The organism is Microbacterium sp. H83, from assembly GCF_001650405.1.
GTDB lineage: Bacteria > Actinomycetota > Actinomycetes > Actinomycetales > Microbacteriaceae > Microbacterium.
The window spans coordinates 1-55,753 of sequence record NZ_LWCU01000018.1 but is presented as its reverse complement, the minus strand read 5'-3'; the positions used below and the strand labels follow the sequence as shown (position 1 = coordinate 55,753).

Genomic DNA, 55,753 nt, shown 5'->3' with positions numbered 1-55,753 from the left:
GACGAGGGGGTCGGGCTGCGGCGGGAGTCAGCCGGGCGCGACCGAGGTCGGATGCCGACGGATCGTCGCGCTGACCAGGGCGGCGACCACGCACAGGCCGGCGGCGGCGAACCACGCGATCGTGTACTGACCGGTGTGGTCGCGCACGAGGCCCGCGAGCACGGATGCGATGCCCGCGCCGATCTGGTGCGACGCGAACACCCAGCCGAAGACGAGCGGACCGCGCGGGCCGAACAGCTCGCGGCACAGCGCGATCGTCGGCGGCACGGTGGCGACCCAGTCGAGCCCGTAGATGACGATGAACACGACGATGCTCGGCCGAACCTCGGCCGACAGCAGGCTGGGGAGGAACAGCAGGCTGACGCCGCGGAGCGCGTAGTACGCGGCGAGCAGGATGCGGGGATTCACACGGTCGGTGAGCCACCCCGAGAAGACCGTGCCGACGATGTCGAAGACGCCGACGACGGCGAGCAGACCGGCCGCGGTGGTCGTCGGCATCCCGTGGTCGTGGGCGCTGGGGATGAAATGCGTGCCGATCAGGCCGTTGGTCGTCGCGCCGCAGATCGCGAATCCGATCGCGAGCGCCCAGAACGTGCGGGTGCGCGCGGCATCGCGCAGGGTCGAGAGCGCGAGGGCCGCCGCTCCCCAGGCGCTGCCGCGCGGTGCGACGGGCTCGGGCCGGCCGGTGACGGGCTGGGCCGGCGCGACGGATGCCGGTGCGCCGGGTGCCTCGGCGCTCGGCGCGGTCTCGGCGCTCGCTGCGGTCTCGGCGCTCGGCGCGGTCTCGCCGTAGCGGCGCATGCCGAGGTCGCTCGGGCGGTTGCGCAGGAAGATCCAGACGAGCGGCACCACGGCGAGCGCCCCGCCCGCGATGACGAGCGATGCGCCGCGCCAGCCGACGTCCTCGGCCGCCGCCGCGATGATCGGCAGGAAGATCAGCTGTCCGGTCGCACTGCCGGCCGTGAGCACGCCCGAGACGAGGCCGCGTCTGGTCGCGAACCAGGTGTCGGTGATGGTGGCCGCGAAGACGAGCGCCATCGATCCCGTGCCGAGTCCGATCAGCACGCCCCACGTGAGGATGAGCTGTGCGGGCGTCGCGACGAAGACGCTCAGCGCGGCGCCGGCGCCGATCACGAACAGCGCCGTCACCGTGACGGCGCGGATGCCGAACCGCTGCATGAGGGCCGCCGCGAACGGAGCCGTCAGACCGAAGAGCAGCAGGTTGACGGTGACCGCCAGCGAGAGCTCGGCGGTCGTCCAGCCGAACTCGTCCTGCAGGGGGAGCATCAGCACGCCGGGCGCCGCGCGGAACCCGGCGGCGCCGATCAGGGCGATGAGCGCCACGAGGGCGACGATCCAGGCGGGGTGGATGCGGCGGCGACGCGGCCTCGGTGCGGCCGACTCCCGTGCCGGGGCGCCCGTCGGCTCCTCGACCGATTCGGCGGTCACGCCGCGCCACCGGCGACGAGGGCGAACGGCTCGCCGCCCATGCTGCGACGCGACCACCGAGTGGTGTCGGCGTCGAGCCGGGCCGCGCAACGGGCGCACCAGTCGACGGATACCGCCGCCTCGCCGCACCGTCCGCACGTGACGGTCAGGCCCCACGGGCCGTCGGGGTCGGTCGTGCGGGAGAACTGCGCGTAGGCGTGGAGGATCGGAAGGGTCTGCCGCCCGGCATCCGTCAGCCGGTAGTCCCGGTCTTCTCGCGCCACGAGTCCGGCATCCGTCATCGAGGCGAGGCGGCGGGCGAGCACGGAGTCGGCTGCTCCGGTCGCGTCGCGGAGCTCGTCGAAGCGCGTGCGACCCGAGAACAGCTCGCGAAGGATCAGGAGCACCCAGGGGTCGGCGAGCACGTCGGCGGAGCGGGCGATCGGGCAGGTCGCCGAGGACCAGTCGGAGCGGAGCGGCATCCGTCAACTTTCTTGAAGAAAGTATCCGATGTCAATGCTCGGTGAGGACGTTGCCGTTTTCGGACGTCGATCGTCGGTGATGCGTGCTTCGCGTCGGCCCTCCCGGCACGATCTCGATCTCGCGGCCGACCCGCCGGGCTCGGTCTCGGATCTCGCGGCCGACCCGCCGGGCTCGGTCTCGGATCTCGCGGCCGACGCGCAGGGCACGGCTTCGGATCTCGCGGCCGACGCGCCGGGCACGGCTTCGGATCTCACGAGCGACGCGGCCGGGCACAGTTTCGGATCTCGCGGCCGACTCGGCCGGGCACGGCTTCGGATCTCGCCGGCGACGCGCCGGGGCAGGGTGCGGATGCGCGGCGAGTCGCGCCCCGCATCCGAAGCTGTGCCCGCGGAAGGGAGGAGGCGGGGAGGAGACGGGCAGGAGGCGAGGGAGGGGGAGGTGGACTACTCAGCCACGCGGGCGGCGATGTCGGTGCGATGGTGCGAGCCCTCGAGCGTGATGCGTCCGATCGCCTCGTAGGCGCGGTCGCGAGCGGTGCGGAAGTCGGATGCCACGGCGACGACGTTGAGCACGCGTCCGCCCGTCGCGATGAGGGAGCCACCCGGGGCGTCGGGGCTCGCGGTCGCGGCGTGCACGAGGCGCACTCCCTCGACCGCGGCCGCGTCGGCCAGTCCCTCGATCGGACGTCCGGTCTGCGGTGCCTCGGGGTAGCCCTCGCTGGCGAGCACCACGGTGATGGCCACGTCGTCGCTGAAGACCGGCTCGGGCTGGTCCTCGAGGGTGCCGGATGCCGCGGCGAAGAGCAGCTCCGAGAGGGGCGTGACGAGTCGCGGCAGCACGATCTGGGTCTCGGGGTCGCCGAAGCGGGCGTTGAACTCGATCACGCGCACACCGGCGGGGGTGAGGATGAGTCCGGCGTAGAGCAGACCGATGAACGGCGTGCCCTCGCTGTCGAGCTGACGGATCACGGGCATCGCGACGTCTCGGGTGACCTCCTCGACGAAGGCTCTCTCGCTTCCGAACTGCTCGTCGAGCCACGGCAGCGGCGAGTACGCGCCCATGCCGCCGGTGTTGGGCCCCTCATCGCCGTCGAAGGCGCGCTTGAAGTCCTGCGCGGGGCTGAGCGCGCGCACGGTGTCGCCGTCGCTGAGGAAGAACAGCGAGACCTCGGGTCCCGACAGGAACTCCTCGATCAGCACCGGTCCGGACGGGAGGTAGTTCTCGGCATGCGCCAGGGCCTCGGCGCGGTCGGACGTGACGATGACGCCCTTGCCCGCCGCGAGGCCGTCGGCCTTCACCACGTGAGGTGCGCCGAGATCGTCGAACGCGGCCTCGACCTCGGCCGTCGTGGTGGCGCGCACGGCGCGACCGGTGGGCACGCCCGCAGCATCCATGATGCGCTTGGCGAACGACTTCGATCCCTCGAGCTGCGCCGCAGCCTTCCCGGGGCCGAACACGGGGATGCCGCGCTCGCGCAGCACGTCGGCGACGCCTGCGACGAGCGGTGCCTCGGGACCGACGACGACGAGGTCGATCGCGTTCTCGTTCGCGAACGACGTCACCGCGGCGCCGTCGAGCATGTCGAGCGAGACGGGCGTGGCATCCTGCGCGATCCCGGCGTTGCCCGGCGCGACGAAGACCTCGTGCTCCGCCTGCTCGGCCCGGAGGGCGAGGATGATCGCGTGCTCACGGGCACCGGAACCGAGGACGAGGATCTTCACCCGTCCAGCCTATCGAGGCGGGTGACTGTGTTCCGCGTCCACAACTCCGGAGATCCGGCCCGATCCGCGAGACAGACGGCGGCGGACAGGCGGCGGACGGCGTCAGGTCTGTGCCGATCTCCGGAGTTGTGAACCGCGGGATGTGCGCAATTCAGCACAGATCGGTGCGGGGACCGCTCTCACGCCGGATCCGGGTCGGATTTTCACCGGATCTGCTGAGTTGCGAACGGGGTCAGAGCTCGATCGGCCGCTCGACCGACGGATCCCAGTCCCGCGTCCACCCCGTGGCGTCGAAGAGCGCGTCGAGCACCATCGCGGTGAAGCCCCACACGATCGTGCCGTCGACGTCGAAGGCCGGTCCGCGCCAGGTGCGGCCGAAACGGTGGATCGTCGACGTGAAGCGGATGCTCGGATCCAGCAGCTGTGCGACCGGCACGCGGAACACGTCGACCGTCTCGGCGTGGTCGACCGCCGCGACGCGCGACGGCGAGCGCCACCAGGCGAGCACCGGGGTGACGAGGTGATTGCTCGCCGCGAGCGGCAGCTCGGCGAGGGTCGCGAGCACCTCGACGCCGGCGGGATCGAGCCCGGTCTCCTCGTGCGCCTCCCTGAGGGCGGTCGCGACGGCGTCGGCATCCTGTTCCTCGCGGCGCCCGCCGGGGAACGACACCTGCCCGGGGTGCGAGGACAGCGTCGCGGCACGCCGCTGCAGCAGGACGTCGAGGTCGGCGGCGACCGTGGCGTCGTCGTTCTCGGCGGGGGTGCTGTCGAGACGGCCGAAGAGCACGAGGACGGATGCCGGATGCGCGAGACCGTCGTTCGGCGGGAGCGCCGGCGCCCAGGCATCCGTACGCCGCGCAGCTGCGAGGAGTTCGGCTCGTGCGCCGTGCAGAGTCTCGGGATCCTGGCTCATCAGGTCGAGCCTATGCCCGCGCCGGGCGGGCGGGACGGGCTGTCGCGAATCTCGGAGGACCGCATCGTCCTCGGACGGTCGCGCGCCGAACGTCCGCGGGAAGCTCGAACGTCCGAGCCTCGGAGCGTGTGCGAGCGCGCGAGAGGGCGGATGCCGTGCCGCGGCGTACCCTGGATCGCATGCCCTCCCGCAGGATCGACATCATCGACGGACGCGCCGCGCTCGACGCCGTGCGAGCGGCCGAGGCTGCAGGGGAGAAGCCGATCCGCACGGATCTCGCGACGGCCGTCCGCTACCTGCTGCAGCTGCTCGACGAGAAGGCGCCGGGCAACAGCGTCGAGGTGCGCGTGCCGCCGTTCGGCGCGGTGCAGGTGATCCAGGGTCCGCGGCACACGCGCGGCACCCCGCCCAACGTCGTCGAGATGGATGCCGCCACCTGGATCGCGGTCGCGACGGGCGAGCAGCACTGGACGGATGCCGCCTCGGCCGGCCGCATCCAGGCATCCGGCACCCGCGCCGATCTCGTCGACGTCCTGCCGCTGCGTCCCTGACCGCCGCTGACCGGTCACTGACCCGACAGGTTCCGGGGGCCGACTGCCAGGAGGGCCTCAGAGACCTCGCCGCGCGACGACGAGCGGCACGCCCGTGACGGGATGCGGGAACACGTCGACGGCCTGCCCGTACACGGCCTCGATCCGCTCGGCCGTCAGCACGTCGGCAGCGGTGCCCGTGGCCGCGACCCGGCCGCCGGCGAGGAGTGTCACGCGGTCGGCGTGAGCGAGAGCGGCGTTGAGGTCGTGCAGCACGATCGCCACGGCGACTCCGGCATCCGCCTGGGCGCGGATGAGCCGCATGACGTCCTCGTGATGTTTGAGATCGAGGGCCGCGGTCGGCTCGTCGAGCAGCAGGATGCCGGTGCGCTGGGCGAGCACCCGCGCCAGTGCCACCCGTGCGCGCTCGCCGCCCGACAGCGACGTGACCGCGCGACCGGCCATGGCCGTCACCTCGGTCGCCGCCATCGCCTCGGCCACGACCTCGTCATCCTCGTCGGCGGCGCCGGTGCGCGCCCATGGGGCGCGTCCCATGCGCACGACCTGCTCGACGGTGAACGGGAAGGTCACCGCGTTCTCCTGCAGCAGTACGGCTCGGGCGCGGGCCATGTCCGGCGCGCGGATGCCGCCGATCGCGGCGCCGTCCAGCAGGACCTCGCCGGACGCCGGAGCCACGTCGCCCGCGAGCACACCGAAGAGCGTCGACTTGCCCGCGCCGTTCGGCCCGACCAGTGCGTGGATCTCGCCGGCGCGCACCGAGATCGCCGCGTCGTCGAGGATCGCTCGACCAGCGGCGACGCGCACCGTGATGCCGGCGCCCTGCAGTCGGATCCTCATGCCCACCCTCCCGACCGGCGCCGGGTGCGCACCAGCAGCCAGAGGAAGAACGGCCCGCCGACCAGCGAGGTGATCATGCCGATGGGGAGGTCGGCGAGGGGCACGGCGGTGCGCGCGACGAGGTCGGCGATCGCGATGAGCAGCGCCCCGCCGAGCGCGGACGCGATCACGAGCGGAAGATGCGCGGGCCCGATGATCATGCGCATGAGGTGCGGGACCACGAGCCCCGCGAACCCGATGATGCCGGCGAAGGCGACCGCGGCGCACACGAGGATCGCGACGGTGACGATCACCACCATGCGCAGCAGCTCGACGTTCACGCCCAGGTGCCGGGCGGTGCGCTCGCCGAGGGCGAAGAGGTCGAGCTGCGGCGAGACGATCAGCGCCACGACGATCCCGATCGCGACGAGAGGCGCGACGAGAGCGGCGTTCGACCACAGTGCGCCGTTGAGCGATCCGAGCTGCCAGAACACGATCTGCTCGCGAGTCGACGTGGTGCCGAGGAAGGTGAGGAAGGCCATGCCTGCTCCGGCGATCGCGTTGATCGCTATCCCGGTGAGCAGCAGGGTCACGACCTCGGTGCGGCCGCCCGAGCGACTGATGAAGTACACGGCGAGCACCGCCGCGAGTCCGCCGAGGAACGCGAACACCGGGGTCGTCCACATCCCGAAGGACGCCAGCCCGAGCGTGATGCTCGCCGCGGCGCCGAGAGCGGCCCCGGACGAGACGCCGACGACGCCGGCATCCGCCAGCGGGTTGCCGAAGATCGCCTGCATGAGCACGCCCGAGACGGCGAGCGCCGCGCCGACGAGCAGCCCGAGCACGAGGCGGGGGAGTCGCAGGTTGTAGATCACGCCGTAGTCGGTGGTGCCGGTCGGCGCCCACGCGGTGTCGATGCCGACCCCGCGCAGCAGCACGCCGATGAGATCCGTCGGCGAGAGCGAGTACTGCCCGCTGGTGATCGAGACGATGCAGGTCGCGATCAGAGCGACCGCGAGGCCGATCGTGACGAGCGCGAAGCGGAGTCCCCGGTGCGACGACGGAGTGCGGGTGACGACCTCGCCGCTCACGCGGAGGGCTCGGACGAATCGGCTCCCGAGGGAGATCCCGAGGAGGCGGACGGCGCGTAGAGGGCGCGGGCGATCGCCCCGATGACGTCGGCGGATCGCGGGCCGAAGCTCAGGATCTCGCTGTCGGCCATGTCGATGACCCGGCGGTGGGCGCCGGCGGGCGTCTCGGCGAGCGCGGGGATGCGCTCGAGCAGGCCGTCGATGCCGTCGACCGACTCGAGGCCGTCGGTCATCATCACGAGCACATCGGGCTGCGCGGCGACGAGCGCCTCGGCGGTCATCGGCTTCATGCCCTCCCATCCGATCTCGGCGGCCACATCCACGCCGCCGACGGCGTCGATCAGGGAGTCCGCTCCGGAGTCCTCGCCGAAGATGTAGTAGATGTTCGCGTTGCCGCGGACGTAGAGGAACAGCATCCGCGCCCTGTCGTCGACGCGGGCGGGCACGACCTCGGCGATCTCCGCGAGCGATGCCTGGAGTTCGGCGTCGAGGCGCTCGATCAGGGCCTGTCCGCGGCTCGGCACCCCGAGCGCGGCGGCGATCTCCGTCACCAGGTCGTCGGTGGTGTCGAGACGCCGGTCGCTCGACACGACGACGATCGCGATGCCCGCGTCGCGCAGCTGCTGACGGATCTCCTTCGGGCCGATCGAGGTGTCGGTGAGGACGATCGTGGGCGCGAGCTCGAGGATCGCCTCGGCGTTCAGCGTGTGCCCGGTCTTGGTCACGACCGGGAGGTCCTCCGTGCCGGCGAACATCGTGGACGAGTCGCGTCCGACCACCTGATCGCCGAGTCCGAGCGCGAAGACCGTCGACGCGATGGTGCCCGAGATGTCGATCGGGAGGATGCGGTCGACGTCCGTGACCTCGACCTCGCGTCCCTCGCTGTCGGTGACCGTGACCGGCAGATCGGGCGCCGTGTCGTCGCTCACCGGCTCGATGGCCGCGCTCGAGAGGCACGCGGTCGAGCCTCCGGTGGTCGCGCGGACGTCGTCGACGAGGTCGAGCGACGCGAGGGGAGCGGATGCCTGCGGGCACGCGTCGATCACGTCGGTCGAGTGCGGTGCGGCGGCGGCTCCGGGGTCGGCGCATCCCGCCAGGCCCAGGACGAGAGCGGCAGCGAGGAGGACGGCAGGTACGCGGCGCATTAGGCAAGGCTAGCCTAAAACTTGACGCTGCCTCGCGGCCCCCTCTATTCTTCGGAACGGAGCTTACTTAGCTAAGCCTAACCAACAAACATCTTCCTGCCCGACTGCATTGCGGCACCGGCGGCACGCGTCCGCTGCGCGCCCCGGGGCCTGGAGAAACGTGAACGCCACAGCCACAGCATCCCCGGGGAGCAGCCGCATACGCGCCCTGCTCGCCGCCCTCATCTCCGTCCTCCTGATAGCGGCCGGGGCGGTGATCGCACCCCCGGCGCACGCCACGAGCGGCTCGGTCACGGCATCTGTGACCTCCGCCGGCACGTCGGGCATCACCGTGCAGGTCGACGCGTCCGGCCTCCCCGAGGTGGCGAGCGTCTACGCGGCCCTCATCGTGAAGGGCACGGAGAGCGGACTCTCCGGCCCGGGCGGCGGGTACGCGGCCTTCGCCATCCCCTTCCCAGCCGTGACGGCGGGCGCCAGCTCGTTCACTCTCACCGCTCCCGCCGCCTCGCTCGACCGCTCCGAGGTCTACGAGGTGCTCGTCTGGCAGCAGCACTCGGTGCCGAACGCCGAGACGATCTACGCGCGCGGCGACGTCGCCGTCTCCGACGCGCAGTGGGACGCGGTCTTCGGACCGGTGACCCCCGAGCCGGGAACTGACCCGGGTACCGATCCGGGTACGGATCCCGGCACCGACCCGGGCACCGACCCGGGCACGCACCCCGGCACCGACCCGGGCACGGACCCGGGCACCGACCCGGGCACGGATCCCGGCACCGACCCCGGCACGACGCCCGAGCCCGTCGAGCCGACCATCGAGGTCTTCCTCTCCGACGGCACGACCCCCGTCGGGGACACGCCGCTGACGACCGGCGACACGATCGTCGTCGCGGGTTCGGGCTACGACCCGACGGCGAACGTCGGCGGTCGCGGAGTCCCGATCCCCGCCGACCTCCCCCAGGGCACCTACGTCGTGTTCGGCAACTTCGCCGCGGACTGGAAGCCGTCCGCGGGCGCAGCCGGCTCCGCGCGCTCCGTGGGCTCGCAGGCCTGGGCGCTGTCCGAGGCGGTTCTCGAGAAGGTCCCGACGCAGTACCAGGGTGCGATCCGCGCACAGTGGGTGGACATCGCGGCCGACGGCACGTTCCGGGCGACCCTCACGCTCAAGGACGCCAAGGCCACGCCCGGGGCGTACGGCGTCTTCACCTACGGCGCCGGCGGAGTGACGAATGCCGCGCAGGAGCGCAGCGTCGCGGTGAACTACACGGTCGCCCCGAAGATCTCCGCGACGGCGGCGCTCGCCGCGGGAGAGCCGGGCGTGACGACCACCGTCACCGGCACCGATTTCGGCTCGACTACGGGCGTGTACGCAGCCGTCATCGAGGCCGGGACCGAAGCGGACGTCACGGCCGGCGGCGGCTTCGCCGCCATGCAGTACGTGCGCGGCATCACGGGCGGCGCCTTCAGCGTCGACCTCACGGCGAAGGCCGCTGCGCTCGACCGCGGCACGGACTACGAGGTCATCGTCTGGACGCAGCACACGCTTCCGAACGCCCAGACCATCCTCGCGCGCACCCCTGTCGTCATCGGCGACGCCGTCTGGGATGCCCTGCAGCCCGCCGACCCCGCCATCGAGGTGTTCCTGGCGGACGGCGTGACGCCGGCCGGATCGACCGCGGTCAAAGCGGGCGACACGATCGTCGTGAAGGGCTCCGGATACGACCCGACGGCCAATGTCGGCGGTCGCGGAGTCCCGATCCCCGCGGACCTGCCGCAGGGCACCTATGTCGTGTTCGGCAACTTCGCGGCGGCGTGGCAGCCGTCCGCCGGCGCCGCCTCGTCGACGCGCTCCGTCGGCGCGCAGGCGTGGGCGCTCGCCGAGTCCGTGCTCGAGAAGGTCCCGGCGCAGTACCAGGGTGCGATCCGCTCGCAGTGGGTCGACATCGCCGCGGACGGCACGTTCGAGGCCACGCTCACTCTCGCGGATGCGAAGGCGACTCCCGGCTCCTACGGCGTCTACACCTACGGCGCGGGCGGCGTGGTGAACGCCGCCCAGGAGCGCAGCGTGCCGCTGAACTACGGCACGGCGCCTGCGGTCACGACGACCGTCGCGTCGGCCACCGCAGAGGACGGCCTCACGGTCACGGCATCCGGATCGAAGCTCGGCGACATCACGGGCGCGTACGTCGCCCTGATCGAGGCGGGCACCGAGGCCGATGTCACGGCCGGCGGCGGATTCCTCGCGATGCAGTACGTCCGCGGCATCGCGGGCGGCGCGTTCACCGTCGACCTGACGGCTGCCGCCGACGCGCTCGACCGCACGAAGACCTACGAGGTCATCGCGTGGCAGCAGCACACGATGCCGACCGCGAGCACGATCTACGCGCGGGCCGGGGTCTCGATCACCGACGAGCAGTGGGATGCGCTGACGGGCGAGAAGCCCGAGGTGCCCACCACTCCGCCGACGACGCCCCCGACCACGACCCCGACGCCGCCCGCGGTGTCGGTGCCGGGAGGATCGCTGCGCTGGGCCATCTCCACGTCGTTCACGAGCTACGTCACCGGCGGCATCGCGAAGGGGGCGATCGACGTCTCGAACGGCGCGACCCGCGCCGACGGCCTGTTCCAGTTCGGGCAGACGGTGGGCGGCGACTACGACGCGGCATCGGGCCTGGGCAGCGTCGTCTACCGCGGATCGGTGCGCTTCACCGGTCACAACGGCGTGCTCGACGTCACGGTCTCGAACCCGCAGATCCGCGTCACCTCCGCCGGTGCGGCGACGCTGTCGGTCACGAGCGGCGGCGCGCAGGTGCCGTTCGCCACTCTCGACCTCTCTCGCGCCGTGGTCACGCGGGCGAACGGAGCGGTCACCTACTCCTCGGCACCCGCGTCGCTCACGGCCGACGGTCGTGACCGGGTGCTCGCGGGCAACACCACGACCCTCGACCCGGTGACGTTCACGATCGGCTCCGCTGCCGCGGCGCCGTCCGGGACGACGGGCACCGTGGCGGCGGCGGTGGTGAAGGCCAAGGCCTCCCTCCCGTCCACGCCTCCCGCGACGTCCGGCATCCAGATCGACGAGGCGAACCTCGCGGCTCTGCAGTCCGGCCGGTCCGCCTCGTTCTCAGCATCCGGCTTCCAGCCGAACGAGGAGGACATCCAGGTGGTGGTGTACTCCACGCCGGTGCTGCTCGACACGGTGACGGCGGATGCGTCGGGCGTCGCCACCTGGACGGGCTCGCTCCCGGCAGGCCTGGAGGACGGCGCGCACACGCTGACGCTGCAGGGCTCGGTCGATCGGGGTCTGGCCTTCACCCTGACGCGTGAGACCGCCGCGATCGGCGCGTGCACCGTCTCCGGCGCGACGCTGCAGTGGGGCTACAAGGAGTCGTTCCGCACCTACATCGAGGGCATCGCGAAGGGCGGCTGGACGCTGACGGACGTGGAGTACCGCTACCCGGACTACGTCTGGGAGAACGGCTCCGGCTCGTTCGACGACGAGACGCTCACGGGTCTCATCACCTTCGGCGGCAGCATCGCGTTCACCGGACACGACGGCGCGCTGAACACCACGCTGTCGAACGCCCGACTCGAGCTCGCCGGCGACACCGGCTACCTCGTGTTCGACGTGCTCGGCACCACGCAGGACGGGCAGAGCGTCGATCAGCAGGGCGTGCGTCTCGCGGAGTTCGCCGTCGGCGACGCGGCCGTGGTCGACGGCGTCCTGTCGCTCGACGCCGTGCCCACCACCCTCACGGAGGCCGGTTCCGCGGCGTTCGGCACCTACGCCGCCGGCGAGGAGCTGGATCCGGTGACGGCGACGATCCCGGTGGCGGCCGACTGCGGCGTCGTGGCGGACGACGAACAGGAGCCGGCCGAGGCGGAGACGACGGATGCCGCGGCATCCCTCACCGCCGTCGCGGACACGGGCGACGCACCGGTCTGGCCGTGGATCGTCGGCGGCCTCGTGGTCGTCGCGCTCGCGGCGGGAGGCGGCGTGCTCGTCGCGCGCCGGAACCGCGCGAAGGCCGAGGGCGCCGAGGTCACGACCGAGGTCTGATCCGACAGTCGCCCCCCGGACGGCGATGCCCTCCCCGCAGCGGACGCGGGGAGGGCATCGCTCCGTCTCAGGACAGAACCCGGGACGGCTCGGACGGTGGGACAATGGAGTCATGTCCTTCCACGAGACCCACCAGACGGTCGAGGCGACCGTGCGCCGCGTGCCGCGCATCGGCGTGTTCATGGGCATCGGCGTCGTGCTCGGCGTCATCGCCGCCGGCATCCTCACGATGGTGGGCAGCTTCGAGCCGTCCGAGGCCGCCGACGTCGTCTACCCTCCGGGCCAGGTCTTCGGATTCCTGCTGCTGTGGACCGCACCCATCGGCCTCGCGCTGGGCGCCGTGGTGTCGCTGATCCTCGAGCGCGTCGCCCGCCGCCACGACCGGGTCGTGCGCGTCGAGCACGAGACGATCATCGAGGCGGACTGACCTCGATCACGCCAGCTCGGCGATGATCGGCCGGATGGCCGAGTCGAACGACACCACGTCGCGCCGCAGACCGTCGGTCACCGCGACGGTCAGCGCTCCGATCCACCAGATGCCCCGCTGCGAGAACGGCAGCACCTGCACGTTCAGCTCGAACGAGTGCGCCCGCCGGCCGATGTCCCGCTCGAACTCCGCGATCGCGCTGGCGTACGCGCGGTAGGCGTCGCCGCCGGTGGACGCGGCGTGCGAGCGCGAGCCCATCGACGCCCGGATCGACGACACGTATCGATCGTGCGCGACGCGCGCGAAGCGCAGCGCCGACGCGGCGTGCGGCATGATCGCCTCGGCGAGCTGCTCCGACCCGGATGCCGGCAGCGCGACGAGCGTGTCGAAGCCCTCGACGAGCTCCAGCGGGACGCCCGACGGGTGGGCGCGCGGCTCGACCGTCATGTCCCAGTAATCCCGCCACTGCTTCTCGAGCTCGGGCGTGACGTCGACGGCATCCGGGGCCCTGACCGGCAGGTCGCGCAGGCTCGGCAGGTCTGCGGGGGCGCGGATGCCGAGGGCCTGCCGCAGCGCGAGGGCCACGAGGACGGGAACGCTCGCGTCCTCGCGGATCAGCCACTGCGGCTTGTCGGCCATGGCCCCATCGTAGGAGACGCTCCGGGCATCAGGGCAGTGCGGATCGACGACACGAGCGGCATCCTCGATCGGGCGGGCGCGTCAGCGGTGGATGAGCTGCTGCCAGTCGTCCGGCACGCGGCCCGCCGGTCCCGGAACCGGCTGATCGGCAGGATGGCTGTCGGGCGCGGCCAGCTCGGGACCGTCGACGACGGCCTCGTCGACGTAGTCCCAGAACCAGTCCTCTCCGGGCTCGAAGCTCTGGATGAGACGGTGCCCCGTCGCGCGGAAATGCGCCGTGGCATGCTGCCCCGGCGAGGTGTCGCAGCAGCCCACGTGGCCGCACGCGCCGCAGCGCCGCAGATGCACCCAGAACCCGCCGTCCTCGTCGCACTCGACGCATCCGGTCCCGGACGGAACGGCACTCGTATCGATGTCGGTCACCCTGTCTCCTCTCAGAACGCCAGTGCGCGGTGGACGGACGCCACCGCGCTGGACCCTTCGCCGACGGCGGCGGCGACCCGCTTCATCGACCCGCGCCGGACATCTCCGGCCGCGAACACGCGCGGAGCCGACGTCTCGAACGGCAGCGGCTCGCGGCCCAGACCCTGCCACTGGTCGAGGGTCTGGACTCCCACATCCGTGCCGGTGCGGATGAAGCCCTCGGCATCGCGGTCGAGGGTCGGCAGCCACGAGGTCGCCGGCGTCGCCCCGATGAAGCAGAACAGCCCGCGGGCGTCGACCTCACCGACGGTGTCGATGCGGACCGACCGCAGGGAGTCGTCGCCGTCAAGACCCGTGACGTTCGACGCGGTGTGCACGCGCACGCGGGCGTCGTCGGCGAGACGATCCGCGAGATAGCTCGACATCCGGGAGCCGAGATCAGGGCCGCGCACCACGAGATGCACGGGGGAGCCGTGGGAGGCGAGGTAGAGCGCGGCCTGTCCGGCCGAGTTCGCGCCGCCGACCACCACCACGGGCTTGCCCTGCACCTGACGGAGCTCGAGGGGTGTCGCCGCGTAGTACACGCCGGAGCGCTCGAAGTCCTGCCACCGGTCGAGGTCGAGCCTGCGGTACGCAGCGCCGGAGGTCACGATCACGCTGCGGGCGCGGATCAGCCGCCCGTCCGAGAGGGCGACGTCGAGGAGCTCGGGAGACAGGCGCGTGAGGCCCACCGCCTCGCACGGCGCATACACACGGACTCCGAACTTGAGCGCCTGGAGGATCGCCTGCCCGATGAGGTCGCCGCCGCTCACCCCGAACGGGAACCCGAGGAAGTTCTCGATGCGCGAGGTCGCCGCCGCCTGACCGCCCGGCGCCACCGCGTCGAGCAGAACAGTGCTCAGCCCCTCGGAGGCGCCGTAGATGGCGGCCGCGAGTCCCGCGGGGCCTCCGCCGACCACGACGAGATCGACGACCTCGTCGGCCTGCGCGTGGTAGCTCAGGCCCAGTCGCTCGGCGACCAGACCGGGTGTCGCCCGCATGAGCGGCTCGCCCTGGATGAAGGCGACGGGGAGGTCGTCGAGGGTGATGTCGTGCGTGTCGAGCGAGCCGAGGTCGTCGGGCGGGAGCGCGACCGCCTTGTGCACCAGGTCCAGGCGCTCCGCGAAGCGGCGCAGCGCCAGGAAGTCGCTCGAGGCCGTCGTGCCGACGAACTTGAGGGTCATGGCCGCCGGTCCGGTGCGCAGCGACTCGCGTCGCGCCCACAGCGCATGCAGGATGAGGTCGCACAGCTCGTCGTCCTCGTTCATGAGCGCGCGCAGGCCCGTTCGTGTGACCCGGTGCACCCGACCCGGCGTCGTGACGCGGGCCGAGAGGAACGCCCCCTGCCCGTTGAGCAGCCCCAGCTCGCCGGCGAAGGTGCGCGGCCCCATCGTGGTGATCACCGCCTCATCGACCCAGCGCAGGGCATCGCGGACGATCTCGACCTCGCCCGACTCGATGACGATCAGGTCGTAGCCCGGCTCCCCGGTGCGGAACACGTAGTCGCCGACCGCGACGTCCTCCGGAGTCCCGGCGGCGACGAGACGCTCCCACTGCTCGTCGGTCAGCGTCGGCGACATGACGGGATCCGCCGGCGGGGATGCGGCGGAGGGATCGGAGGGGCGGGAGGCGGCTGTCGGCGGACGATCGGGCATGGAACCTCCGGGGGTCGTGGCGCACGGCCAGTCTGCTCTGCCGCAGCCGATCTGTCCACGGATCGGCGAGGCGACCCCTGGTGAGACCCGATGCCCGCCGGGCGGTAGTCTGGAGGCGTGGCTGCCTCCCCCACCAATCCCTATTCCGAAGCCGGCGTCGACACCGCTGCGGGCGATCTCGCCGTCGAGCTGATGAAGTCCTCCGTCCGCGCGACGCACGGTCCCGAAGTGCTCGGCGGCGTCGGCGGATTCGCCGGGCTCTTCGACGCCAGCGCCATCCGCGACTTCCGTCGTCCGCTGCTCGCGACGAGCACCGACGGCGTGGGCACCAAGGTCGCCATCGCCCAGGCGATCGACAAGCACGACACGATCGGCCAGGACCTCGTCGGCATGGTCGTCGACGACATCGTGGTCGTGGGCGCGAAGCCGCTCTTCATGACCGACTACATCGCATGCGGCAAGGTCTTCCCGCAGCGCATCGCCGACATCGTGCGCGGCATCGCCGAGGCGTGCTCCGCCACCGGCACGGCGCTCGTGGGCGGCGAGACGGCCGAGCACCCCGGCCTCCTCGGACCACGCGACTACGACGTGGCGGGAGCCGCGACCGGGGTCGTCGAGGCCGACGGCATCCTCGGTGCCGACCGCGTGCAGGACGGCGACGTCGTCCTCGCGATCGCGTCGAGCGGTCTGCACTCGAACGGCTACTCTCTCGTGCGCCACATCGTCACGAACGCCGGCATCGGCTACGGCGACAACGCCGCCGACTTCGGCACGACGTGGGGCGAGGCCCTGCTCGAGCCCACCCGCCTCTACACGCTGCCGTTGCTGCGTCTGATCGAGAAGCTCGGCACGGCCGGCGTGCACTCCCTGAGCCACGTCACCGGCGGCGGCATCGCGGCGAACCTCGCCAGGGTGCTCCCGCAGGGCAGCTGGGCCGAGGTCGACCGCAGCACGTGGTCGCCGAGCCCGGTGTTCCGCGTCCTCAGCGACATCGCCGGCTCGACGCTGGAATCGGCCGAGGGCACCTGGAACCTCGGCATCGGCTTCCTCGCGGTGATCGCGGCGGAGCAGAAGGACGCGGCGATCGCGGCCCTCGCGGCCGAGGGCATGCGCGCGTGGCAGGTCGGCACGGTGGGCTTCGGTCCTCGTCCCGACGGAGAGTTCGAACAGGGCGCCAAGGGCGTCGACGGCGGAGCGGTGCGCCTGGTGGGCGCATACGCGGATGGAGCGAAGTAACCACACATGTGCGGCATCGTCGGAATGGTCGGGTCTGCCCCGGTCAATCAGGACATCTACGACGCTCTCCTCCTGCTGCAGCACCGCGGCCAGGACGCGACGGGCATCGCCACCGCCGAGGCGAACGGCGTCATGCACAACGCCAAGGCGCAGGGCATGGTGCGCGAGGCGTTCCGCACGCGTGACATGCGCGCGCTGCTCGGCAACGTCGGCCTCGGTCACGTGCGCTACGCCACCAAGGGCACCGCATCGAGCGAGGAGGAGATGCAGCCGTTCTACGTGAACGCGCCCTACGGCATCATCCTCATCCACAACGGCAACCTGACGAACACGCGGGAGCTGACGGCCGACATGGCCAAGCGCGACCGCCGGCACCTCAACTCGTCGAGCGACACGGAGCTGCTGCTCAACGTCCTCGCGGGGGAGCTGCAGACGACCACCTCGACGGTCGACCTCGACCCCGACCGCATCTTCGAGGCCGTCGCCCGCACGCACGAGCGCATCGAGGGCGCCTACGCCGTCATCGCCGTGATCGCCGGGTACGGTCTGCTCGCGTTCCGCGACCCGTTCGGCATCCGCCCGCTGATCCTCGGGCGTCGTCCGTCGACCGTGCCGGGCGCCGAGGGCCGCGACGAGTGGGTCGTGGCGAGCGAGTCGCTCGTGCTCGAGAACGCCGACTACGAGGTCGTCCGCGAGGTCGAGCCCGGCGAGGCCGTGTTCATCACGAACGAGGGCGAGCTGCACTCGCGGCAGTGCGCCGCCGAGCCCACGCTCGCGCCGTGCGCGTTCGAGTACGTCTACCTCGCACGACCCGACTCGATCATGAACGGCATCTCGGTGTACGAGTCGCGTCTGCGCATGGGCGACCGCCTCGCCGACACGATCGCGAAGCACGTGCCGATGGACAAGATCGACGTCGTCATGCCGATCCCCGACTCGTCGCGCCCCGCGGCGATGGAGGTCGCGCGCAAGCTCGGCATCGAGTACCGCGAGGGCTTCTACAAGAACCGCTACGTCGGCCGCACCTTCATCATGCCGGGGCAGGCGGTGCGCAAGAAGAGCGTCCGGCAGAAGCTCAACGCGATGTCGGCGGAGTTCCAGGGCAAGAACGTCCTGCTGATCGACGACTCGATCGTGCGCGGCACGACCTCCAAGCAGATCATCCAGATGGCTCGGGATGCCGGTGCGGTGTCTGTCACGTTCGCCTCCGCCGCGCCGCCGGTCCGCCACCCGCACGTCTACGGCATCAACATGCCGTCGCGGCACGAGCTCATCGCGCACGGACGCACGATCCCCGAGATCGCCGAGGAGCTGGGCTGCGACCACCTGGTCTACCAGGAGGTCGAGGATCTCAAGGCCGCGATCACCGAGGGCACCGCCCTCGAGGACCTGGACATGAGTTGCTTCGACGGGCGCTACGTCACCGGCACGGTCTCCGACGAGTACCTCGCGTGGGTGGAGGGGTCGCAGACCTCGTGACCTCCGCTGCCCGGCCGCTGTGGCAGGGACGGGCGCTCGCGCTGCTCGGCATCGTGCTGGTCGCGTTCTCGCTGCGCTCGGCCGTGGCCTCCCTGTCTCCGGTGATCGATCACGTCGCCGAGGACTTCCCGGTCTCCTCCGTCGTCGCGGGGCTCATCGGCGCGGCGCCGCCGGTGTGCTTCGCCGTGTTCGGACTTCTCACTCCGCTGTTCGAGCGCCGCTTCGGGCTCGAACGGGTCGCGGTCGCCGCGATCGCGCTGATCGCCGCGGGTCTGCTGCTTCGCGGTCTCTCGATCGACTCCACGACGCTGCTCCTCTCCACGGCGGTGGTGTTCGCGGGCGTGGGCTCGGGCAACGTGCTGCTGCCGCCGTTGGTGAAGAAGTACTTCCCCGACCGGCTCGGCGTCATGATGACGGTCTACTCGACCACGATGGCGGTGTCGACGTTCGTGCCGCCGCTCGTCGCCGTGCCGATCGCCGACACCGCGGGATGGCGGGTGTCGCTCGGCCTGTGGGGCGTGTTCGCGGCGATCGCGCTCGTGCCCTGGGTCGCGATGCTCGTCGCGAATCGGACGGATGCCGTCGGCACGGCCCCGCGTCGGGAGGCCGCGCCGGCCGAAGCGACCGACACGACGGACGACGGGGTGGATGCGGCCTCGATGGCGACCGGGCCGATCGTGACGTCGCCCGCGAACGCCCGCGTGTTCGCGCGGCTGTGGCGGCTCCCCCTGGCCTGGTCGATCGCGCTCGTGTTCGGCGCCTCCTCGACCATGGCGTACGTGTCGTTCTCCTGGCTGCCCACGATCATGATCGAGGTGGGCGGCGTGAGTCCCTCGAACGCCGGGCTGCTGCTCTCGCTGTTCGGGCTCATGGGCCTGCCCTGTTCGCTGCTCGTGCCGATCCTCATCGTCCGCTTCCAGGCGACGCGCCCCGTGTTCTTCGTCGCGATCGCGTGCGGGCTCACAGGCCTCGGAGGATTCCTGTTCCTCCCGACCGCGGGACTCCCGCTGTGGGTCGCTCTGTTCGGACTCGCGCCGGCGCTGTTTCCTCTCGCGCTGGTGCTGCTCAGCATCCGCGCCCGCACGCCGGAGAGCGCCGTCGCCCTCAGCGGATTCGTGCAGAGCATCGGCTACGCCGTCGCCGCGGTGTTCCCGCTTCTCGTCGGCCTGCTGCACGATGTGACCGACAGCTGGGTCGTGCCGCTCTGGGTGCTCGTCGGAGTGCTCCTCGCGGTGATCCCGGCCGGATGGGTCGCCGGACGTCGCCGCACCATCGAAGAGGACTGGGAGCGCCGGCACGGCCATTGGTAGCGACCGTCGCCTCGGTGTCCTGGGCCGTGTCTCCGGCGGCATCCACACCCGGATCGAAGGAGAACTCCCGGGATGAAGGAGCGGACGCGAAGACGCCTCCGGCATTCCGGAAGAGCTCCGGCATACCGTGCGCTGCGTCGTCCGACCTCATCCGGACACGACGAAACCCCCGTGCGGTGCACGGGGGAGACGACAGCAGAAAGGGCGGTCAGGCCTTTTCTAGTTCGTCCTCGTCTTCGTCGGCATACTCGTCTGCCCACTTGTCGACGTATGCGTCTTCGGAGTCGCTCGGGTGCCCGAGTTCGCGCTCCAGCGCAGAGTAGTTCACCGACGGACTGAAGGACTTCAGTTCGCGGGCGATCTTGGTGTGCTTCGCCTTTTGACGGCCACGGCCCATGCGCGAGACCCCCTCACGAGTTAAGCTGCGGGCAACAAGGGGCCCGATGCATTCACGACACCGGCTCGCAGCCGGTAAGAGTAGCATTCAGAATAGCACGCGGGTAGACCGCTCTGGCTGATGCCAGGCTGGGGAAGGGAGCGATCTTCATGACCGACAGCACCTCGACGCCCTCTGAGGAGACAGCTCAGAACGCGACCCTGCAGAAAGCCGTCATCGTCGGCATGCAGCCCGGTCAGCCCCGGCACGTGATCGACGAGGCCGCGCGGTTCGCGCGGCTCCTGCGAGTGCCGCTCGTCGTCGCCCACGTCGACGTCACCCGGTTCGTGACATACGAGGACCCGGACGGGTACGTGCACTCCGCGCCCATCGACATCAACTTCGACGCGGGGACCGCCGAGTTCGAGGTCGTGCAGTCCGAGGCGGGTGCGGCGCTCGAGGGCACCGGCATCACCTGGACCGCGCGTCAGCTCGTCGGCGATCCGGCGCTGGCGATCAAGCAGCTCGCGAACAAGCTCGACGCGCAGCTGATCGTGGTCGGCACCCGCAAGCGCGGGATCGGCGAGTCGATCAGGGAGTTCTTCACCGGCTCTGTCGCCGCACGTCTCGCCCACCGTCAGCATCGGTCGGTGCTCGTCGTGCCGCTCGAGGATCCGGTTCCCGACACCCAGGCCGAGATCTGGACCGAGTAGCATCCGGACGACCGAAGCCCCTCCCGTCGGCGGACGGAAGGGGCTTCGACGCGGGGGTGTCAGCGTCCGAGCGACGCCAGGGCGGTCGTGATGCGGCGCGCGGCGGCATCCAGTCCGTCCTCCAGCTCCGACACGACCGATGAGGGCAGGCTGCCGCCCTTCGCGACGTGCGTGCGCAGGTCGGTGCGCACGCGTGCGCGGAAGGCGTTGACGACGGCATCCGCGCGGTGCAGCTCCTCGCGGCTGACGATGCGCTCGTCGTCGCCCGCGGTGCGCGGACGGCCCTTCGACGCCGCGCGGTCGTCCTTCTCGGCGGTCGCGAGATCGGCGCGGAGGCTCTTCATGGCCTCCTTGACGCTCTGGCGCACCTCGTTGGCGATGAGCCGCACCGAATCGGTGAGCCCCGCCTCGATGCCGGCGAGGTCGCCCTCGCGCGAGGAGAGCTCGGCGCGTCCCGCATCCGTGATCGCGTAGATCGTGGTGCGGCCGTCGACGGTCTTCGTGACCAGGCCCTCCTCCTCGAGCTTCGCGAGTCGCGGGTAGATCGTCCCGGCACTCGGCGTGTACGTCCCGCCCGTGCGGTCGGTCAGCGCCTGGATGATGCCGTAGCCGTGCTGCGGGGCCTCGGCGAGCAGCGACAGGAGGTACAGGCGCAGGTCGCCGTGCGAGAAGACCGCGGGACTCATGCTTCCTCCCATTCGGCGTCGTTCTCGATCGATGCGGGCGTCCGGCGCAGCACCGTGACGCCGCCTGACACGGAGTTGGCGCGCAGATCGACGAAGCGGCCGGCGAGCTCGCCCGTGGAGCCGGTGTAGTTGTTGATGCCCGACGAGCCGCGCTCGACGCCGTCGATGAGCAGGCGTCCGCTCAGCGAGCGCACGACGTAGTTCGCGGCGAGCGACTCGTCGAGGCGCACCGTCGTTCCGCCCGAGACCGAGTTGACGTTGATGGTGTTCACGTCGCCCGCGGCGTCGACGAGGGTCGAGCCCGACACGATGTCGACGGTCGCCTTGCGGATGGTGCCGGTCACCGCGACGTCGCCCGAGACGCTGTTCGCGGTGATCGATCCGGTGAGGCCGCGCACCTGCACGTCGCCCGACACGGAGTTCACGATGAGGTCGCCGATCAGCGTGTCGACGATGATGTCGCCGGAGACGGTGTTGAGGCGGGTGTCGTTGCGGATGCCGGAGACGAGCGCACCGGCGCTGACGACGCCCAGGTTGAGGGCGATCGAGCGGGGGACCGCGACACTGACCTCGGCCTTGGGCCCACCGGAGCCGAAGTTGCGGAAGACCTCGAGGAAGTTGTCCCAGCCCAGTTGCGGGTGGTCGATCTCGACCTCGCCGTTCTGAGCCTCGATGCGGAGGTCCTTGGTGGTGACGCCGTGCACCTCGATGCGGATGCCGGGTTCGTCGTGCGCGATGACGTCGACCTGGCCGCCGACCAGACCGATCTTGAGGCGGGTGACGTTCTCGATGTCGATGACGCGTTCCTCGCCGGGGGCGATGAGCCACTTCTCGGTCATGTCTGCTTCTCCTGGGTTGAGGGATCACGATATATCGTGTGTTGCGAGGATAACACGATATATCTCGATGTTGTCAAGGGGGTCGCAGAACCCGCGGAAACGACGGTCAGGCCAGCGGCGGAGTGTGCCAGATGCGGTCGATGTAGTCCCTGATCGAGCGGTCGGACGAGAAGAAGCCGGTGCGGGCGACGTTGAGGATCGCCGAGCGGATCCAGGCGTCCTGGTCGGCGTACGCGGCGTCCACCCTCTCCTGTGCGGAGATGTACGACGCGTAGTCGGCGAGCACCATGAAGCGGTCCTCGTGGAGCAGATTCGAGACGACGGGCTCGAACACCGACCGGTCGCCGTGCGCGAACGCCCCCGAGGCGATGAGGTCGATCGCGCGCCGCAGCCCGGCATCCGCCTGGACGAACTCCTCCGGACGGTAGCCGCGCGCCGCGAGGTCCGACACCTCGGGCTCGCTCATCCCGAACAGGAAGAAGTTCTCGTCGCCGACGAGCTCGCGGATCTCGACGTTCGCGCCGTCGTCGGTGCCGATCGTGAGCGCCCCGTTCAGGGCGAACTTCATGTTCCCTGTTCCGGACGCCTCCTTGCCGGCGAGCGAGATCTGCTCCGAGAGGTCGGCGGCGGGGATCACGCGCTCGGCGAGGGTCACGGTGTAGTTCGGCGGGAAGACGACCTGCAGCCGGCCCTCGAGCCGCGTGTCGGCGTTCACGACCTCGCCGACGGCGTTGATGAGATGGATGATGCGCTTGGCCATCGCGTAGCCCGGCGCGGCCTTCGCACCGAAGATCACGGTGCGCGGGACGAGGTCCTCGGCCGCGACCCGACCCGACACCACGCCCTCGTACGTCGTGACGACGTGGAGCACCTTGAGCATCTGCCGCTTGTACTCGTGCAGCCGCTTCACCATCACGTCGAGCAGGTGCCCGTCGCCGATGTCGATGCCGTCGCGGGCCCGCAGGGTCTCGCCCGCGCGACGCTTGTTGGCGGCCTTCACCTCCGCGAAGGCCGCTCGGAACTCGGCGTCATCGGCATACGGCTCGAGCTCGCGCAGGCGTTCGAGATCGGTGGTCCAGCCGTCGCCGATCGCGGCCGTGATGAGCGACGACAGCTCCGGGTTCGCGAGACGGAGGAAGCGCCGCGGCGTCACGCCGTTCGTGACACTGGTGAACTTCTCGGGGAAGAACACGTCGAAGTCGTGCAGCACCCTGTCGCGCAGCAGCTGCGAGTGCAGCTCGGCCACGCCGTTGACCTTCGCACCCGCGACGGTCGCGAGATACGCCATCCGCACCGAGCGCACCGGCTGCTCGGCGATGATCGACATGTCGCGCACGAGCCTCTCGTCGTCGCCGAAGCGCTCCCGCACGGAGTCGAGGAACTCGTCGTTGATCCGGTAGATGATCTCCAGGTGGCGGGGCAACAGGCGGCCCAGGAGCTCGACGGGCCAGACCTCGAGGGCTTCCGGCAGCAGCGTGTGGCACGTGTACGCGAAGCACCGCCGGGTGATCTCCCACGCGTCGTCCCAGTCGAGCCTCCGCTCGTCGACGAGCACGCGCATGAGCTCCGGGACGGCGATCACCGGGTGGGTGTCGTTGAGCTGGAAGACGACCCGCTCGGGCAGTGCGGCCAGGTCGAAGCCGTCGGAGAGCATGGTGTCGAGGAAGTCGTGGAGCGAGGCGGCGACGAAGAAGTACTGCTGCTGCAGCCGGAGCTCCTTGCCCTGCGGGGTGGAGTCCTCGGGGTACAGGACCTTCGAGATGTTCTCGGCGAACGTCTGCGCCCGCACGGCCTCCTCGTAGTCGCCCGAGTTGAAGATGCGCAGGTCGAACGCGTCCGTGGCGACGGCGCTCCACAGGCGGAGCGTGTTGACGCGACCGTTCTGGAAGCCGGGGACCATGTAGTTGTAGGGCACGGCCTGCACGTTCCACGCGGGCACCCAGCGGCTGCGCTCGACGCCGTCGTCGTCGTACGTCTCGGTGCATCCCCCGAACCCGATGGTCTGCGCGTCCTCCGGCCGGGCGAACTCCCAGGGCGAGCCGAGGGCGAGCCAGGCATCGGGCTGCTCGACCTGCTGACCGTCGACGAACGTCTGCCGGAAGATCCCGTACTGGTAGCGGATGCCATAGCCGATGCTCGGCACGGCCATCGTGGCGAGCGAGTCGATGAAGCACGCCGCGAGTCGGCCGAGTCCGCCGTTGCCGAGGCCCGGCTCGACCTCCTGATCGCGGAGCTCGTCGAGGTCGACGCCACAAGAGGCGAGCGCCTCGGCGGCGATCTCGGCGAGCCCGGCGGCGAGCAGGTCGTTGTCGAGCTGACGACCCAGCAGGTACTCGGCGGAGAGGTAGCACACGGCCTTCGCCTGGGTCTCCTTCTGACGGCGGACGTCCTCGAGCCAGTGAGCCGTCAGGTAGTCCCGCACGGTGTGCGCGAGAGCGAGATAGCGGTCGCTCGCACTGGACGCCGACAGCGCGACCCCGCGCGCGAAGTTCAGGTTGTGCAGGAACCGTCTCGCGAACGCATCCGCCGTCCGCGGGGGAGCGGTCACGGGGGCGAGGGCGAGCGGATGGGAGGCGGGGCGCGATTCGGGCACGTGACGACCGTAGCGAGCGCGGCGGCGATTCACGTGACGGGCGGATGAAGAATATCGGTTTCGCGGTTGACCTTGACGCGGCGTCAACTTCTACCGTGGAGTCATCGGACGACGGAAGGAGAGCGCGATGGATGATCGGGACTGGTCGATCCAGGAGATCGCCCGCCTCGCGGGCACCACCAGCAGGACGCTGCGTCACTACGACGACATCGGCCTGCTGCCGCCGACGCGTATCGCGCGCAACGGCTACCGGCACTACGACCGGGATGCACTCGTGCGACTGCAGCGCATCCTGCTGCTGCGGGAGCTCGGGCTGGGACTGACGCAGATCGCGGCGGTCCTGGCCGCCGCGTCCGGGCGGCAGACCGAGGCGTCCGCGCTCGAGACCCACCTCGCGCTGCTGCGCGAGGAGCAGGACCGGCTGGGGCGGCAAATCGCGTCGGTCGAGAGCACCATCGAGGCATTGAGAGGAGGTGAAGAACTGATGGCAGAGAACATGTTCGACGGCTTCGACCACACGCAGTACCAGGATGAGGTCGAGCAGCGCTGGGGTCGCACGGCCTACGCCGACGGCGACCGCTGGTGGCGTGGCATGAGCGACGCCGAGCGTGCCGACTGGCAGCAGCGGGTCTCCGACCTCGGCCGGGACTGGGTCGCCGCCGCCGAGAGCGGCATCGACCCGGCATCCGCCGAGGCGCAGGAGGTCGCCCGTCGCCACGTCGAGTGGCTCACCGGCATCCCGGGGACTCCGGCTGCCGCGCCCGGTGGCGACGTCAGGGCGTACGTGATCGGCCTCGGCGAGATGTACGTCGCAGATCCGCGCTTCGGCGCGAACTACGAGACGTCCGCCGGCGGCACGCACGGAGCGGAGTTCGTCCGCGACGCGCTCCGCGTCTACGCGGAGGCGAACCTGTAGGCGTCGCCTCGGCATCCGCGCGCGTGCGGGGCCAGGAACGCATCCTCCCGCGGGTGCGGGGTCGGAAACGCATCGGAATCGAGGGGTTCGGGTGCGTTCCTGGCCCCGCACCGCGCGGGCGGTGCGCTCTCGGCCCCGCAGAGGACTCCGTGCCTGGCACAGATCGGGACACCTCGGCAAGGGCGAGACCGGATGCCGGGTATCGGCGTAGGGTCGGGACATGCCCCACCGCCGCAGACGCACGAACGCGGCCCCGCTGTTCGTCGGCGCTGCCGCCGCCTACACCGCGAACGTCGCCCTGGGCACGGCCGTCGCGACCGGGCTCATCGACACGCGGAACTTCCGCTGGCTGCACCATGCGATGTACATCGCGACGTGCGCGACCTCGGCCGCGGCGTTCTCGGCCGTCCTGTGGGGTCGCCCGAAGATCGCGAGTCGACGCGCCGCCCTCGCCCTGGCGCCGGCCGCCGCGCCGCTCGCCGCCATCCCGTACCTCGGCACGCACGGCCGACGGCATCCTCTCGTCGCGCTCGCCGCGGCGCCCTTCATCGTCGCGGGGCTCATCGTCTCGCGCATCCCGTCCGACCGGAAGTGACCGCATGGAACTGCTCGACGCCATCCGCCGCCGCAAGACCACGAACGGGCCGTTCCTGCCCGATCCGGTCTCCGAGGAGCATCAGCGCATCCTCCTCGAAGCCGCCGGGCGCGCACCGTCGCAGCTGAACAGCCAGCCCTGGCGGTTCGTCGTGATCGAGAACCGCGAGACGATCGACCGCATCGCGCGCATCTCGGGCGAGAGTATGACCGAGGCGATGTCGAACGGCACGTTCTTCGAGCGCTACAAGCCGTACTTCCGCTTCAGCCAGGCCGAGATGGAGGAGAAGCGGAGCGGGATGCTGTTCGACAAGCTCCCCGCGGCGCTCCGGCCCTTCACGAGCCAGGTCTTCACGAAGCGCGGGCAGAAGCTCATGAACACGTTCGGCGTCCCCAAGACCCTGGGCGAGGAGAACCACAAGCTCGTGGCCGGGTCGCCGCTGCTCCTCGGCGTGATGCTCGATCGCAGCGAGTACCGACCGGGACAGCTGTCGTCGTTCTACTCCGTCTTCAGCATGGGCGCGGCGATGGAGAACGTCTGGCTCACGACGGTCGAGCTCGGCATGGGCATCCAGTTCATCTCGTTCCCCATGGAGGTGCCCGGCCGCTGGGAGGAGATCATCGAGCTGCTCCACGTGCCCGACGATCTCGAGCTCATGGCCGTGTACCGCCTCGGCTACCTGCCGCACGACCAGCGTCGCCCCGCGATCGACTGGTCGAGCCATCAGCGCAAGCTCGCCTCGCAGTACGTGTTCCGCGAGAGCTGCGACGTGCCCCAGCAGGGCTGGGACGAGCCGCTCGGCGGCTGACTCAGCCCTGGGGTGTGCGGGGCAGCGGCTTCAGGTCGCTCAGCGCGGGGCCTTCGATCCTGGTCCCGTCGGCCGCGAAGCGCGACGCGTGCAGCGGGCAGTCCCAGGTGCACTCCGCGTCGTTCCAGTCGAGGACGCCGCCGAGATGCGGGCACACGGCGTCGACCGCGCGCGTGACGCCGTCGACGGTCGAGATGCCGACCGGCAGTCCGCCGCGGTTCGCCACCACGCCCTCTCCCTCGGCGGGGCGCGGCACCGGCACGGACCGCGACTCGGCCTTGACCCATCCCGACGTCGCGGCGGCCGCGACCTTCAGGCCCTCGACGGCGCCCTGCGCGAGATCCGCCGGCACGGTGAGCCGGGTGCCGAGCACCGTCATCCACGACGGTCGCTCCTTCCGGTGCGCGCCGAGGAGCTCGGCCGTGAGCCGCAGCGCCGCGGCGGGCGCATTCGACAGGCCCCATTTCGCGTAGCCGGTGGCGAAGCGGATGCTGCCGAGGCCGCGCGGCATCGCGCCGACGAACGGGATGAGGTTGTGCGACTCGTAGTCCTGCGCCGACCACCGGTGGGTCTCCTCGGCTCCGGGGAAGTGCTCCTGCGTCCACGCGACGAGGTCCTCGACCTGCGCGGCCTCGCCGTCGGAGCGGCCGACCGGGTGGCCGTTGCCGCCGACCACGAGCTGCGCCGTGCCTCCGGGGCCGTCGGCAGCCGAGACCGGACGGATGGAACGGCTGGGGCTGTCGACCGAGATGAAGGTGGAGGCCGGGACGTCCCCGGGCACGCGGAACGAGACGCAGTACGAGCGGAACGCGCGCATCTTCGAGAAGTACAGCCCTCGATCGAGGATCGGGTAGCCGGTGGCGATCACGATGTTGTCGGCGAACATCGGTCCGGCCGTGGTCTCGACGCGCGGCTCGGGGAGGACGTGCGTCGCCGTGACGCGGGTGCCGGTGTGCAGCGTCCCTCCTCCGGCCAGAAGCTCCTCGGCGAGCGCCTGGGCCACGACCATGGGGTCGATCGTCACCTGGTCGTCGAGCGCCACGGCGCCGACCACGGGAAAGGGCGCGGACGACAGGTCGCCGCCCGACAGCATCCGCGTCGGGAGCCCGGCTTCGCGTGCGGCCTCGTGCTGCTCCCGCACCGTGACGAGACCGTCGATCTGCTGGGCGTACGTGTGGTCGGTGCGCCGCTCGTAGGGGACGCCGGCGTGGTCGGCGAACCCGACGAGCCAGTCCATGCCGTCGCGGTTCGCGTCGACGTAGGCGCGCACGAGATCGGCGGAGTGGTGACGGCGGATCTCGGCCAGGCGCTGACCCTGCAGCAGCGACAGCTTGCCCGTGTTGCCGCCGGTCGCGAGCTGGCCGACGGTGCCGGCGTCGATCACGGCCACGTCGAGGCCGGCTCGGGTGAGCATGACCGCGGTCGTCAGGCCGGTGAGGCCCGCCCCCACGATGACGACCTCGTGTCGCGCACCGGGGTCGAACGGCGTACCGGCGGGCGGAGTGCGGTCGAGCTTCCACAGGGGCTTCATGCTGTCAGTCTCGTCGAGCGGCGAACCTCGCCCAACGGGTTGACAGCGGTGCCCGGCTGCGCAACGCTCGCTCCTCCGCGCCGCGACTAGAGTGGCCGCGTGACCCTCCGCCGACTGCTTCTCGTGCTGCTCGGCGGGAGTGTCGGCACTGCCGCGCGCCTCGCGGTGGGACTCGGGATGCCGGATGCCGGCGGCTTCCCGACCGCGACGCTCGTCGTGAACGTGCTCGGATCGCTGGCGATCGGCATCCTCGCAGCCCGCATCCCGCAGACCACCGACGCCCGTGTCCTGCTGGGCACGGGCGTGCTCGGCGGCTTCACGACGTACAGCGCCTTCATGACCGGGACGCTCGCGCTCGGGGTCGATGCGCCGCTGCTGGCCGTCGCCTACGCCGTCGGCAGCCTGGTGCTGGGCCTCGCGGCCGCAGCGCTCGGGCTGCGCCTCGGCCGTCCCTGCACGCGGCCGGCTCGTGGGGGAGACGTCTCGTGACCCCTCTCCTGTTCGTCGCGGCCGCGCTCGCCGGAGGCGTCGGAGCCGTGCTGCGCTATGCGCTGGACGTCGGCGTCGCCAGGGCGGCCGGCCGTCGCTTCCCGTGGGGCATCCTCGTGGTGAACGTCTCCGGCTCGTTCGCGCTCGGTCTCGTGACGACCGCGCTGCCGCACGAGGCCTTCCTCCTCGGCGCGGGTCTGCTGGGCGGATACACGACGTTCAGCACCGCGATGCTCGACACGGTCGCCCTGTGGCGCGACGGCGAGCGTGCGGCGTCGGCGGCGAACGCGATCGGGATGCTGGTGCTCGGACTCGTCGCGGCCGGACTCGGCCTCGCCCTCGGCGCGGCGCTCTGAGCCGACCGGGTCGGATCCGTCGGCCTTCGGCGCCCGGCGAATGCTCAGCTTCCCCGGGCAGAATGTACAAACGTACATGTACGGTCGTACACGGCAGATCCAGGGGGCACGCATGAGCGAAGGCACGCGCCGCCGCCGCGATCCCGAGGCGCGCCGCCGCGAGATCGTCGCCGCCGCGGCCGAGCTCATCATCGAGGTCGGCGTGGATGCCGTGACGCACCGCAAGGTCGCAGCACGCGCCGGCGTGCCGCTCGGCGCCACCACCCAGTACTTCGCGACCCTCGACGATCTGCGCGAGACCGCCCTCGGCGCGCTGGCCCACGAGATCCAGCAGGGCATCGAGGAGACCCGGCGCGCGGTCGAAGCGGAGGGGGTCACGCCGGCGGGCATCGCCCGACTCGTGCGACAGGCGCTCGACGACCACCGTGCTGTGCAGACCGACCGCGCGGTGGTCACGGCGGCCGTGCACGACCCTCGCGTGCGCGCGTTCGCCAGGCAGTGGTCCGACGAGGTCGTCGGCTTCATGTCTCCCGTCCACGGGCCGGACCGTGCCAGGGCCGCCGCCGTCTTCATCGACGGCGTACTGTGGCATGCGCAGATCCACGACGAGCCGCTCGACGAAGAGCTCATCCGCGACGCCCTCGCCGGGATCCTCACCCCCGGCCAGGCGTCCGCACCCGCATCCATCGCCGCAGCACCAGCCTGACCCGACCGAGAGAGAACCGTCTTGTCGAAACTCGCCGTCCTGAGTCTCAAGAACCGCGCACTAATCGCCCTCATCACGATCGTCGCCGCCGTGTTCGGCGGGCTCGCTCTCACGAACCTCAAGCAGGAGCTCATCCCGTCGCTCGAGCTGCCGAACCTCATGGTCATGACGACCTACCCCGGCGCCTCGCCCGAGGTCGTCGAGAACGACGTCTCGACGCCCATCGAATCGGCGATCCAGGGAGTGCCCGACCTCGAGGGCACGACCGCGACGAGCACGACCAACGCGTCGATCGTGCAGGCGACCTTCGCGTACGGCACGAACCTCGCCACCGCCGAGCAGAAGATCCAGCAGGCGATCAACCGCATCTCGGGGCAGCTGCCCGAAGACGTGAGCCCGCAGGTGCTCGCGGTGTCCATCGACGACTTCCCGGTGATCCAGGTCGCCGTGACGGGCTTCGACGACGCCGAGAACGCCCAGGCTGAGCTGCAGAACGTCGCGATCCCCGACCTCGAGGACGTCGACGGCGTCAACGCCGCGCAGATCATCGGCGGCGTGGGTCAGCGCATCACCATCACCCCCGATGCGGCCGCGCTCGCGGCGCTCGGCGAGAGCCCGCAGGCCATCGGCGATGCCCTGCAGCAGAACGGCACGCTGTTCCCCGGCGGTGACATCACCGAGGACGGTCAGACGCTCACGGTGCAGACCGGCGCGAAGATCACCTCGGTCGAGGAGATCGCCGCGCTGCCGCTCGTCGGCACCACCGCGACGATCGGCGAGGTCGCGACCGTGGTGCAGGAGACCGACCCGATCTCCTCGATCTCGCGCGTCGACGGGGAGGACGCGCTCTCGATCTCCATCACGAAGCTGCCGGCCGCGAACACGGTCGAGGTCTCCCAGGGCGTGATCGCCGCGCTCGACGAGATCGGCGAGGCGTTCCCGGATGCCGAGTTCACGATCATCTTCGACCAGGCGCCGTTCATCGTGCAGTCCATCGAGACGCTCGCGACGGAGGGCCTCCTCGGACTCGTCTTCGCGGTCATCGTCATCCTGGTCTTCCTGCTGTCGATCCGGTCGACGCTCGTGACGGCGATCTCGATCCCCACGAGCGTGCTGATCACGTTCATCGGCCTGCAGGCGTTCGGCTACTCGCTGAACATCCTCACCCTCGGCGCGCTCACGATCGCGATCGGCCGTGTGGTGGACGACTCGATCGTCGTGATCGAGAACATCAAGAGGCACTACGTCGGCGACGCCGACAAGGGCGACGCGATCCGCCTCGCCGTGCGCGAGGTCGCGATGGCCGTGACGTCGTCGACCATCACCACGGTCGCGGTGTTCCTGCCGATCGTCTTCGTCGGCGACATGGTGGGCGAGCTGTTCCGGCCGTTCGCGATGACCGTCACGATCGCCATGGTGGCCTCGCTGCTCGTGTCGCTCACGATCGTGCCCGTGCTCGCCTACTGGTTCCTGCGTCCCGGCAAGCCCCTGCTCGACGACACCGGCGCGCAGATCGACCCCGAGCACCCGGATGCCCCGCCCACGGCGCTGCAGCGCGGATACCGTCCGATCCTCGGGTGGACGCTGAAGCACTCCGGACTCACGGTGATCCTCGCCGTCGTGGTGCTCGGTGCGACGCTCGCGGCGGCACCGCTCATGAAGGTCAACTTCCTGAGCGACTCGGGGCAGAACACGATGACGGTGACGCAGGACCTCGGTCCGACCGCCAGCCTCGAGACGAAGTCCGAGGCCGCGATCGCCGTCGAGGACGCACTGCTCGACATCGACGGCATCACGCACGTGCAGGCCTCGATCGGATCCAGCGGATCGGCGCTGCGTGACGCGTTCTCCGGCGGAGCGGGCGTGACCTACTCGGTGCTGACCGACGACGACGCCGATCAGGAGAAGCTCCGCGCCGAGGTCCAGGACGCGATCGACGGTCTCGACGACGTCGGAGAGGTGTCGGTCGCGGCATCCGCCGGCCTCGGGTCGAGCGACATCGAGATCACGGTCTCGGCATCGAACGCCGACGACCTCGACACCGCCACCGCTGCGCTCGTTGACGAGCTCGCCGACCGCGACGGCATCGGACAGGTCACCGACAACCTGGCCGCCGCGCTTCCGTACCTCGCCGTCGTGGTCGACCGTGCGGCGGCCGCCGAGCGGGGCCTGTCGGAAGTGGCCGTCGGCGGCATCGTGTCGAACACGATGCGCCCGCAGCAGCTCGGCACCGTCGAGATCGACGACACCGCGCTGACGGTCTACCTCGCGACGTCCGAGCCTCCGGCGACGGCCCAGGCGCTGCGTGAGCTGACGATCCCGACTCCGGCCGGCATCGTGCAGCTGCAGGACATCGCGACCGTCGAGGAGCGCAACGGCCCCACGTCGATCACCACGGAGCAGGGGCGCCGCACGGCGACGATCACCGTGCCCCCGGCATCCGACAACCTCGCCGTCGCGACCCAGTCGGTCACGGAGGCTCTCGCGGCGGTCGACCTGCCCGACGGCGCATCGGCCGAGGTCGGCGGCGTCGCATCGCAGCAGGCCGACTCGTTCTCGCAGCTCGGTCTGGCGATGCTCGCCGCGATTCTCATCGTCTACGTGGTGATGGTCGCGACCTTCAAGTCGCTGCGCCAGCCGCTGCTGCTGCTGGTCTCGGTGCCGTTCGCGGCGACCGGTGCGATCCTGCTGCAGATCCTGACGGGGGTGCCGCTCGGCGTCGCCTCGCTGATCGGCGTGCTGATGCTCATCGGCATCGTGGTGACCAACGCGATCGTGCTCATCGACCTCGTGAACCAGTACCGCGAGAAGGGCCTGTCGACCGCGGACGCCGTGATGGCGGGAGGGCAGAAGCGTCTGCGTCCGATCCTCATGACCGCTCTCGCGACGATCCTCGCGCTCACCCCGATGGCGCTGGGCATCACGGGACACGGCGGCTTCATCTCGCAGCCGCTCGCGATCGTCGTGATCGGCGGTCTGCTGTCGTCGACCGTGCTGACCCTGATCGTGCTGCCGACCCTGTACAACCTCGTCGAGGGGGCGAAGGAGAGGCGCCGGGCACGCAAGGGAGGGGCGGCGGACCGAGACGCGCCCTCGTCCGGCGACGAGCCGTCGGACGAGCCGGGACCGGCATCCGCCTCCTTGCTCTCGTCCGCGGAGGAGCCGGCCTTCGCAGGGGGCTCCGCCGAACTCCCGCACGCGTCGCAGCTGACTCGCCGGGAGCTGCGCGAGCGCGGCGAGTAGCCGCGCGGTTCACAACTCAGCAGAGACCGCGCCGACGCCCATCCGGAAACGTTCTCCGGGTGGGCATCGGCGTCTTCATGCTGAGTTGTGAACGCGGATCGGTCGAAAACGCGGGAGCCCGCTCAATCGAGCGTGATGCCCCATTCGAGGGTCCAGGTCTCGCCCGGGTCGAGGCGGCGCACGCCGAGGCCGCTGTTGAGCGCGTCGGCGGGAGCGGTCATGGGCTCGATCGCGATCGCGAGGGGCTGCCCGGGGTACTTGACCGTCGTGAACACCTGCGCGAAGTCGAAGCCGGCGCCCTGCCACAGGGTGAGGCGGCGGCCGTCCGGCGCGGTCAGCGAGTGGCGGACGAGCCCGTCGGGGTCGCGGTCGAGGTCGGTGAATCCGGTGTCGAGCGAGGTGTCTCCGATGCGGATGCCGTCGCGCAGCGCCGGCTCGGCCGGACGGATGCCTGTCGGCAGCATCCGCTCATCGGTCTCGAACGCGGTGTGCGCCGGAACGCGGAGCACGAGGTCGTGGGTGTCGACGTCGCCGATCATGAGGAACGGGTGCGTGCCGAGGGCGACCGGCGCGGCGGCGTCGGACCGATTGGTCAGCGCGTGGCTGACGTCGATCCCGTCGGCGCGGAGCACGTAGGTCACGCTCGTCTCGATGAGGTACGGGTAGCCGGTCTGCGGCACGATGGTGGCGCTGAGAGTCGCCCCGGCGGCGGTCTCGGCGATGTCGTACGAGGTGAACCGCAGCAGGCCGTGGCTGGCGTTCCCGAGCTTCGGCTCAGTGATCGCCAGCTGCCGTTCGGTCCCGTCGTCGTCCCACTTCCCGTCGCGCACGCGGTTGGGCCAGGGGGCGAGCACCACTCCCGAGCAGGACGGGGTGGGGATGTCGAGCGGGTAGGGAGTGATCAGGTCGACGGACCCGATGCGGAGGGATCGGAGCGACGCGCCGACCTGCGCGATCTGGGCGCTCACTTCGCCGAGCTGGAGGTGCACCTGGATGCCGGTGGGGGATGCGGAGTTCACCTCGCCATCGTATGGCGAGCCGAGCGTGGCGGGGGGCCGGGGCTTCTCCCAGGTCCGACCGGTAGACTGATGGAGTCGGCTTCGGACACCCGCGCATGGCGCGGACGTTTTTGTGTAAGAAGTGTGAGTCCAGGGGCCGATGGTGAGCGTCGATCGACGTAAATCAACCATCACATGAATGGCCCCGGCCGCTGACAGTCCGGAACCCCGAGCCCGATCACTCTTGGATCCGGCGCAGGGTGCTCGCGCGTGTGCGCAGCGCTGTTCTCGTGCGAGAACTCAGAAGGACACACCCATGCCCAAGAACAAGAAGCCCCGCGGCGGACGTCCGTCCGCCAACTTCGAGCCGCGCTACGGCGCGAAGAAGACCTCCTTCCACGACCGTCACGCGGGCGGACGCGACGCCGGTCGCGTCGCACGCGGCGGACGGGCGGATGCCGGCGAGCGGCGTCCCGCCTCGGCCGGCGTCGACCGTCGTCCCGGCAGCCGCAGCGCGGGACACCGCGGATACCGTCCTGCCGAGGAGGGCGGCGCTCCCAAGCAGCGCTGGTCCCCGCAGGAGCGCGCGGGTCGCGATGAGGCCCGCAGCATCCGCAACCGGGCGGAGTCGGGTCGCCGCGAGGCGCCGCACCGTCGTGACGAGGGCTCCCGCTTCGACGAGCGCCCTCGCTTCGACGAGCGCTCCGACCGTCCGCGGTTCGGTGGCGACCGCCCGCGGTTCGGCGGCGACCGCCCGACCGGCGGCCGTCGCTTCGACGACCGTCCTCGTCGCGATGACCGCGGCGCCGACCGCTCGGACCGCCCGCGTTTCGACCGCGACGGGCAGCGCCCCACGGGTTCCGGTTCGTTCCGCGACGACCGCGGCGGACAGCGCTTCTCGCGTGACGACCGTCCGCAGCGCGGCGACCGCCCGTCTCGTGACGACCGCGGCTTCGGCGACCGTTCGGGTCGTGGAGGCGAGCGCACCGAGCGTCCTCGCTACGCCGACCGCGGGGCCGACCGCGCCCGCTTCTCGCGCGACGAGCGCTCGCGCGACGAGCGCTCGCGCGACGACCGCCCGCAGCGCGACGACCGCCCGTCGCGCGGCGACCGCAGCTTCGGTGAGCGCTCCGAGCGCTCCTACGACGCCGATCGGGCCCGCCGCGCCTTCGATCGCGACCGCACGCAGCGGTCCTTCGACGGCGGCGAGCGTTCGCGTCCGTCGACGGGCGGCGCGTACCGCACCGAGCGTCCCCGCCGCGACGACCGCACCTCCCGTGACGCGCGTCCCAACCGCAGCGACTGGAACGCGAAGCCGAAGGCGGCGTTCGAGCCGACCGACGACGTCGTGCACGAGCGCCTCGAGGCCAAGTCGGTCGCAGCGGTCGAGGTCGACGGCGTGACCTTCGCCGACCTCGGACTCGGATCCAACATCACCGAGACCCTCGCGAACATGGGTGCGGCGTCGCCGTTCCCGATTCAGGCCGCCAGCATCCCGGCCGTGATCGAGGGCCGCGACGTGCTGGCCCGCGGACGCACGGGCTCCGGCAAGACCATCGCCTTCGGTGCGCCGCTCGTCGAGCGCGTGCTGCAGTCGCAGGCGGGCAAGCGTCGTGAGTTCGGCCGCTCGCCGCGGGCGATCATCCTCGCTCCGACGCGCGAGCTCGCTCTGCAGATCGACCGCACGATCCAGCCGATCGCGCGCAGCGTCGGTCTCTTCACGACACAGATCTACGGCGGCGTTCCGCAGGGTCGTCAGGTGGGCGCGCTGAAGAAGGGCGTCGACATCGTGATCGGCACCCCCGGTCGCATCGAGGATCTCGTCAACCAGGGCAGGCTCGACCTCTCGGACTGCCGCATCGCGGTGCTCGACGAGGCCGACCACATGTGCGAGCTCGGGTTCGTCGAGCCGGTGCAGCGCATCCTGCGTCACACGGCGGACGGCAGCCAGAAGCTCCTGTTCTCGGCCACGCTCGACCGCGAGGTCGCCGCGCTCGTCGACGAGTTCCTCGTCGACCCGGCCGTGTACGAGGTCGCGGGCGAGGACCAGGAGTCCAGCACGATCGAGCACCGCGTGCTCGTGATCGAGCACCGGGACAAGGCCGACATCCTCACGTCGCTCGTCGACCGTGACGGCAAGACGCTCGTGTTCGCCCGCACCAGGGCGTACGCCGACATGCTCGCCGAGCAGTTCGACGACGCGGGCATCCCCGCGGTGTCTCTGCACGGCGACCTGAACCAGGCCAAGCGCACCCGCAACCTCGAGCGTCTGACCTCGGGCCGCGTGAACGTGCTCGTCGCGACGGACGTGGCGGCCCGCGGCATCCACGTCGACGACATCGATCTGGTCGTCCAGGCCGATGCGCCCGACGAGTACAAGACGTACCTGCACCGTTCGGGCCGTACGGGTCGCGCGGGTCGTTCGGGTCGCGTGGTCACGCTGATCACCCGTCAGCGTCAGCGCCGGATGACCGAGCTGCTCGAGCGCGCCGAGATCGACGCGCCCTTCGAGAGCGCCCGGGTGGACGACGACCTGATCGAGGAGATCGCCGGTCGGGTCCCGACCGCCGCCGACCTCACGTCCTGACGCGTCAGACGCGAAGGCCCCGCCCTGGCATCCGCGGGGTGGGGCCTTCGTCGTCGGGATCGTCTCACTCCGGGCGGCGTCTCGTTCTCGCCGCACTCGTCCCGGCCCTGGGCCTCGTCTCTCGAGAGCGCGCGCGCCCAGACTGCCGCTGTCTCGCGTGCGGGGGCACAATCGCAGCTGGCAACGCGGCTCGGCTACGCGGGCGCGCCGATCAGCCGAGCTCGTGCGCGTGGATCGTCGTCGTGAGACTCGTGCCGTTGAGGTCGAGGTACATCGTGCCCTCGGTGACGGTGATCGTCATGGTGTTGCGGCGCTCGATGAGCGGGGCCGCGGTGTCGATGAACCCGGGGTCGAAGCTGAAGACGCGGATGTCCTCGGCGCGGTGAATGCGCTTGTCGGCCCACGGCGCGATCACCTTGGCGGGGTCGCGGTGGGTGTAGATGACCGTGCGCTCCGACAGTCGGCTGCCGTAGTGCAGGCGCTCGGCGTCCGGTGCTCCGACCTCGATCCACGCCGTGATCGCGCCGGTCAGGTCGCGGACGAGGACGGCGGGCTCGTCGGTCTGCGAGATCCCACCGCCGAACGCGATCCCCTCGGCGTACTCGAGTCCGTAGGCGAGGACGCGCGTCAGCATGTACGCATCGGTCTCTGACGGATGCCGCGCCGCGCGCAGCGAGAAGTCGTCGTAGACGCCCCGATCGGTGTCGGCGAGCTGGACGTCGAAGGTGTGCATGGTGGAACCGGTCGCCATGCTTCGAGCCTAGGCTCTCGGGCAACCCCGGCCGACGCCGCGCAGTGCATCGCCCGCCCGACGCGGCGAGCTCAGAAGAGCATCGGCTGTGCCGGGGCGGATGCGGTCGGCCTGATCGTTCGCACCGGTCCGATCCCGCTCGGGCGCGCCGGCGAGGTCGAGGACGTGCCCGACCAGGTGCCGCGCACCGGGTAGTCGTCCTCGTGCTGTCCGTCGAGTCCGTGGAGCCGGATCAGCGGACGGGCGCGCTTGGCCAACCACTGCCGGTACCCCTTCGGCGCCTCGGCGGACACTCCCGGGTACAGACCGCGGTACGAAGACAGCAGGTCTGGCCGGAACTCGCCGAGCCACTGCATGAACCACGGCTTCACCCCGGCGCGCAGATGCAGCGCCCCGTAGATCACGCGCGAGGCTCCTGCCTCCTTGATGCGCCGCAGCGCCGTATCGATCACCTCGACCGAGTCGGTCATGTGGGGCATGATCGGCATCAGGAATACGGTGACGCGGAAGCCGGCATCCGTCAGCGCCCGAACCGTGTCGAGCCGTGCCTGCGTGGATGGCGTGCCAGGCTCGATCGCCTTCTGCAGTTCGTCGTCGTACATGGCGATGGACATCTGCACGTCGACCGGCACCCGCTGAGCCGCCTTCACGAGCAGAGGGATATCCCGTCGGATCAAGGTCCCCTTCGTGAGGATCGAGATCGGCGTCCCGGAGGCGGCGAGGGTCTCGATGATGCCGGGCATGAGCTTGTAGCGGCCCTCGGCGCGCTGGTACGGATCGGTGTTCGTGCCGAGCGCGACGGTCTCGTGCTGCCAGCTGCCGCGGCGCAGCTCCTTCTCGAGGACCTCGACGACATTGACCTTCACGACGATCTGGGAGTCGAAGTCGGAGCCCCCGTCGAGGTCGAGATATTCGTGCGTGCCGCGCGCGAAGCAGTTGTGGCTGATCACTCCGTTGGCGATGAAGTCGCCCGTGCCTGTCGTGATGTCCAGCATGTCCCGGTCTTCGCCGAGCGGCTCGACGCTCACGACCCTGAGGTCCGCGACGCTCTTGACCGCCGTCCCCGTGATGTCCGTCTTCCGAGTGATGGCCGGGGCCGTGATCGCGAAGAAGCGTTGACGGCTGGGGAGGCCGCCGACGACGCGCACGGTCACGACGCCGTTCGCGCGCGGGGGTTCGATCACATGGGGGATGTCGAAGGTGCTCATGCATCGGTCGATCAGGGAGATGATCTCCTCGTTCTTGTTCGAGATGCGGAGGACCCCGCGTGACGAGCTTCCCTCCGCATCGAAGATTCCGGCGAGGAAGCCCGCGTCCCAGTGGATATCGGGGTTCTCAGGCGACGTGACGATCTGCTCGATCGCCTCGACATCGCGGTTCACCGCAGTGTGGATCGCATCGGCCGCGCTCCGCGTCTCGGTCGCCATGGCGAAAGGGCGAGAGTGTGTGGATATCCCCTCGTCTTCGAGGAAGGACCGCGTGCGTGACAGCGCCTCGTCGTCGATGAGCGCGAGGCGGAACATGTGGATGTCGCGAGTACGGTGCTCGCTCGGGTAGCGGCCATGGAAGATCATGCCGTCGCCGCGGATCATTCCCGCGAGATACCCGCGGCGGTAGGACGGCGAGGAGATGTCGACGGCGCGGCCGGCGCGGCCGATCCCGAAACCCATCAGCCGGTTGGCGGTGGTCAGATGCGGCCGGTGTCCCGACTCCGCGTCGGCGACATGCTTCCACCCGCGGTCGGAGAGGAACCGGTGATCTCCGCTGGCGACGATCTCCGTGCCGTCGCCGAGTGCGACTCTGTAGGCCGGCTTCACCGTCGACCACTTCGCCCGGATCTCCGTTCGCACGTAGCGCCGGTATCTCCCCTGTCGCTCCGTTCCGATGATCTGATCGCCGATCTCGAGGTCCGCCAGCGGGCGCTGCCTCCCATCGGCGCACAGGATCAGAGTCTCGGGGGATACGCAGTAGACGCAGGCATGGCTGCACCCGCGGTACGGGTTGATCGTCCACGCGAACGGCATGCGCGAGGCGCCGGGGACGTGGTTCAGAGCGGACTTCGACAGGATCTCGTGGAACGTCATGCCGGCGAAATCGGGCGTCGTCACTGTGCGGAGCACGCCAGCGCGGCTCTCGAGTCCGGGCAGCGCCGCCTCGTCGACGTCTCCGAGCTTCTGACCTTGCCACCGCATGCCTCCAGTCGAACATAGGAGCGAATCTTCGTCAAGTGGAATCGCATATCTGTTCTAATCGGGTTAAGAGACAATTGAGGCATGTCCTCCGTGCCGCAGCCTCAGCATGCGGCCCCACGCTCCCCGATCCGCGGACCCGCTCTGCCGATCGGCCTCGCGGCGACCGCCGTCGGCATCCTGCTGTCGATCGCGAGCGCGCCGGTCGCGACCTCCGCCCAGCGCGCGTCGGAGATGCCGGAGCCCGTCGTCGTGCAGGAGGTCCCGTCAGTGCAGGTGGGTGCCACCACCGCCGCCGATCCGTGTTCCGAGCCGAGCGTCCTCGAGGCCATCTCCATCGCCGACGACGCGGCGATCATCGCCGGTTTCGGCGGGGGCGAGAGCTTCCGCGCGGCGGTCGTGGCCGGCAATGCGCCGTGCGTCTCGCTGGCGGATCCCGCGCACGTGTGGGTGGTGGTGAACAAGGCGCGACCGCTCGAGCCGATCGCCTTCGCGCCCGCGTCGCTCGCCGACCTGCCGCTGCAGATGACGACCCGCTCGGGCCAGGCCCGGGCCGACGTCGCGTCCGCGGTGGGCGAGCTCGCGGCGGCCGCGGCGACCGAGGGCGCCGGTCGCATCGGCGCGAACAACGGGTACCGCTCGTACGACCTGCAGGTCTCGACGCACGCCTCGCACGTGCGGAACCACGGCCAGGCGGAGGCGGATGCCGCGTCCGCCAGGGCCGGCCACAGCGAGCACCAGACCGGACTCGCTGTCGATCTCGTCGCCTGTGACGCATCGTGCGGAGCTATCGAGTCGTTCGGCGCGACGGGGCAGGCGTCGTGGGTCGCGGAGAACGCCTGGGAGTACGGGTTCATCGTCCGCTACGAGCAGGTCGGCGCGGGGATCACGGGCTACATGCCGGAACCCTGGCATCTTCGCTACCTCGGCCGCGAGCTCGCCGCCGCGTACCACCAGGGCGGCTTCCACACGCTCGAGGAGTTCTTCGGGTTGCCGGCGGCGCCCGATTACGCGTACTGAGCGCGGATGCGAGCGGTCTGGCTGCATCCGACAACAGCGGTACCCGGTGTCACGCGAAGTGGGACGCATTCTCACAACGCGCTGTCGCGGCGTCCGAGGTCCGGCATATGATCCTCGGAGCAACGACGCACGACACGTTCGGGAGGACGCCATGGAACGCGACATCTACGAAGAGGATCACGAGGCATTCCGCGACCTCGTCAAGGATTTCGTCAAGCGCCACGTCACGCACGAGGCGATCGAGAAGTGGGATGCGGACGGCGAGGTCGACCGCGCGACCATGCTCGCCGCCGGCGAGGCCGGGATCATCGGACTCTCCGTGCCCGAGGAGTTCGGCGGCGCCGGCATGCTCCAGGACTACCGGTTCCGCGCTGTGGTGAACGAAGAGGTCATCGCGGCCGGCGCGGGCTCGCTCGCCGGTGCCTTCGGCATCCAGGACGACCTCGCCGTGCCCTACCTTGTGCACATGGGCACCCAGGAGCAGAAGGAGAAGTGGCTGCCGCGCATGGCGACGGGCGAGGTGGTCGGCGCGCTCGCGATGACCGAGCCCGGCGCCGGATCCGACCTCCGCGGCATCAAGACCACGGCGCGGAAGACCGAGGGCGGATACATCGTCAACGGCGCGAAGACCTTCATCTCGTCCGGAGCGACCGCCGATCTCGTCGTGACCTTCGTGAAGACCGGTGAGGGCAACCGCCCCGACGCGTTCAGCCTCGTCCTGATCGAGAACGGCATAGAGGGCTTCGACCACGGGAAGAAGCTGCACAAGATGGGCTTCCAGGGCCATGACACGGCCGAGCTGTCCTTCAGCGACGTCTTCGTGCCCGACGAGAACCTCATCGGCGGCGTCGAGGGCAAGGGCTTCGTGCAGCTGATGATGAACCTCCCGCTCGAGCGGCTGTCGATCGGCGTCGCGGGCGCCGCGGCCGCGCAGGCCGCGCTCGACTGGACCGTCGCCTACACCAAGGACCGCGAGGCCTTCGGCGAGCGGATCATCGACTTCCAGAACTCCCGGTTCCAGATCGCCGACATGGCGACCACGGTCGACGCGCTGTGGGCGTACATCGACCGTGCGCTGCTCGCCTACTCCAAGGGCGCGCTGTCGGCCGAGGAGGCGGCGAAGGTGAAGCTCTGGGCGACGGAGCGCGAGTGGGAGGTGCTCGACGCGGGCGTTCAGCTGCACGGCGGATACGGCTACATCACCGAGTACCCCATCGCGCGAGCGTTCCTGGACGCCCGCGTGCACCGCATCTACGGCGGCACGAACGAGATCATGCGTGAGATCGTGGGTCGGCAGATCGCCGGCAAGCGCTGACGACGACGAGTGGAAGGGCCCCGGATGACGGCATCCGGGGCCCTTCTCCGTGTTCGACGTGCTCGTCCAATGCCCGTCGTGCACAGTTTCGGACGTCGGGGCGCGGCACGCCGGCATCCGCCCTCTGAGCACGGCGTGTCGGGCGGGACGTCCGAAGTTGTGCCCGGGTCGGGAGGAGCCCGACGGATGGAAGGGTCTCGGATGACGGCACCCGCGGCCCTTCTCTGTGTTCGACGTGCTCGTCCGACGGTGCCCGTCGTGCACAGTTTCGGACGTCGGGGCGGGGCACGCCGGCATCCGCCCTCTGAGCGCGGCGTGTCGGGCGGGAGGTCCGAAGTTGTGCCCCGGTCGGGAGGAGCCCGACGGATGGGAGGGCTCCGGATGCCGGCACCCGGGGCCCTTCTCCGTGTTCGACGTGCTCGTCCGATGACGCCCGTCGGGCACAGTTTCGGACGTCGGGGCGGGGCACGCCGGCATCCGCCCTCTGAGCGCGGCGTGTCGGGCGGGACGTCCGAAGTTGTGCCCGGGGTCGGGAGGAGCCCGACGGGCCGGATGGCCGAAGCTGTGCCCGGTGTCGGGAGGCGTGTCGGGCGGGAGGCCCGAAGTTGTGCCCCGTGTCGGGAGGAGTGTCGGGCCGGACGTCCGACGCTGTGCCCGGGTCGGGAGGAGTGCGGCTGGATGGGGAACGAGGCCGTCCGCGCGGCAGGCGAGCTCCGACCCCGGCGGTGCGCAGCCGGTCGGCGATGAGGATGCCGAGAGCGGTGCCGCCGATGCAGCTCGCGAGGGTCACGGCGAAGAACACCATCTGCAGGTCGACGTCGAAGCTGCCGAGGTCGAACGACGCCCAGGCGAGGATCGGATAGACGACGCCGACGACCACGGCGCCGAGGTAGTGCAACCAGGTCCCCCAGTAGCGCCAGAGCACGAACAGGAACGGCAGCTCGGTGAAGGCCGCCCACCACAGGTTCGTCGCGACGCTCCCGAAGCCGTATCCGGAGAACGGGACGATCACGAGTCCGGCGAGAAGGCCGACGAGGAGTCCGACGAGCGGGCGGCGCAGGAGCCGCAGAGCGATCACCGACGGCAGCAGCCACAGGCCGGCCAGGCCGACGCTCACGAAGGGGAGTCCGGGGAACAGGATCGTCGAGATCCAGTTGGCGGGCGCGAGCAGAGCACCGCCTGCCACGCCGAGGGCGGCGCACGTGAGCAGGATGGCGGTCGGGAACCGGGCGCGACCTTGTGCGCCTGCGGTGCGGGGTCGATCTCGCACCTCGGATGCCGGATCCCGATGCGTTTCCGACCCCGCGCGGGGCGGAAGATGCGGAACTGACCCGGCACCGGCACCGGCACCGGCACCGGCACCACCGGCATCCGCGTAGGGGTTCACTCCGCCGACGGCATCCGTCCCGCTCATGCGAGCGGCTCCGCGGCGACCTCGCGCGCGGCCTTGGAGGCAGGGGAGGCGGCGCCGATCTTCCAGTAGCCGCAGAAGCTCACGGCATCCTTCGAGACCCCGCGCTCGCCGACGAGGAGCTTGCGGGCGCCGGATGCCAGCGACTGCTCGCCGGCGGCGTACGCGTGGAAGGGCTCGTCGGGCAGGGCCAGGTCGCGAAGCCGTGCGAGAGCGAGCGAGCCGGGCGGGAACTCGTGCGGCCGCACGTTCCAGACCACCTCGACGCCGGCAGGATGCGGGAACTCGAGCGCGTCCTTCTCGGACGGGACCTCGATGATGGCCGTGCCCGTCGCGGTCTCCGGCAGCGAGGCGCAGATGGACGCGATCGCCGGCAGCGCCGTCTCATCGCCGATCAGCACGACCCGGTCGACGCCTCGCTGCGGGTTGAACGTGAGCCCCTCGTCGATGATCAGCACGTGCTCGCCGGGGGTGCAGGTCTCCGCCCAGCGCGACGCCGGACCGGCCGTGCCCTCCGCCGCCGAGCCGTGCAGCACGAAGTCGACGTCGATCTCCGCACCGGCGTCCGCTGTCGCCGCCCGATACGCACGGACGCTGTAGTTGCGCATGACCGGGCGCTCGCCGTCGGGGATGCGCAGGAACTTGAGGTACCCGAACATCCGGTTGGCCTTGGCGGGCACGCGGTCGAGCCCGGCGTCGCCGCCGATGGGGAGGAAGAGACGGAACCACTGGTCGAAGCCCAGGGGGCGGAACCTCTCGATCTCGCCTCCGCCCAGGGTGACCCTGATCCAGTGCGGGGCGAGGCGCTCGGTCCGCAGCACGCTGAGGTGGAGGAGTTCCGACGATTCGGGCTTGACCAACTTGCTGAATGCCATGGGGCGCCTTTCAGAGCTGCCAGGGGTGGAGGAGGACGAGGATCGCGGCGGATGCGGCGATCCCGACGACGATGAAGACGGTGTCGCGCACACGGAACGGCACCAGGTGACGCTCGGTGCGCGTCGGGTGGGCGCCGAAGGCGCGGGAGTCCATCGCGAGGGCGACGCGCTCGGCATGGCGGATCGCCCCGGCGAGCAGCGGCACGATGTAGCCCCACGCTCGGGCGACGCGGGCGAACGGCCCGCTGCCGCCGTGGTGCCCGCGCACTCGGTGGGCGGCCCTGATCACCGACAGCTCGTGTCCGAAGCGCGGCACGAACCGGAACGCGGCCAGCGCGGTGTACCCGACGCGGTACGGCACGCGGAGCTGCTGCACGCCGGCGCGGACGAGATCGGGGCCGGTCGTGGTGAGGCCGCCGATGAGGGCGAGAGCCACGATCGCGCCGAGGCGGAGGGCAGTGGCGAAGCCGATGACGAGGGCGCCCTCTCGCAGCGTCCAGTCGCCGAGCTGCACGACGGCGGGGGTGTCGGCGACGAGTTCGGCATCGACCCACAGAGAGAATCCGATGCCGACGGCGAGGATGCCGAGGGGCAGGGCGCCGCACAGGAGCCCGACGGTGCGGGCGGTCATGCGCGCCCCGACCATGAGGGTGAGCAGTGCGAGCGCCAGGAACACCGCGGGCGTGGCGAGGTCGCGCACGAAGATCAGCGTCAGCATCGCAGGGGCCACGGCCGCGACCTTGGCCAGCGGGTTGAGGGCGTAGAGGAACTGGCGCGGCGAGGTCGCGACGACGGACGCGTAGGGGTCGAAGGTCGATGCGCTCATGCGAGGCTCCATCCCGTCGCGGCGAGCATCCGCTGCAGGGGTGGGAGGCGCAGCCCTGCCGTCGTGAAGATCGCCTCGTCGCGGAACAGGTCCGCCGTGCGTCCGGCGGCGTGCACGCGTCCTTCGGCGAGGATCACGGTGTGCGACGCGTGCTCCGCGACGAGCTGCAGATCGTGGGTGACGATGAGGATGGTCGTCCCCTCGTCGCGCAGGTCGTGGAGCAGGGCGAGGAGCTCGGCGGCCCGGGCGCGGTCCTGTCCGAACGTCGGCTCGTCGAGGGCCAGCATGCGCGGCCGGGTGATCAGGGCCGTCCCGACCGAGAGTCGGCGCTTCTCGCCTCCGGAGAGCAGGAACGGGTGGACGTCGGCCTTGCCCTCGAGTCCGAAGCGGTCGAGCATCGACCCGACGCGTGCGGCGATCTCGGCATCCGAGGTGCGTCGCAGCCGCAGCCCGTGCGCGAGCTCGTCGAACACCGTGTGGGCGATGAACTGGTGCTCCGGGTTCTGGAACACGAACCCGATGCGGTTCGACAGCTCGCGCGGCGACGCCGTGCCCGGATCGACGCCGTCGACCGCGACCTGGCGCCGGGGCGGGGGGACGACGCCCGCGAGCGACTGCAGCAGCGTCGTCTTGCCGGCGCCGTTCGCCCCGACGACGGCGGTGAGGGTGCCGGGTTCGACGTCGAGGTCGATGCCGTGCAGGATCTCGGTGCGGTGACGGCGGACCGTGAGGCCGCGCGCCCGGATGAGCGGTTCGGGGCGGGCGGATGCCGGGCGTCGGTCGTCGGCCGAGGCGACGCGGCCGGCGGACGGCCCCGGGGGCGTGGCGGCGGCGAGCGCGGCCGCGAGCTCCTCCGGCGTGAGCGGCAGCTCGTCGATGCCGACTCCCGCGTCTCGCATCCGCATCGCCGCGAGCGTCGCCGCGGGCAGCCAGACCCCCATCGCGAGGAGGTCGTCGGCGTGGTCGCGGATGACCTCGGCGGCCGGTCCGTCGAACGCGACCCGTCCCGCGCGGTCGAGCACGATCGTGCGGGTGACGAAGCCCATGGCGGCGTCGAGGTTGTGCTCGACGAGCAGGATGGCCCTGTCGCCTGCCGCGATGACGTCGGTCAGCGCCGCGTAGACGTCGTCGATCCCCTGCGGATCCAGGTTCGCGGTCGGCTCGTCGAGCACGATGAGCGGAGACCCCATCGCGAGGGCGCAGGCGATCGCGAGCCGCTGACGGCCTCCGCCGGACAGTCGATCGGGGTTCTCGCCGCGGCGCTCCCACAGGCCCACCCGGCGCAGGGCGTCATCGGTGCGGGCGTGCACCTCGTCGAGCGGCAGCCGGAGGTTCTCGGGACCGAAGGCGACCTCGTCGTACACCGTGCCGGTCACGATCTGGGCGTCCGGATCCTGGAACACCATCGCCACCCGCGTGCTGAGTGCGGCCGTGAGCGTGTCGGCGGTATCGAGGCCGCCGACCTCGACGGACCCGGTCATGGCCGCCGGCACCGCGTGCGGGATGAGGCCGTTGAGCGCGAGGGTGAGCGTCGACTTGCCGGAGCCGGAGGGTCCGAGCAGCAGGACCACCTCGCCGGGCCGGATGTCGAACGACACGTCTCCCGGGGAGGGGTGCACAGCGTCCGCGTGGGTGATCGAGAGGTCACGCACGCGCAGAAGGGGTGCGGATGGGCGCACGGCGAGCCTCGGTTCGGCGGGTGGGTACCCGTCTAACTTAGCTGAGCCTTACCTGAATCGCCACGGAGTCCCGGCTCATCGCCGGGCGACCCCGGCTCGACTCAGCGACGTGCCGACACCGAGTCCGACCGCGGTCCAGGCGATCGGGCCGAGAACCGAGATCACGAGGTACGAGATCTGGACCCAGAGCGGGAACGCGCCGAGGTCGACCGCGAAGAAGACCACGACGGCCACGAGCACGCCGATCACGGCGGCCGAGACGAAGAAGCGCCAGGCGCCCCATGCCCGGTAGCGCGTCAGGGCGGCGACGCCCTCCTGGATCGCGCCGAAGAGCAGCGCGGTGCCGATGAACCGCAGCGACCAGGCCGGATTGAAGGCGCTCGAGATGACGGCGGCGATGAGGTGCGACACGAGCGCGACGAGCGGTCGGCGCAGCACCTCCTGCGCGATGATGCCCGGCAGCACGTGCGAGCCCAGCACGAGGCCGTAGAGGTACGGGGTGAGCACGATGACGCCCGGCGTGAGAAGCCCGGCGAAGCCCCCGAGGATGCCCGTCGCGACGCCGATCGCCGCGCAGACCAGCAGAACGCGGGTCGTCAGGAGGGGGGAGGATGCCACGCCTCCAGCCTACTGTCGACCAATGGCGAGACGGCTGGCCGTTCGTCCAGGAATAACCCCCCACCCTGGTGCCTCGACGGAAGGCGGGCGTAGCTTGATCGGCGGTGCGGCAACGCGGCCGTACTTTGATCATCGGGAGAAGCGCATGGGTCGAACACCCCTCCGGATGGCAGCGGCCACCACCCTGGCCACGCTGTTCATCGCATCGACGGCCACCGCAGGCTACGCAGGCGTCGAGGAGGTGACCACCGCTCCCACCCCCGTCGAGGGCACGCCAGGGCACTACATCGTCGTGATGAAGTCCGACCCGCTCGCCAGCTACACCGGCGACGTCAACGGCCTCAAGGCCACCAAGCCGGCCGAGGGCGAGCAGCTCGAGACGCAGTCGCAGGACTCGCAGCGCTATGTGCAGCACCTCGAGACGGAGCAGCAGACGCTCGCGCAGGAGGTCGGCATCACGCCGGACACCACCTATCAGGTCGTGCTCAACGGCTTCAGCGCGCAGCTGTCGGGGGAGCAGGTCGACGAGCTGCGAGCCTCGAAGGACGTGTACGGCGTGTATCCCGACTTCGTCCGCCACCCCGACGCGCAGACGTCGACGGACTTCCTCGGCCTCGGGGACGACCGCAAGGGCCGCGGGGGCGTGTGGCAGCAGACCGGCGGCGTCGACAAGGCCGGCGAGGGCGTGGTCGTGGGTGTCATCGACACCGGCATCGCGCCCGAGCATCCCTCCTTCGAGGGCAAGAAGCTGAAGACCCAGAAGAAGGACAACAACCGCCACAAGGGCAGCCAGCCGTACACGGACGGCTCGTTCGTCTACTTCGACAAGTCGGACGGCGGCCGGTTCCAGGCCGCGATGGTCGAGGGCCAGGACTGGGACAAGGGCGACTACTCGAGCAAGCTCATCGGCGCCCAGTACTTCTACACCGGCGCGGAGGCCGCGGACTTCGACTTCCAGTACGACTACCTGTCGCCGCGCGACGGAGACGGCCACGGCTCGCACACGGCGAGCACGGCGGCCGGGAACTTCGGCGTCAAGGCCGCGATCGAGGATGTCGACTTCGGGAGGATCTCCGGCGTCGCCCCCGGCGCCAAGATCTCTGCCTACAAGGCCTGCTACGTCGGTCCGGACGTCACCGTCACGACCGATGACATCTGCGCCGGCAGCGACCTCATCGCCGCGATCGATCAGGCCGTCGCCGACGGCGTCGACGTGATCAACTACTCCATCGGCGGCGGAGCGGCCTCGACCGTGCTCGCCCCTGAGGACATCGCGTTCTTCAACGCCGCGGCGGCGGGCGTCTTCGTGGCCACCAGCGCCGGCAACGACGGCCCCGATCCCGTGACCGCCGACCACGCCTCGCCGTGGTACACCACGGTCGCGGCGTCCACCATCCCGACGTGGGAGGGCACCGTCCGGTTCGACGGCTTCGAGCAGGCCGGCGCCTCGGTCAGCGTGCCGTTCGGCGAGTCCGTCACCGGTCCGTCGATCTACGCCGGCGACGCGGCGCTCGCCGGGGCCGAGAACGCCGCGCAGTGCCTCCCCGGCACGCTCGACCCCGCGAAGACCGCCGGACACATCGTCGTCTGCGACCGCGGGAACAACGCGAGGGCCGAGAAGTCGCAGGTCGTGAAGGACGCCGGCGGCATCGGCATGGTGCTCGTCAACGTCCCCGGCGGGGCGGACTCGCTCGACAACGACTTCCACGCGGTGCCGACGGTGCACCTCGCGGCCGTGCACCGCGCGGCCGTGCTGGCCTACGTGCAGGGCGGCGTCGACCGCCCGATCACCCTCGTCGGCGAGAACACCACCGGCGTCACGACCCCCGTGCCGCAGATCGCGGGATTCTCGAGCCGCGGCCCGATGCTCGCCGACGGAAGCGACATCATGAAGCCGGACATCGCCGCACCCGGTGTGGCGATCCTCGCAGCGACGAACAACGCCCCCGGTGAGGCGCCGACCTTCGGCATCCTCTCGGGCACGTCGATGGCGTCTCCGCACATCGCCGGTCTCGCTGCGCTGTATCTCGGAGAGCGTCCGCTGGCGAAGCCCGCCGAGATCAAGTCGGCCATGATGACCACCGCGTACGACACCGTGAACGCCGACGGAACTCCGAACCGGGATCCCTTCCAGCAGGGCGCCGGCCAGGTCGACCCGCGGCGGTTCTTCACCCCGGGTCTGCTCTACCTCAACGACGTGGCCGACTGGACATCCTTCCTCGAGGGCAAGGGCCTCGCCGACTTCCCCGGCGACCCGATCGACGGCAGCGATCTCAACGTCGCATCGTTCTCGATCGGCTCGCTCGCCAGCGCGCAGACGGTGACCCGCACGGTGACCGCGACCGAGAAGGGCACCTTCACGGCATCCGTGGACCTGCCGGGCGTGGATGTGACGGTGCAGCCGTCGACGCTGACGTTCGACAAGCCCGGCCAGACGGCGACCTACACGGTCACGTTCGACAATCAGAGCGCGCCGGTCGAGCAGTGGGCGACCGGATCGCTCACCTGGTCGAGCAAGAAGAACACGGTGCGGTCGCCGATCGCGGTGTTCCCGGTCACGGCGGATGCTCCGGCCGAGGCCTCGGGCACCGGCGTCGACGGCTCGACCGTCGTGGAGATCACCCCCGGCGTGGACGGCGACCTGCCCCTCGCGCTCTCGGGGCTCACCCCCTTCTCGCTGCTCGAGGACCCCGACGGCCGCGTCGTCGGGCACTCGGGCGACGAGGCGTCGGGCGACGAGAACAAGGACGTGGCCTGGATCGTGGACGTGCCGGAGGGCACCACGCTCGCGCGCTTCGACCTGGACTCGTCGGATGACACGGGCAGCGACCTCGACCTCACCGTCTACCGGATCGTCAGCCCCGAGGACCAGCGCTACTACGAGAGCTGGCAGTCGGCGACGGGATCGGCCGACGAGCAGGTGACGGTCGCGAACCCGACTGCGGGCACGTACCTCGTGGTCGCGAACGTGTACTCCACCTCGGCGCCGATGACGTGGGACATGACCTACGCCGCTGTGCAGCCCGAGGGGGAGGGCGCGTTCACCGCGACGCCGAACCCGCTCCCCGCGGTGCGCGGCGAGAAGACGAGCTACGAGCTCAGCTGGTCGGGTCTCGAGGCCGGCACGCGCTACCTCGGCGTCGTGCAGTACGGCGAGTCCGCCGTGCGGACGGTGCTGACGGTCGACGCGCAGTAGCGACGCGGCGAGACGGGACGCGGTGGGTGCGCAGCTGCGCTCGCCGCGTTCCGTCGGTCGTCCCCGACGTCCCCGCCCGACGGCGGAAGCGGGTCATATCCTCCGACCGCGGGGCATCAGTCGCACATCGGGGAGCGGCGGCGCCGGGATGCGCGCGTCGTGCCCCTCGACCACGCCGAAGCGAGCGGATGCGGACTCCCATCCCTCGCGCGCCTCGACGATCTCCTCGTGCGTGCGGCCGGCGAAGTTCCACCACATGACGATGTCGGCCTCGAACGGCTCCCCGCCGATCAGGAACAGCAGGGCGCCCTGCGCGCTCGACACCGTGACGCCGTCCCTCGAGTCCCCCAGGTACAGCATGTCGTTCTGCGCGAGCGGATGCGCGGCGACCGCCGCGTCGCCCTCCACGAGCATGAGGGCGTGCTCCCACTCGGGGCGCAGCGGCAGGCGCACGGTGGAGCCCGCCGGCACGACGATCTCGGCGCCGACGATGGGAGTGTGCACGGTGGCCGGGGATGTCGTGCCCGCGAACTCGCCGAGGACCACGGTCGCCCCGGCATCCGCGCCCTCGATGGCGGGCAGCACGACGCCGGGCAGGTCGGTGTGCCGTTCGAATCCGCCGGATCCGTGTCGCGCGCTGTCGGGCAGCACGACCCAGAACTGCAGGGCGTCGAGGGGGATCGGGTCGTCGCCGATCGAGTACTCGGAGTGGGAGATCCCGTTGCCGGCCGTCATGAGGTTCAGCTGACCGCGGCGGAGGTCGGCGTCGCTGCCGAGCGAGTCGCGGTGCCGGATCTCGCCGACGAGCGGCCAGGTGACGGTCTGCAGGCCGATGTGCGGATGCGGTTCGACGCGCATCCGGGTGTCGGCCGGGCCGAACCGGTCGAGGAAGCACCACGCCCCGATGGTGGGGAGGTTGCGGTGCGGCAGGACCCGCAGCACGTTCATGCCGCGCACTCCGCCGAGCGGGACCTCGCGGGGCTCCAGGACGAGGCGGCGCTCTCCGATCATCACGCCTCCGCGGGCGCGGCACCCGGGCGCTTCGGCCAGCGGATGTCGGCACCCTCGATGTCGTGGGTGGTCAGATATCTCGCGATGTACGGGCACAGCGGCACGATGGCGTCGCCGGTGGCCGCGGCATCCGTCAGGGCGTCGTGCGCGAGCACGCTCGCGAGGCCCTCTCCCTGGAACGCCGGATCGATCTCGGTGTGGATGAAGCGGATCGCGCCCGGCCGGAGCTCGAACTCGGCGAAGCCGGCGAGCGTCTCGCCGGAGCGGATCTCGTAGCGCGATGCGTCGTCGTTGCGGGTCACGGTGATGTCGGTCATCGGATGCTCCTTCGGGCGTCTGCGTCCAACCTACGCCGCGCGGCGACACCCGCGGCGGATCCCGAGTGCTCCGGCGCTGTGGACGGATGCGCGGCCGACGTCGGCCGGGGTCGTTACGCTGGAGAGATGCCGCAGACTCCCCGTGATCCGTACGAGGATCTGCCCTATGCCGACGCGCCGTGGGACGACGGCGGGTGGGAGCCCGCCGAGCCCCCCGAGCCCATGGACTGGGAGCCGCAGGGCGCCGGGTTCGAGCCTCCGCTCGACTGGGGCCCCGGTCCCTCCACCCCCGTCGGTCACGCGGCGGCCCGCCCGGAACCCGCCACACGGCGAGCGACGCCGAGCCGCTACGCTTCCGCACGCGAGGCGCTGCACACGGTCTTCGGCTACGACGACTTCCGGGGCGACCAGGCGGCGATCGTCGACCAGGTGATCGGCGGCGGCGATGCCGTCGTGCTCATGCCCACCGGCGGCGGGAAGAGCATCACCTATCAGGTGCCCGCGCTCGTCCGCGAGGGCACGGGGCTCGTGATCAGTCCGCTCATCGCCCTCATGCACGACCAGGTCGATGCGCTGCGGGTCAACGGCGTGAAGGCGGCGTACCTCAACTCGACGCAGTCGATCGACGAGCGTCGCGATGTCGAGCGCGCCTACGTCGCAGGCGAGCTCGACCTGCTGTACGTCGCACCCGAGCGTCTGTCGTCGCCGCAGACGACCGCGCTCCTGCAGCGCGGCGCTCTCAGCGTCATCGCGATCGACGAGGCCCACTGCGTGTCGCAGTGGGGCCACGACTTCCGCCCCGACTACCTCGCGCTCGGCGATCTCGGCGAGCGGTTTCCCGGCGTCCCGCGCATGGCCCTCACGGCGACGGCGACCAGGGCCACCCATCAGGAGCTCACCGAGCGCCTGCATCTCGACACCGCGAAGCACTTCGTCGCGAGCTTCGACCGACCGAACATCCAGTACCGCATCGTCCCGAAGGTCGACCCGCGCAAGCAGCTCGTCGCCTTCATCCGCGACACCCTCGGCCCGACGTCGGGACCGGACCAGGGCGCCGGCATCGTCTACGCGCTCAGCCGGAAGTCGGTCGAGCAGACCGCGACCTATCTCGTCTCGCAGGGGTTCGACGCCCTGCCGTACCATGCCGGCCTCCCGGCCGAGGTGCGCGCCGCCAACCAGTCGCGCTTCCTCCGCGAGGACGGCGTCGTGATGGTCGCGACGATCGCCTTCGGCATGGGCATCGACAAGCCCGATGTGCGCTTCGTGGCGCACATCGACCTGCCGAAGTCTGTCGAGGGCTACTACCAGGAGACCGGCCGCGCGGGTCGCGACGGACAGCCCTCCGTCGCCTGGATGGCCTACGGCCTCGGCGACGTCGTGCAGCAGCGCCGGCTCATCGACCAGAGCCCCGGCGACCGCACGTTCAAGATGCGGATGGGGCAGCATCTCGACGCGATGCTGGCGCTGTGCGAGACGGTCGAATGCCGTCGGCAGAACCTGCTCGGATACTTCGGTCAGGAGTCCGCGCCGTGCGGCAACTGCGACACCTGTCTCGAGGACACGGCGACCTTCGATGGGCTGATCCCCGCGCAGAAGCTGCTCTCGACGATCGTGCGCCTCAAGCGCGAGCGCAACCAGGCGTTCGGCGCCGGGCACCTCGTCGACATCCTGCGCGGAGCGTCGACGGAGCGCATCCGGCAGCAGGGGCACGAGAAGATCGCGACCTACGGCATCGGCGCCGACCTCTCCGAGCAGGATTGGCGCAGCGTCGTGCGGCAGCTGCTCGCGCGCGGCATCCTCGTCGCCCAGGGCGAGTACGGCACGCTCGCACCCGGTGAGCAGGCGGCCGGCGTGCTGAAGGGCGAGACACCGGTCCCGCTGCGCAAGGACACGATCGGGCGGCCCGCATCGTCGTCGCGCGCGCGCAAGGCGAGCGCGGCGGATGCGCTGGACGCCGGCGACCGCGGGCTGTTCGAGGCGCTGCGGGTGTGGCGGGCGGATACGGCGCGCGAGCAGGGAGTGCCCGCGTACATCGTGTTCGGAGACGCCACGCTGCGCGCTCTCGCCGAGCACCGCCCCGCGTCGCTCGCAGACCTCGACGGGATCACGGGCATCGGGGCGAAGAAGCGGGACGCCTACGGCGACGGCGTGCTGGCGGTCATCGCCGCGAACTGACGTCGCAGCGGGGCCGGATCAGCGCCGGGGCAGCACGTCGTCGAGGTGCGCGCGCAGCTGGGCGGCCACGTCCACGGCATCCCGGTCGTACAGCCACTGGTACTGCAGGCCGTCCCACAGTGCGACGAGCCAGACGGCCTCGTGCGCGGGATCGCGATGCTCCGGCAGATCCCCGTCGAGCTGCGCGAGGCGGAAGAGCTCGGTGAAGTAGTCGATCGCCTCGTCGAAGCGTCGAGCGAAGTACTCGTGGGCGGGGTGCGCCTCCGGCACTGCCTCGCACGACAGCACGGCGTAGACCTCGATGAGTCCCGGCTCGTCGAGGGCGCTCACGCGTGCTCCGTCGGGGATGCTGCGCAGGGCCTCGCTCGCACGGTCGGCGAAGGCGCCGGTGTTGCGCTCCCGGATCGCCCCGTCGCGCCGGGCGAGCACCGCGCTGAGCAGCGCCTCCTTCGAGGGATAGTGGTGCAGGAGGGTCGACTTCGACACCCCCACGGCCTCGGCGATGTCACGCAGGCTCGTGTCGCCGTAGCCGTCCTGCGAGAACAGCCGCGACGCATCGGCGAGGATCTGCGTACGCCGTCGGCGTCCCACGGCGTACCCGGGTCCGTCGTCAGCGGATGCCGCGGTGCCGAAGACGGGAGGAGGGGGTGTGCCCGGCTCGACCGACGGCAGCGCGGCATCCGGCTCGTACCACCCGGGCGGCAGCGCCCACAGAGCCTCGCGCTCCTCGATCATGTCCACGACGTCCACGCGCCCCGGCAGGTACTGCGACAGCAGCTGCAGTCCGTCCCATCCGGCCATGTGACGCGTGGTCTCGCCGTCGACGTCGCGATCTCGGTCGACGGCGCCATGGAAGCGGGCGTCCTCCATCACCTCGGAGCTCAACAGGCGCAGGCGGGCGTACCGCTCCCGCATCCGGTCGTGGGCGGGGTGCGCCGGGGCCGACGCCTCGCCGGTCAGTGCGGCGAAGAGCTGCAGATACCCCGGGGTGCGGGCGTTGCGACGCGCGACGTCGGCGAACACGAGCTCGCCCGGCTCGGCAGCGGCCGCGACCAGGTCGAACGCCTTCTCGTTGTCGGCCTCGAAGCCGGCGACGACCTCGGCGAGCAGCTCGTCCTTCGATGCGAAGTGGCCGAGCAGCCCGGGATGGCTCACGGATGCCGCTGCGGCGATGTCGCGAAGGGAGGTGGCGCGGTAGCCGTGCGTGACGAAGAGCTGCCGCGCGGACTCGATGATCCGCTGCCGGGTCGCTGCGGCGCGCGCGTTCCGCGAGCCCTGCACCGTGATGGTCATCGCAGCCTCCTCCTGCATCCTATCCTCGCTCATTACCAGGCGGTCTGGTTTCACTTACCAATCGGTCGAGATTCCGGTATGGTCGTGTCAGCACCGCGTCGCAGATGACCGGAGCCCTTGCCCGAAAGGAATCTCATGACAGAGTTGTCACCCGCTGCGAACGCGGCGGCCGTCGGCACGACCGGCTTCAAAGCCCCGGGAACCACCCCCGCCCGCACGCCCCGCGGT

The 55,753-nt window shown here is 70.8% G+C and carries 45 protein-coding genes; 19 read left to right on the top strand and 26 right to left on the bottom strand.

Annotation, left to right across the window (positions count from 1 at the left end):
- Positions 1-27: 27 nt before the first annotated feature.
- The 4 genes from A4X16_RS09145 to A4X16_RS09125 form a co-directional block, all read right to left on the bottom strand.
- Positions 28-1,449, bottom strand: coding sequence for an MFS transporter (locus A4X16_RS09145; RefSeq protein ID WP_067119672.1), 1,422 nt, complete (start codon positions 1,447-1,449; stop codon positions 28-30).
- Entirely contained in the window at positions 1,446-1,910 is a 465-nt protein-coding gene (locus tag A4X16_RS09140) for a winged helix-turn-helix transcriptional regulator (protein WP_067119671.1), read from the bottom strand. The genes A4X16_RS09145 and A4X16_RS09140 overlap by 4 nt, the downstream gene beginning before the upstream one ends.
- Positions 1,911-2,354: 444 nt before the next feature.
- On the bottom strand, positions 2,355-3,632 hold the full coding sequence (purD, locus tag A4X16_RS09130) for a phosphoribosylamine--glycine ligase (protein ID WP_067119663.1): 1,278 nt from the start codon (positions 3,630-3,632) through the stop codon (positions 2,355-2,357).
- A 232-nt stretch (positions 3,633-3,864) separates the two neighbouring features.
- Entirely contained in the window at positions 3,865-4,545 is a 681-nt protein-coding gene (locus A4X16_RS09125) for an NUDIX hydrolase (RefSeq protein ID WP_067119656.1), read from the bottom strand.
- 179 nt (positions 4,546-4,724) lie between these two features.
- Between A4X16_RS09125 and A4X16_RS09120 the strand changes: the two genes are divergently transcribed.
- Complete coding sequence (locus A4X16_RS09120; protein WP_067119653.1) at positions 4,725-5,096, top strand: sterol carrier family protein; 372 nt, start codon at positions 4,725-4,727, stop codon at positions 5,094-5,096.
- Positions 5,097-5,153: 57 nt separating this feature from the next.
- Here the strand turns inward: A4X16_RS09120 and A4X16_RS09115 are convergent, their stop codons facing one another.
- From A4X16_RS09115 to A4X16_RS09105, 3 genes are read right to left on the bottom strand one after another with little or no spacing between them, the layout of a single operon-like run.
- On the bottom strand, positions 5,154-5,933 hold the full coding sequence (locus tag A4X16_RS09115; protein ID WP_082914379.1) for a heme ABC transporter ATP-binding protein: 780 nt from the start codon (positions 5,931-5,933) through the stop codon (positions 5,154-5,156).
- On the bottom strand, positions 5,930-7,003 hold the full coding sequence (locus A4X16_RS09110) for a FecCD family ABC transporter permease (RefSeq protein ID WP_067119649.1): 1,074 nt from the start codon (positions 7,001-7,003) through the stop codon (positions 5,930-5,932). The genes A4X16_RS09115 and A4X16_RS09110 overlap by 4 nt, the downstream gene beginning before the upstream one ends.
- On the bottom strand, positions 7,000-8,148 hold the full coding sequence (locus A4X16_RS09105; protein ID WP_067119646.1) for a heme/hemin ABC transporter substrate-binding protein: 1,149 nt from the start codon (positions 8,146-8,148) through the stop codon (positions 7,000-7,002). Before A4X16_RS09105 ends, A4X16_RS09110 begins: the two co-directional genes overlap by 4 nt.
- 160 nt (positions 8,149-8,308) lie before the next feature.
- Between A4X16_RS09105 and A4X16_RS09095 the strand changes: the two genes are divergently transcribed.
- Together A4X16_RS09095 and A4X16_RS09090 are read left to right on the top strand one after the other, a co-directional pair.
- Positions 8,309-12,205, top strand: coding sequence for an HtaA domain-containing protein (locus A4X16_RS09095; protein ID WP_157560066.1), 3,897 nt, complete (start codon positions 8,309-8,311; stop codon positions 12,203-12,205).
- Positions 12,206-12,317: 112 nt separating this feature from the next.
- Complete coding sequence (locus A4X16_RS09090) at positions 12,318-12,632, top strand: hypothetical protein (protein ID WP_067119637.1); 315 nt, start codon at positions 12,318-12,320, stop codon at positions 12,630-12,632.
- Positions 12,633-12,638: 6 nt separating this feature from the next.
- Here A4X16_RS09090 and A4X16_RS09085 read toward each other — a convergent pair whose 3' ends face one another.
- The 3 genes from A4X16_RS09085 to A4X16_RS09075 all read right to left on the bottom strand — a co-directional run bounded on the left by A4X16_RS09085 (position 12,639) and on the right by A4X16_RS09075 (position 15,313).
- A complete protein-coding gene (locus A4X16_RS09085; RefSeq protein ID WP_067119634.1) occupies positions 12,639-13,271 on the bottom strand; it encodes a zinc-binding alcohol dehydrogenase in 633 nt (210 codons plus the stop codon).
- Positions 13,272-13,352: 81 nt separating this feature from the next.
- Positions 13,353-13,694 (bottom strand): UBP-type zinc finger domain-containing protein, encoded by a 342-nt coding sequence (locus tag A4X16_RS09080; RefSeq protein WP_067119632.1) that lies wholly within the window; start codon positions 13,692-13,694, stop codon positions 13,353-13,355.
- 11 nt (positions 13,695-13,705) lie between these two features.
- A complete protein-coding gene (locus tag A4X16_RS09075; protein WP_067119629.1) occupies positions 13,706-15,313 on the bottom strand; it encodes an FAD-dependent oxidoreductase in 1,608 nt (535 codons plus the stop codon).
- Between the two features lie 192 nt (positions 15,314-15,505).
- On the opposite strand from A4X16_RS09075, the gene purM reads away from it, so the two are divergent.
- From purM to A4X16_RS09060, 3 genes are read left to right on the top strand one after another with little or no spacing between them, the layout of a single operon-like run.
- Complete coding sequence (gene purM, locus A4X16_RS09070) at positions 15,506-16,624, top strand: phosphoribosylformylglycinamidine cyclo-ligase (RefSeq protein ID WP_067119627.1); 1,119 nt, start codon at positions 15,506-15,508, stop codon at positions 16,622-16,624.
- Between the two features lie 6 nt (positions 16,625-16,630).
- Positions 16,631-18,103 (top strand): amidophosphoribosyltransferase, encoded by a 1,473-nt coding sequence (purF, locus tag A4X16_RS09065; protein WP_067119625.1) that lies wholly within the window; start codon positions 16,631-16,633, stop codon positions 18,101-18,103.
- Positions 18,100-19,413, top strand: coding sequence for an MFS transporter (locus tag A4X16_RS09060; RefSeq protein WP_067119685.1), 1,314 nt, complete (start codon positions 18,100-18,102; stop codon positions 19,411-19,413). The genes purF and A4X16_RS09060 overlap by 4 nt, the downstream gene beginning before the upstream one ends.
- Before the next feature lie 208 nt (positions 19,414-19,621).
- Here A4X16_RS09060 and A4X16_RS09055 read toward each other — a convergent pair whose 3' ends face one another.
- Entirely contained in the window at positions 19,622-19,810 is a 189-nt protein-coding gene (locus A4X16_RS09055) for a DUF3073 domain-containing protein (protein ID WP_067119623.1), read from the bottom strand.
- Between the two features lie 149 nt (positions 19,811-19,959).
- Here A4X16_RS09055 and A4X16_RS09050 point away from each other — a divergent pair, with 149 nt between their 5' ends.
- The gene (locus A4X16_RS09050; RefSeq protein ID WP_067119621.1) at positions 19,960-20,502 is read left to right on the top strand and encodes a universal stress protein; all 543 of its coding nucleotides are present in this window, start codon (positions 19,960-19,962) and stop codon (positions 20,500-20,502) included.
- A gap of 59 nt (positions 20,503-20,561) precedes the next feature.
- On the opposite strand, the gene A4X16_RS09045 is transcribed toward A4X16_RS09050, so the two are convergent.
- From A4X16_RS09045 to A4X16_RS09035, 3 genes are all read right to left on the bottom strand, one after another.
- Positions 20,562-21,188 carry a PadR family transcriptional regulator gene (locus A4X16_RS09045; protein ID WP_067119618.1) on the bottom strand — a complete coding sequence of 209 codons (627 nt, stop codon included), beginning with the start codon at positions 21,186-21,188 and terminating at the stop codon, positions 20,562-20,564.
- A complete protein-coding gene (locus tag A4X16_RS09040) occupies positions 21,185-22,027 on the bottom strand; it encodes a DUF4097 family beta strand repeat-containing protein (RefSeq protein WP_067119615.1) in 843 nt (280 codons plus the stop codon). The genes A4X16_RS09045 and A4X16_RS09040 overlap by 4 nt, the downstream gene beginning before the upstream one ends.
- A gap of 106 nt (positions 22,028-22,133) precedes the next feature.
- On the bottom strand, positions 22,134-24,620 hold the full coding sequence (locus tag A4X16_RS09035) for a glycogen/starch/alpha-glucan phosphorylase (protein WP_067119683.1): 2,487 nt from the start codon (positions 24,618-24,620) through the stop codon (positions 22,134-22,136).
- 127 nt (positions 24,621-24,747) lie between these two features.
- Here A4X16_RS09035 and A4X16_RS09030 point away from each other — a divergent pair, with 127 nt between their 5' ends.
- From A4X16_RS09030 to A4X16_RS09020, 3 genes are all read left to right on the top strand, one after another.
- Positions 24,748-25,536 (top strand): MerR family transcriptional regulator, encoded by a 789-nt coding sequence (locus tag A4X16_RS09030; protein WP_067119613.1) that lies wholly within the window; start codon positions 24,748-24,750, stop codon positions 25,534-25,536.
- A gap of 220 nt (positions 25,537-25,756) precedes the next feature.
- The gene (locus A4X16_RS09025; protein WP_067119611.1) at positions 25,757-26,131 is read left to right on the top strand and encodes a hypothetical protein; all 375 of its coding nucleotides are present in this window, start codon (positions 25,757-25,759) and stop codon (positions 26,129-26,131) included.
- A 4-nt stretch (positions 26,132-26,135) separates the two neighbouring features.
- Positions 26,136-26,939 (top strand): nitroreductase family protein, encoded by an 804-nt coding sequence (locus tag A4X16_RS09020; protein WP_067119609.1) that lies wholly within the window; start codon positions 26,136-26,138, stop codon positions 26,937-26,939.
- Position 26,940: 1 nt separating this feature from the next.
- Here A4X16_RS09020 and A4X16_RS09015 read toward each other — a convergent pair whose 3' ends face one another.
- Positions 26,941-28,470 (bottom strand): FAD-dependent oxidoreductase, encoded by a 1,530-nt coding sequence (locus A4X16_RS09015; RefSeq protein ID WP_067119607.1) that lies wholly within the window; start codon positions 28,468-28,470, stop codon positions 26,941-26,943.
- A 99-nt stretch (positions 28,471-28,569) separates the two neighbouring features.
- Here A4X16_RS09015 and A4X16_RS09010 point away from each other — a divergent pair, with 99 nt between their 5' ends.
- The 4 genes from A4X16_RS09010 to A4X16_RS08995 all read left to right on the top strand — a co-directional run bounded on the left by A4X16_RS09010 (position 28,570) and on the right by A4X16_RS08995 (position 33,264).
- A complete protein-coding gene (locus A4X16_RS09010; protein ID WP_082914377.1) occupies positions 28,570-28,959 on the top strand; it encodes a fluoride efflux transporter FluC in 390 nt (129 codons plus the stop codon).
- A complete protein-coding gene (locus A4X16_RS09005; protein WP_067119605.1) occupies positions 28,956-29,315 on the top strand; it encodes a fluoride efflux transporter FluC in 360 nt (119 codons plus the stop codon). Before A4X16_RS09010 ends, A4X16_RS09005 begins: the two co-directional genes overlap by 4 nt.
- Before the next feature lie 112 nt (positions 29,316-29,427).
- Entirely contained in the window at positions 29,428-30,021 is a 594-nt protein-coding gene (locus A4X16_RS09000) for a TetR/AcrR family transcriptional regulator (protein ID WP_067119602.1), read from the top strand.
- 21 nt (positions 30,022-30,042) lie between these two features.
- Entirely contained in the window at positions 30,043-33,264 is a 3,222-nt protein-coding gene (locus tag A4X16_RS08995) for an efflux RND transporter permease subunit (protein ID WP_067119600.1), read from the top strand.
- Positions 33,265-33,386: 122 nt separating this feature from the next.
- Here A4X16_RS08995 and A4X16_RS08990 read toward each other — a convergent pair whose 3' ends face one another.
- Positions 33,387-34,283, bottom strand: coding sequence for an aldose 1-epimerase family protein (locus tag A4X16_RS08990; protein ID WP_067119593.1), 897 nt, complete (start codon positions 34,281-34,283; stop codon positions 33,387-33,389).
- Positions 34,284-34,578: 295 nt separating this feature from the next.
- Between A4X16_RS08990 and A4X16_RS08985 the strand changes: the two genes are divergently transcribed.
- Positions 34,579-36,849, top strand: a complete 2,271-nt coding sequence (locus tag A4X16_RS08985; RefSeq protein ID WP_067119590.1) for a DEAD/DEAH box helicase — start codon at positions 34,579-34,581, stop codon at positions 36,847-36,849.
- A 211-nt stretch (positions 36,850-37,060) separates the two neighbouring features.
- Here the strand turns inward: A4X16_RS08985 and A4X16_RS08980 are convergent, their stop codons facing one another.
- Entirely contained in the window at positions 37,061-37,600 is a 540-nt protein-coding gene (locus A4X16_RS08980; protein WP_067119587.1) for a YaeQ family protein, read from the bottom strand.
- A gap of 71 nt (positions 37,601-37,671) precedes the next feature.
- Positions 37,672-39,792 carry an intein-containing Rv2578c family radical SAM protein gene (locus A4X16_RS17795; RefSeq protein ID WP_157560064.1) on the bottom strand — a complete coding sequence of 707 codons (2,121 nt, stop codon included), beginning with the start codon at positions 39,790-39,792 and terminating at the stop codon, positions 37,672-37,674.
- Positions 39,793-39,873: 81 nt separating this feature from the next.
- Between A4X16_RS17795 and A4X16_RS08970 the strand changes: the two genes are divergently transcribed.
- Positions 39,874-40,809: a M15 family metallopeptidase gene (locus A4X16_RS08970; RefSeq protein WP_067119585.1), complete on the top strand. Its 936-nt coding sequence runs from the start codon at positions 39,874-39,876 to the stop codon at positions 40,807-40,809.
- 151 nt (positions 40,810-40,960) lie between these two features.
- A complete protein-coding gene (locus tag A4X16_RS08965) occupies positions 40,961-42,124 on the top strand; it encodes an acyl-CoA dehydrogenase family protein (protein WP_067119582.1) in 1,164 nt (387 codons plus the stop codon).
- Here A4X16_RS08965 and A4X16_RS17790 read toward each other — a convergent pair.
- From A4X16_RS17790 to A4X16_RS08940, 5 genes are all read right to left on the bottom strand, one after another.
- Complete coding sequence (locus A4X16_RS17790; protein WP_157560062.1) at positions 42,081-43,538, bottom strand: ECF transporter S component; 1,458 nt, start codon at positions 43,536-43,538, stop codon at positions 42,081-42,083. The two genes, A4X16_RS08965 and A4X16_RS17790, sit on opposite strands and share 44 nt — an antisense overlap.
- Entirely contained in the window at positions 43,535-44,410 is an 876-nt protein-coding gene (locus tag A4X16_RS08955; RefSeq protein WP_067119576.1) for a siderophore-interacting protein, read from the bottom strand. The genes A4X16_RS17790 and A4X16_RS08955 overlap by 4 nt, the downstream gene beginning before the upstream one ends.
- Positions 44,411-44,420: 10 nt before the next feature.
- Complete coding sequence (locus A4X16_RS08950) at positions 44,421-45,236, bottom strand: energy-coupling factor transporter transmembrane component T (protein WP_067119573.1); 816 nt, start codon at positions 45,234-45,236, stop codon at positions 44,421-44,423.
- Entirely contained in the window at positions 45,233-46,915 is a 1,683-nt protein-coding gene (locus tag A4X16_RS08945) for an ABC transporter ATP-binding protein (protein WP_067119570.1), read from the bottom strand. The genes A4X16_RS08950 and A4X16_RS08945 overlap by 4 nt, the downstream gene beginning before the upstream one ends.
- Positions 46,916-46,990: 75 nt before the next feature.
- Positions 46,991-47,533, bottom strand: a complete 543-nt coding sequence (locus tag A4X16_RS08940) for an ECF transporter S component (protein ID WP_067119567.1) — start codon at positions 47,531-47,533, stop codon at positions 46,991-46,993.
- A 166-nt stretch (positions 47,534-47,699) separates the two neighbouring features.
- Here A4X16_RS08940 and A4X16_RS08935 point away from each other — a divergent pair, with 166 nt between their 5' ends.
- Positions 47,700-50,729, top strand: a complete 3,030-nt coding sequence (locus tag A4X16_RS08935; protein WP_067119563.1) for a S8 family peptidase — start codon at positions 47,700-47,702, stop codon at positions 50,727-50,729.
- A 93-nt stretch (positions 50,730-50,822) separates the two neighbouring features.
- On the opposite strand, the gene A4X16_RS08930 is transcribed toward A4X16_RS08935, so the two are convergent.
- Positions 50,823-51,740, bottom strand: coding sequence for a pirin family protein (locus tag A4X16_RS08930; RefSeq protein ID WP_067119560.1), 918 nt, complete (start codon positions 51,738-51,740; stop codon positions 50,823-50,825).
- Positions 51,740-52,057: a GNAT family N-acetyltransferase gene (locus A4X16_RS08925; RefSeq protein ID WP_067119557.1), complete on the bottom strand. Its 318-nt coding sequence runs from the start codon at positions 52,055-52,057 to the stop codon at positions 51,740-51,742. Before A4X16_RS08925 ends, A4X16_RS08930 begins: the two co-directional genes overlap by 1 nt.
- Positions 52,058-52,183: 126 nt before the next feature.
- Between A4X16_RS08925 and recQ the strand changes: the two genes are divergently transcribed.
- Positions 52,184-54,232 (top strand): DNA helicase RecQ, encoded by a 2,049-nt coding sequence (gene recQ, locus A4X16_RS08920; protein WP_067119554.1) that lies wholly within the window; start codon positions 52,184-52,186, stop codon positions 54,230-54,232.
- Between the two features lie 18 nt (positions 54,233-54,250).
- Here the strand turns inward: recQ and A4X16_RS08915 are convergent, their stop codons facing one another.
- The gene (locus A4X16_RS08915) at positions 54,251-55,525 is read right to left on the bottom strand and encodes a TetR/AcrR family transcriptional regulator (protein ID WP_067119673.1); all 1,275 of its coding nucleotides are present in this window, start codon (positions 55,523-55,525) and stop codon (positions 54,251-54,253) included.
- Positions 55,526-55,753 lie beyond the last annotated feature (228 nt).

Excerpts from the sequence above, each read along its gene's own strand:
- recQ (WP_067119554.1), top strand. The coding sequence starts at position 52,184 with ATGCCGCAGACTCCCCGTGATCCGTACGAGGATCTGCCCTATGCCGAC.
- A4X16_RS08925 (WP_067119557.1), bottom strand. The coding sequence starts at position 52,057 with ATGACCGACATCACCGTGACCCGCAACGACGACGCATCGCGCTACGAG.
- A4X16_RS09090 (WP_067119637.1), top strand. The coding sequence starts at position 12,318 with ATGTCCTTCCACGAGACCCACCAGACGGTCGAGGCGACCGTGCGCCGC.
- A4X16_RS09050 (WP_067119621.1), top strand. The coding sequence starts at position 19,960 with ATGACCGACAGCACCTCGACGCCCTCTGAGGAGACAGCTCAGAACGCG.
- A4X16_RS09120 (WP_067119653.1), top strand. The coding sequence starts at position 4,725 with ATGCCCTCCCGCAGGATCGACATCATCGACGGACGCGCCGCGCTCGAC.
- A4X16_RS09075 (WP_067119629.1), bottom strand. The coding sequence starts at position 15,313 with ATGTCGCCGACGCTGACCGACGAGCAGTGGGAGCGTCTCGTCGCCGCC.
- A4X16_RS08970 (WP_067119585.1), top strand. The coding sequence starts at position 39,874 with ATGTCCTCCGTGCCGCAGCCTCAGCATGCGGCCCCACGCTCCCCGATC.
- A4X16_RS08935 (WP_067119563.1), top strand. The coding sequence starts at position 47,700 with ATGGCAGCGGCCACCACCCTGGCCACGCTGTTCATCGCATCGACGGCC.
- purF (WP_067119625.1), top strand. The coding sequence starts at position 16,631 with ATGTGCGGCATCGTCGGAATGGTCGGGTCTGCCCCGGTCAATCAGGAC.
- A4X16_RS09115 (WP_082914379.1), bottom strand. The coding sequence starts at position 5,933 with ATGAGGATCCGACTGCAGGGCGCCGGCATCACGGTGCGCGTCGCCGCT.
- A4X16_RS08955 (WP_067119576.1), bottom strand. The coding sequence starts at position 44,410 with ATGGCATTCAGCAAGTTGGTCAAGCCCGAATCGTCGGAACTCCTCCAC.
- A4X16_RS09140 (WP_067119671.1), bottom strand. The coding sequence starts at position 1,910 with ATGCCGCTCCGCTCCGACTGGTCCTCGGCGACCTGCCCGATCGCCCGC.
- A4X16_RS08965 (WP_067119582.1), top strand. The coding sequence starts at position 40,961 with ATGGAACGCGACATCTACGAAGAGGATCACGAGGCATTCCGCGACCTC.
- A4X16_RS09025 (WP_067119611.1), top strand. The coding sequence starts at position 25,757 with ATGCCCCACCGCCGCAGACGCACGAACGCGGCCCCGCTGTTCGTCGGC.
- A4X16_RS09015 (WP_067119607.1), bottom strand. The coding sequence starts at position 28,470 with ATGAAGCCCCTGTGGAAGCTCGACCGCACTCCGCCCGCCGGTACGCCG.
- A4X16_RS08930 (WP_067119560.1), bottom strand. The coding sequence starts at position 51,740 with ATGATCGGAGAGCGCCGCCTCGTCCTGGAGCCCCGCGAGGTCCCGCTC.
- A4X16_RS17790 (WP_157560062.1), bottom strand. The coding sequence starts at position 43,538 with ATGAGCGGGACGGATGCCGTCGGCGGAGTGAACCCCTACGCGGATGCC.
- A4X16_RS09125 (WP_067119656.1), bottom strand. The coding sequence starts at position 4,545 with ATGAGCCAGGATCCCGAGACTCTGCACGGCGCACGAGCCGAACTCCTC.
- A4X16_RS08915 (WP_067119673.1), bottom strand. The coding sequence starts at position 55,525 with ATGACCATCACGGTGCAGGGCTCGCGGAACGCGCGCGCCGCAGCGACC.
- A4X16_RS08985 (WP_067119590.1), top strand. The coding sequence starts at position 34,579 with ATGCCCAAGAACAAGAAGCCCCGCGGCGGACGTCCGTCCGCCAACTTC.
- A4X16_RS09085 (WP_067119634.1), bottom strand. The coding sequence starts at position 13,271 with ATGGCCGACAAGCCGCAGTGGCTGATCCGCGAGGACGCGAGCGTTCCC.
- A4X16_RS17795 (WP_157560064.1), bottom strand. The coding sequence starts at position 39,792 with ATGCGGTGGCAAGGTCAGAAGCTCGGAGACGTCGACGAGGCGGCGCTG.
- A4X16_RS09000 (WP_067119602.1), top strand. The coding sequence starts at position 29,428 with ATGAGCGAAGGCACGCGCCGCCGCCGCGATCCCGAGGCGCGCCGCCGC.
- A4X16_RS09105 (WP_067119646.1), bottom strand. The coding sequence starts at position 8,148 with ATGCGCCGCGTACCTGCCGTCCTCCTCGCTGCCGCTCTCGTCCTGGGC.
- A4X16_RS09030 (WP_067119613.1), top strand. The coding sequence starts at position 24,748 with ATGGATGATCGGGACTGGTCGATCCAGGAGATCGCCCGCCTCGCGGGC.
- A4X16_RS09055 (WP_067119623.1), bottom strand. The coding sequence starts at position 19,810 with ATGGGCCGTGGCCGTCAAAAGGCGAAGCACACCAAGATCGCCCGCGAA.
- A4X16_RS08980 (WP_067119587.1), bottom strand. The coding sequence starts at position 37,600 with ATGGCGACCGGTTCCACCATGCACACCTTCGACGTCCAGCTCGCCGAC.
- A4X16_RS09020 (WP_067119609.1), top strand. The coding sequence starts at position 26,136 with ATGGAACTGCTCGACGCCATCCGCCGCCGCAAGACCACGAACGGGCCG.
- A4X16_RS09045 (WP_067119618.1), bottom strand. The coding sequence starts at position 21,188 with ATGAGTCCCGCGGTCTTCTCGCACGGCGACCTGCGCCTGTACCTCCTG.
- A4X16_RS09040 (WP_067119615.1), bottom strand. The coding sequence starts at position 22,027 with ATGACCGAGAAGTGGCTCATCGCCCCCGGCGAGGAACGCGTCATCGAC.
- A4X16_RS08950 (WP_067119573.1), bottom strand. The coding sequence starts at position 45,236 with ATGAGCGCATCGACCTTCGACCCCTACGCGTCCGTCGTCGCGACCTCG.